This is a genomic window from Rothia terrae, assembly GCF_012396615.1.
GTDB classification, from domain to species: Bacteria; Actinomycetota; Actinomycetes; order Actinomycetales; family Micrococcaceae; genus Rothia; species Rothia terrae.
Genome location: NZ_JAAXPV010000018.1, coordinates 1 through 43,379 on the forward strand (window position 1 = coordinate 1; position 43,379 = coordinate 43,379).

Here is a 43,379-nt window from a genome sequence, read left to right on the forward strand (position 1 = left end):
TCTGGAACTGTGGGTACCTTTTTGGTTACTCCGGAAGGTAATTGGGGTGAAACTGATCCTTCAATGATTCACCGTGACAGGTAGTGAGCTATGTTTTGGTGTTTTAGTGTATGGCTGAAGTTAGTCCCCATACATGTTATTTGCATTTGATAAGTTCTACGAACTGGTTCTCGGCGTCCGGTGAGTTCTTATTCGCAGGTGTCTTCGGTGGTGCGGGCGTTGATTTTCTTTGCGGCGTCGGACCCCTTATGAATAAGCCTCCGCCACCATTCGCACCCGATGGAACGCGGTAGCTACTTTAATTGCTCTAATTCTTTTCGGGTTAACCGTTATGTCATGGCTAATGTAGCGCTAACGTTGCGAACTTTAGCTCATTCTTTCCACCAGCAATATGCGGAAACCTTTAGAAGTCGCATAGCGATTGACTGAGTAGTCAGACCCCAGTTCGTTCACCAACCATTTCTGCAATGAGTCAGACCCCAGATTTTTCTGCACCACCAAATAGGCTTTACCGCCAACCGTCAGACGCGGTAGCCAGGTGCGCATAATGTTATGAAGAGCGTCCTTACCCACGCGAATAGGCGGGTTCGACCAGATAAGATCGAACTCAACATCGGTTGGAACATCCTCGGGTAAAGATACCTGCACATTGGTAGCTCCTAATCGCTCTGCATTCATGCGGGTGAGTTCCATTGAACGCTGATTGACGTCAACGGCATAAACCTGCGAATCAGGCGATTCTAAAGCCGCTGTGAGGGTAATTGGACCCCACCCGCATCCGATATCAAGGATGCGCGAACCGGTAGCCGGCGGAACCTCAGCGAGCAGAACAGCGGTGCCCTTATCAATACCGGCAGGTGAAAAGATGCCGGGTGCCGTCACCACGGTACGATCCTGCCCCGCCAACCGAACTTTCACCTGCTGAGGAGTGAACTCAGAAACGGGATTCGATGAAAAATAATGCTGCTCTGCCATAAAACCCATTTTACGTGCTCACACCTTAGTTCCTAAACGCGCAAGCTGTACGCCGTGGGGGAAAAGCCAACACCGAGCATAGTCAGGACGCTCATTCCCTCGATAGAATAGGGGAGCATTATTTTTGTCGAAAGGACTTTTCCGTAGTGACTGACACTCCCAACACCGATAAACTGCCCAGCGACGAGCAGTTGCGAGCAACTGTAGAGCGAGTGTTGGGCAGAGCAGAAACACCGAAATCCTCTAAAGTCCTAGACGAACGCGCTCGCGAACTCTCTGACCTTCGCGAAGAACACTCATCCTATGACGGTGAACAGCGGGATCTTGAAGAACGTCGCGCACTTCGCCGTGTTGCAGGTCTTTCAACGGAGCTTGAAGACGTTACCGAAGTTGAGTACCGACAGCTTCGCCTTGAGCGCGTTGTCTTAGCCGGGTTGTGGACTGAAGGTACGGTTCAGGACGCTGAAAACTCCCTTCGCGAGCTTGCAGCGCTGGCAGAAACTGCTGGTTCTGAGGTGCTTGATGGCCTTGTTCAGCGTCGCATGAAGCCCGACCCCAGTACCTTTCTCGGTTCAGGAAAAGCGCTGGAACTCAAAGAAATTGTTGAGATGCAGGGCGCCGATACCGTGATTGTTGATTCCGAACTCGCGCCCTCACAGCGTCGTGCACTTGAAGATATTGTCAAGGTAAAGGTCATCGACCGCACCGCTTTGATTCTTGATATCTTTGCGCAGCACGCTAAATCTCGTGAAGGTAAAGCCCAGGTCGAGCTGGCGCAGCTTGAATATATGCTGCCGCGTTTGCGCGGTTGGGGTGAATCCCTGTCCCGTCAGGCCGGTGGACGCGCCGCCGGTGGTGAAGGTATTGGTTCGCGTGGCCCCGGTGAAACAAAGATTGAGTTGGACCGTCGCCGCCTGCGTGCTCGCATGGCAAAACTGCGTCGTGAAATCGCGCAGATGAAGCCCGCCCGCGAGACCAAGCGTCTTAACCGTAAGCGCAATCGCGTGCCGTCGGTGGCTATCGCGGGTTACACCAACGCGGGTAAATCCTCCTTGCTTAACCGCCTCACCGACGCCGGCGTCCTCGTCGAAAACGCCCTGTTCGCAACTCTTGACCCGACCGTCCGCAAGGCACAAACACCTGACGGTGTGGGATACACCCTTTCTGATACCGTCGGTTTTGTGCGCTCGCTACCTACGCAGCTGGTTGAGGCATTCCGCTCCACTCTAGAAGAAGTGGCAGACGCCGATCTTATTGTGCACGTGGTTGACGTTTCACACCCCGACCCTGAGGGGCAGATCAAGGCAGTGCGCGAGGTCTTTACTGAGGTCGATGCACGGAACGTTCCCGAGCTCATCGTTCTCAATAAGGCTGACGCTGCTGATCCTTTCGTGGTTGAGCGTTTGCGTCTACGCGAGGAAAACAGCGTTGTTGTTTCAGCTCGTACCGGCGAGGGAGTCGACGAGCTCAAAGAGCTGATTGCGGATATGATTCCGCGTCCTTCCATTGAGGTTCATCTGATGGTTCCTTACGCACACGGTGAGGTAGTCTCACGACTGCACGAATGGGACGCAGAAATTTTGCGTACCGCCTTTATCTCAGATGGCACCTACGTACAGGCACTCGTGCGTGATGAAGTCGCATCAGAGCTATCAGAGTACGTGCTTGATGAAGAACTTTTAGAAGTTCTAGAACCTGAAATTCAAGAAGCACTGGATGCCGGTGCAACCGAAACGGTACGCTAATGAGCGGTGGGCAGGAATCCCAGCGCCAGCCCTTGACCGGTCAAGAGCTTGAGACTTTGCCGGGGGCTGCAGACGTCCTTGACCTTCTCGACGCGGTGGTGGACGCCAGCGGCGGGCAGAAACGCGACGGCCAGCGAACCATGGCCGCTCACGTTGCGCAGTCTCTCGAACTAGACCGTCACTTGCTGGTTCAAGCGGGCACAGGTACCGGTAAGTCTTTGGCCTACCTTGTTCCAGCCCTGCACTATGCTCAACACAGTGATAAACCAATCATTGTGGCGACCGCTACCTTGGCCTTGCAGTCCCAGATTGTTAACCGCGATATTCCGCGTCTGCTCGAGTCAGTGGGAGATCGCCCTGAGCGCGAGACAGAGGTAGCGATTCTTAAAGGGCGCAACAATTACGTCTGCTTGCACAAGCTTGAGGGCGGTTACCCCGATGATGAGCAAGAAACTCTCTTCGATGTTGATCCCGGTGGAGCTACCGGCAGATTAGGTGAAGAGGTTCTGCGTTTGCGCGCCTGGGCTGAAACTACCGATACCGGTGACCGCGATGAGCTCATTCCAGGTGTCAGCGATAAAGCGTGGCGACAGGTTTCAGTTAACGCCTCTGAGTGTTTGGGACGTAAATGCCCGTTGGTAGAGTCATGTTTTGCAGAGCTTGCAAAGACTCGTGCCAATGAATCTGACATCGTGATTACTAACCATGCTCTTTTGGCAATTAACGCCTTTGAAGGCATCGGCGTTCTGCCTGAGCACGAAATTGTGGTCATTGATGAGGCCCATGAACTTGCTGACCGCGTCACCGGAGCTGTTACCGGTGCGCTCTCACCGGCGATGGTTCATTCCGCAGCCCGCAGCATGAAGAAGAATACGAAAGCAGATTCTTCTCCGCTTGAGTCAGCTGCACGAAACTTGGATAACGCGTTAGACGGAATTCCTGCCGCCTTGCTGCCGAAGGGACTGCCCGAACGTGTTGGGCATGCCATGAGCCAGGTTTTGGACGCTACACGCACGGCGCTGTCCGATACCAAGAGCGACGCTAAAGACTCCGATGCCGGCCGCCAGATGGCTCGCGCTAAGCTCACCGAGGTGATGGAGCTTGCCGAGCGCATGCTCAATGCCGATGAAAAGTACGAGGTTGTCTGGATCTCGCGTGTAGGTTCTTGGGAGCCAGGACGCGGATATGTGGCTGCTTCCGATACGGATCCTGCAACCTTACACGTCGCACCGCTGTCAGTAGCAGGCCGCCTGCGTGAAGGACTCTTCGAAGACCGCACCGTGGTGCTTACATCGGCTACCTTGACGGTGGGGGAGTCTTTCGATTCCGTCGCGGGGGCACTGGGGCTTCAAGGAACGGGCGGACCTCGCTGGGAGGCCGTGGACGTAGGTTCGCCTTTCGACTACCCCAAGCAGGGCGTCCTTTATCTTGCGTCTGACCTGCCCAAACCCGGACGCGGCGTGTCTGAAGAGCAACTTCAGCGCGTGCTAGAGCTGATTGAGGCTTCTCGTGGTGGTGCGCTTGGACTGTTTTCCTCGAAACGTGGGGCAGAGCTTGCTGCAGAATACGTACGTGAACGCACCAATCTCAATATTCTCGTGCAGGGAGAATCATCGTTGCGTGCGCTGGTCAAAGAATTTGGCGCAGACACGGATTCTTGCCTGTTTGGCACAATGAGCCTATGGCAAGGTGTCGATGTGCCTGGTGACTCATGCCGACTGGTCATTATGGACCGCATTCCTTTCCCTCGTCCTGATGATCCTCTGTCTGCCGCTCGTACACGCGCGGTGGCTGAGTCCGGCGGCAACGGATTCATGGCTGTTTCTGCCTACCACGCTGCGATTCGTATGGCGCAGGGAGCAGGACGTCTAGTGCGATCCGTCAACGACCGCGGTGTAGTTGCTGTTCTAGATTCGCGCATCGCCACTCAGCGGTACGGAAGCTACCTCGTGAAAGCTCTACCGCCTTTTTGGACGACCCAAAATAAGGACGTTACGGTCGGTGCTTTGGAGAGACTCGCTGCCAGCATTGACTAGGCTCTTTGCCGATCCTTGAAAACGTCTTGGTGTCGCGGGGCTGGTTTCTGAAAACCAGCCCCGCGATTTTTATTTCTCAACTGTAGAAACTTGAACATACATCGTCATCTTGTTTTTACGAGCATCAGCGTTGCATAGCAAACTCTGTCATTTCCTTCGCTGGATGCGGGTAATCATCGATAACCCCGCACAAAGGAAGGAAGAACCCCCGTTATTTTGTGCGGTTTCCATCCTTTCAGTTTTAAAAGGAAGTACCATTGGTATTAGTGTGCTTGAGAGCGCAGTAAATCTATAATTTTCACTGGCGGATTTTATTCATAAAATCCAAACGTTCAGTAGCCTCAAGGTATTGAGCGTTCAACACCGTGAAATACACATCAATACAGGTGAATAGCAATGGCATCTAGCGCTCAAACTCAAGATATTTCTGAGCAAAAACTGGATCGCGGCCTGTCAAACCGTCATTTGCAAATGATTGCAATTGGCGGCGCGATTGGTACCGGTCTGTTCTTCGGCTCGGGTAAGCTCATCAGCCTTGTCGGCCCCTCGGTAATCTTTGTGTACATGATTATCGGGTTCGTGCTTTTCTTCGTGATGCGAGCACTCGGTGAGCTCCTGCTGTCCAACCTCAACTACAAAACCTTTGGCGATATCGCCAAAGACCTTATCGGTCCCTGGGCCGGCTTTTTCGTCTCGTGGAACTACTGGTTCTCCTGGGTTGTTGCGTGTATCGCTGATATCGTAGCTATTACCGCCTACGCCCAGTATTTCAACCCCGATATTCCTGTCTGGTTACCGGCTTTGCTCACGGCTTCAGCGCTCTTAATTTTGAACCTTCAGCCGGTTAAATTCTTTGGCGAAACAGAGTTCTGGTTCGCAATTATCAAGGTCGTAGCGATTCTGGCGCTCATCGTTGTTGGTCTTTACCTGATCTTCAGCGGTCACCATAATCCCAACGGAACGACAGCTCAGGTATCTAACCTTTGGAACTACGGTGGATTTTTCCCCACCGGTCTGAGCGGCTTTATTCTGGGCTTCCAGATGGGTATTTTTGCCTTTATCGGTATTGAGCTGGTAGGTACCACAGCTGCTGAAACCGAAAACCCGCACCGAAACCTGCCTAAGGCTATTAACTCCATCATCATGCGTATCTTGGTGTTCTACGTGGGTGCACTGAGCATCATTATGATGGTTACTCCCTGGGTAGACATCGATCCAGAACAGAGCCCCTTCACCTCCATGTTCGGCATGGTCGGATTCACCGGCGCAGCGTTTGTGGTCAACCTTGTGGTTTTGCTCTCTGCCGCGTCCAGCGCCAACTCCGGTGTTTATTCGGCTAGCCGTATGGCGTACTCGCTGGGACTTGACCGACATGCGCCTAAACTTTTTGCACGCAAAAACAAGCGTCATGTGCCGTCTAATGCTGTTTTCTTCACCGCGGTTTTCGCATTCTTGTCGATCCCGTTACTGCTAGCCGGCGATACCCTGGTTTCGGCATTCACCGTGATCTCATCTTTGTGCTCCACCTGCATCCTCTTTACCTGGGGTAGCATCGTGGTCAGCTACATCAACTACCATCGCAAGTTCCCTGAACGTCACGCGGCCTCGCAGTTCCGCATGCCACTTCCTAAAATCACTCCGTGGTTTATTCTTGCGTTCTTTGCCTTTATCGTTTTTGCACTGGCACTGGGCGAAGATACCCGTATCGCTTTGATTCTTATCCCGCTTTGGTTTGTTGTCCTCACCATTCTGTGGAAGGTTACCAAAGCTAAATTGGAACGTGAGCACCTGCCTGTTACCGGCATGATCCCGATTCAGACCCCTGAAGAAATCGCTCGTAACTTCGAGAATAAATAACCCTGGTGCGGGGCATAGCGTTCATGCAGAATAGTGAAGGTTTGCCCGCCATTAAAATCAGGTAACACATAAAAGAGGCCGCCCCACCATATTCACGATGGTGGGGCGGCCTCTTTTGATGTGCAGATGCTTTTGCTCTAAAGGCTTCTGAGAACCGAAACTACCTTGCCCATGATAAGAGCGTGATCGCCGATAATGGGCTCATACTGGGTGTTTTGGGGCAGTAGCCAGGTATGACCATCGCGTTGGCGGAAAGTTTTGACAGTCGCTTCATCATCAAGAAGAGCCGCCACAATATCCCCGTTGTTAGCGGTGTGTTGCGAACGTACAACCACCCAGTCACCATCCATAATTGCTGCATCAACCATGGAATCACCTTTAACACGCAACATGAACAGCTCGCCGTTTCCAACAAGCTGTCGAGGTAGCGCCATGGCATCCTCGATGTTTTGTTCCGCTGTAATGGGAGCACCCGCTGCGATGCGGCCCATCAAAGGAACCTGTGCAAGATCGTGAGAGGGCGGTTCGAAAGAGGGAATCTGCGGTGAAGCCACAAGGTCTGCGGTGGTCTCTTCAGCAGAATGCTCCGCATCGCCAAAATTGAGGACTTCAATAGCGCGGGGACGTTTTGAATCGCGACGGATATATCCCATCTGCTCCAAACGCGAGAGCTGATGAGTGACAGAAGAAAGCGATGCTAGACCAACGAGATCTCCGATTTCGCGCATTGACGGCGGATAACCGCGTTCATCAATGGCGGTGGAAATGGCGGTCAAAATTTTCTGTTGGCGAGCGGTGAGGGGCTTAGCACCGCGAGGACGCTTACCCTGCGGAGTATCTGGCGTGCTGTAACTCACTGGTTGCTCGTTTCTGTAGTCCTTATTTTGTCAGTCCCCAGTGTTTGACTAGTGCTCACTGGTGTCTTAGTTCTATCAGCCTATGGCACTTTTATTCGAAAACCAAACATTTGTTCTAATTTTTCTCGACTATGTTCGAATTTTCTGATAGAACATATATACGAAGTTCGAACAAAGTTTCGAATATTTGGTTTCCTGTTCAGTAAGAAGGAGTTCCGATAGTGAGTACTGTAGTTATCCCGCGTCCTGTCCGTCCCGGCACGGCTTTTTCGCGTGCTAACGCTGTGGTTCGTCCGCAACGGGTAGAGAGCGCACCGCTTCCTTCTGCTCAGCTTCGAGTGATCAAGCCTGCGCGGCAGCTTCCTCAGCCTGTTCGAAACCAACGAGATTTAAACCCGAGCGTCGCGCCGGCTACCCGGACATCTCGTCGAGGCCGCCTACTTTCTATGCTCAAGGGACTTTCTTTCATGACTCTAGGTGCCCTCATCGTTCTAGTCGGTGCATCCTTTGTCGCCCCTCAGGATGCCCAAGCTGGTTCAAGTCCGGTTGATTCATCATCAGTGGGTCGTACAGTGACTGTTGATGCTGGTCAAACCCTTTGGGATGTTGCGCGAGAAGTGAGCCCCGAATCGGATCCTCGTGATGTGGTGAATCTGATTATCGACGTCAATAATCTTTCCAGCACTACTTTGCATACTGGTCAGAATCTGGAAATCCCCGTAATGAATGGTTAGTACGTCGTAGTTGTGATTAGACTGGCAGTGTGAGTGAAGCATTACAAGCACTTGAGAACCTGCCTATTCGCGACGACTTGCGTGGTCGCTCACCGTATGGCGCGCCCATGATTGATGTTCCTATTACGCTAAACGTCAATGAGAATACGCACCCGATGCCCGATGAGGTGGTAGAAGCCATCGGTGCTGAAATCGGTAAAGTTGCCCACCGACTCAATCGTTACCCCGACCGTGAATTCGTTGAGTTGCGTCAAGAACTCGCAGAGTTTTTAGGGCACGGGCTCACAGCTGACAATGTATGGGCTGCTAACGGCTCAAATGAAGTACTTCAGCAACTTTTCCAAGTTTTTGGCGGGCCAGGGCGAAGCGTCATGAGCTTTGTGCCCACCTATTCCATGTACCCGCTTTTGGCTGATGGTACCAATACCGAATTTATCGCCGGAGAGCGTGCGGCGGACTTTACCCTCACCGCAGAGTCTGCGGTTGCTCAAGTTATCAAGCATCGCCCTCATATTGTGGTGCTGTGTTCGCCGAACAATCCCACCGGCACCGCTCTGGAAAAAGAAGTTATCGAGCGGGTTTACTCAGCGGTCGAAGAACTGGATGGCATTCTCATCGTTGATGAAGCCTACGCCGAGTTTGCGCAAGATCCAGAGCAGACAGCTCTGACGCTGTTACCTGGACGCGATCGTTTGGTGGTTAGTCGCACCATGAGTAAAGCGTTTGCATTTGCTGGTGTGCGACTGGGCTATTTCGCGGCGCACCCTGCCATTGCGGATGCGGTTCGACTAGTTCGTTTGCCCTATCATCTGTCATCGGTCACACAGGCAACAGCTTTGGCGGCTTTGCGTCATCGTACGCAACTGTTAGCAAACGTTGAGGATATTAAGGATGCGAGAAACCGCATCGTGACTAGGCTCCGTGAGCTGGGACTTAAGCCTGCTGAATCTGATTCCAATTTTGTATTTTTCTCGGGGCTGCAGGATGAGAAGGAGGCCTGGGAGTATTTGCTGGCAGACGGTATTTTAGTTCGAGATAACGGTATTGCCGGGCACTTAAGAGTGACGGCAGGTACACAAGAAGAAACCACAGCTTTCTTGCAATCTTTGGAGAATTATTTGGTGAGCACCGGCGCTTACCTGCCTGCATCTGATCACTAGAGCCGCCATACAGTTCTGTGAGAAAAACCGTTTCGCTTCATGCTCTGAAAATCTAGATCACCTCGTTAAGGACGCTAACCACATGACTCAATCTTCAACAGATTTTGGCTCTCGTACTGCCAAAATTGAACGTACTACCAGTGAATCCAGTGTCAGCGTAGAGATCAACCTGAATGGCACCGGTGCATCGAACATCGATACCTCTGTGCCGTTTTACGATCACATGCTGACGGCCCTTTCCAAGCACTCTCTGATTGATATGAACATTAAGTGCACGGGTGATACTCACATTGATGTACACCATACGGTGGAGGACACCGCGATTGTTCTGGGCGAGGCTCTCAAGCAGGCTTTAGGTGATAAAAAGGGTATCCGCCGTTTTGGTCAGGCGACCGTTCCCCTTGATGAAGCTCTTGCTTCGGCTGTTGTGGATATCTCTGGGCGTCCGTATCTGGTGCATGGTGGTGAGCCTGAAGGGTTTGAGTTCCATCTAATCGGCGGTCATTTCACGGGATCGATGGTGCGCCATCTATTTGAAGCGTTCGCGTATCATGCGGGAATCTGCCTGCATATCAATGTGTTGGGCGGACGCGATCCGCACCATATTGCGGAGGCAGAATTCAAAGCATTGGCGCGTGCTCTGCGAGAAGCCGTAGAATCGGATCCCCGACATAATGATATTCCTTCGACTAAGGGTGCATTGTAAATAATGACTAATACCAGTAAACCTACCGTTACCGTTTTGGACTATGGCGCGGGCAACGTGCGTTCTGTGGTGCGTGCACTTGAAGCGGCTGGCGCTCGCGTTGTTTTATCGCGTAGAGAAAAAGATGTGCTGGGTGCTGATGGTTTGGTTGTTCCCGGTGTTGGAGCTTTTAAGGCTGTGATGGACGGTCTGAAAGAGGTCGATGCTCCGCGTATGATTGGACGCCGCGTGGCTGGCGGGCGTCCGGTGCTGGGCATCTGTGTTGGGCTACAGATTTTCTTTGATGAGGGCGTGGAACACGGTGTTAAAGCTGCCGGTATGGGGGAGTGGCCCGGTGTTGTTGAGCGACTGAAAGCAGATGTTGTTCCACATATGGGGTGGAACACTATTTCAGCTCCTGAAGGCTCGGTTCTCTTTCACGGGATTGAGAATGAGCGTTTTTACTTTGTGCATTCTTATGCTGTTCAAGAATGGAACTTCGATCAGAACAACGAGTCGATGGTTCCTCCTCAAGTGACGTGGTCTGACCACGGTGGTCCTTTTATTGCTGCGGTTGAAAATGGTCCGTTGAGTGCAACCCAGTTCCATCCTGAAAAGTCAGCGGAGGCTGGTTTGCAGCTGTTGCGCAACTGGATTGGTTCTTTGCCTGTGACCGGTCGCCTGGACGAGAGTGAAGGAGAATAAATGGATCCCACAGTATCCGGTCTGATTTTGATGACTTTTGGAGCGTTCTTGGTGGGCGGTGGCTATTCCTTTCGCAAGCAGGGGCTGCCTCTTATCGCTCAGATTGTTTTGTTGATTCTTGGGTTAGCTGCTTTTGCCTACGGCGGTTACGTACTTTTCGCGTACTAAATCAGGCAGCGAGTGAAGAGAGAAGGTTTTTCGATGGCTAAAAAATATTTGGAGCTGTTGCCTGCAGTAGATGTTGCAAACGGTCAGGCAGTGCGTTTGGTTCAGGGCGAAGCTGGGTCTGAGACCGGTTATGGCGACCCCGTGGAGGCTGCCCTGGCTTGGCAGGAAGCCGGTGCCGAATGGCTGCACCTTGTCGATTTGGATGCGGCGTTTGGGCGCGGCGACAACATCGAAGTCTTGAAGGGCGTTGCTGAGAAGCTGGATATCAAGATTGAGATGTCCGGTGGCATTCGTGATGACGAGTCGCTGGCTCGTGCGTTGAGCTTGAACCCCGCTCGCATCAATTTGGGTACCGCTGCTTTGGAAGATCCCGAGTGGACGCGTCGTGTCATCGCTGAGCACGGCGACGTTATCGCTGTGGGGTTGGATGTTCGTGGAACCACGCTCGCGGCCCGCGGATGGACTAAAGAAGGCGGCGACTTGTGGGAGGTACTTGATCGTCTTGAGGATGATGGGTGCGCTCGCTATGTCGTTACGGATGTTACGAAGGACGGCACGTTGCAGGGCCCAAATCTTGATCTTCTGCGCGATGTTGCCCGCCGCACTGATAAGCCGGTTGTCGCATCCGGCGGTATTTCTCAATTAGATGATATTCGTGCTTTGCGTGAGCTGGTGGGCGAGGGCGTAGAAGGAGCCATTATGGGTAAGGCTCTGTACGCCGGTAAGTTCACCTTGGAGGAAGCTCTTGAGGTTGCGGGACGTCCTGAATAATGGCTGAGCACTCGCACGAACACCATAGCAAGCGTGAGCTTCCCGCTCATATTCAAGCTCAGTTGGCAAGTGCCGGTAGAGAAACTGATACCGGTGGTCAGCCGTGGTCTGGGCGAAACTTAGGGGAGGGCACGTCTCATACGCATCAGTATCCGACTGATACCGGTGAAACTGAACAGAAGCTTGCGCGTGTGCTTGAGATGTTTTCACACGGTGAAGCTGGAGAAGAAGATGTTGTTCAGGCTCTGCGGGGTACGCGCGTGTTTGCGCCGGTTGTTGCGCAACTTTCTCAGGCGCATATCACTGATGAAGGTTTGGTTTCAGATAAGGAGTCGGACATGGCGTTGGTGAGCATCCAGGCTCCTGACGGGCGCAAGGCTCTTCCTCTTTTCACTGATGTTGATGCACTGACACAGTGGCACCCTCAGGCTCGTCCTGTGGCGGCTGATATCCGCAAGACGTCTTTGAGTGCTGTGGAAGACGAGAATCAGCTGATGGTTGTAAATCCTGGTCAAGACGTGACTTTTGTGGTGCGTCGACCAGCTGTTTGGGCGCTGGCAAAGGATGAGCCGTGGGTTCCTTCCTATAAGGATGATGCGGTTGCTCATGAGCTCACCCGCATCGGGGCTCAATTGCCTGCCGTGGTGGCGGTTCGCGCTTCGCGCGGTCAGGGAGTTAATACTGTCCATGCGTCCGGACGCGAGTTGGATGGTGGCGGCCACGGTCCAGAGCTCAAAATTACGCTGGTTTTGCGTCCTGCCCTGACGCGTGAGGAGCTCAACGCGACGGTGCAGGGTTTTCAGCAACTTCTCGCTGCTTCAACGGTGGTCTCTGAAAAGGTCGACTCTGTGCATGTAGCCTTGGCTTCGGCTTAGCTGTAGCCTTAGCGAGTCTAAAACCTTCTCGGATGACGCGTGAGGGCGGGTACTTCTTCACTGAAGTACCCGCCCTCATTTGTTTGACAGCGTATCTAGCATCGGCCGCCGTCTTACCGTGCATTCCGTGGCGGATGCGTCAGCCACCTCTTAGTAAACGGGGCCGGTGAATTTTTCGCCCGGTCCCTGTCCGGGGGCGTCGGGAATCTGGGATGCTTCTTTGAATGCAAGCTGGAGGGTGCGTAGACCATCGCGCAAGGGGGCTGCGTGCTGTGATCCGATTTCGGGAGCTGCTGCGGTGACAAAACCTGCAAGTGCGGTGATGAGTTTGCGGGCTTCATCAAGGTCTTTGAGTTCCTGCGCATTTTCTTCAGCTGCTAGACCGCACTTGACTGCTGCAGCGCTCATCAGATGTACAGCGGCGGTTGTGATGATCTCGACTGCAGGTACTTCGGCGATATCACGCATCTGTGCGTTTACTGCATCAATTTCTTCCTGCGAAGGGTCGTAACCGTTGGATGCTTCAGCGGAGGTCTCTTCAAAACGGAAGGTATTGTTTTCTTCGTTAGCCATGTCATAAGAATCTCACATCTGTGAGGTGAGCTGAAATCTACCGTCCTAAACCGCAGGGATATCGTCATATTCACACCGGAATATCGCGGTAAACCTTGTCTTAAAAATTATCCCCGTGTAAAGTAGTGTCAAGTTTGCAAGCGGAAGTTCGCTTCCCACCTGCGTCGGTCGTATGGCTGACAGGTATTACAGAGATAGGTCCTTTCGCGGATTATCATCTGTACTCAAAGGAGTATTTGAGCCTTCGCTTGCGTATGCAACGAAGGCTTTTTTCGTTTGTATAACAATCTTAAAATTGAGGGTTTCACCCCCATCTAGTACAGGAGCTTTGTCATTAGCGATCCCCGTATCAATGAAAGAATCCGTGTTCCGGAAGTACGACTTGTCGGACCGGGCGGCGAACAGGTAGGCATCGTTCGCGTTGAAGATGCACTGCGTCTGGCGCGCGAATCGGATCTTGACTTGGTTGAAGTTGCACCGAACGCTAAGCCGCCGGTGTGTAAACTCATGGACTTCGGTAAGTACAAGTACGAAGCTGCTGTCAAGGCACGTGAATCCCGCAAGAAGCAGGTTAACTCTGCTTTGAAGGAAATTCGTTTCCGCCTCAAGATTGACACCCATGACTATGAAACCAAGGTTGGGCACGCTCGTCGTTTCCTCAACGGCGGTGACAAAGTCAAGGCTATGATTCAGTTCCGTGGTCGTGAACAACAGCGCCCCGAGATGGGTGTGCGCCTGCTTGAGCGTATGGCTGCAGATTTGGCCGAGGTTAGCACCATAGAGTCTAACCCCCGAGTTGACGGCCGTAACATGGTGATGGTTCTGGCACCGCTTCGCGGTAAGGCAGAAGCTCGCCGTGACTCTAACAAGAACTCAGGCGGACGCAAGGGTCGTGAACGCGTCGACACCACCACTGCAACCCCTGTATCCAATTCTTTGGCAGATGCTATGCCCGAGGAATTGAAGGCACAGGCTTCAGCAGAATAAAGAACTGAATGTCAATGCGTGACTGAACGGTGAACCCCACCGGGAAGCACACGCAGGCTGCTAGAGGCCACTCCATTGGATCTCGATAAGCCAAACCTTTCGAGGTGGCATTGTGCAAACAATTGCTACAGACACAAGTTTCTTGCGCTCGTTTTAGGCGGACGCAAGGCGAAACGTAAAGGAGAACGGCAGACATGCCGAAGCAGAAGACCCACTCTGGTGCTAAGAAGCGCTTCAAGCTCACCGGTACTGGCAAGGTAAAGCGCCAGCAGGCAAACCGCCGCCACTACCTGGAGCACAAGTCCTCACGTCTGACCCGTCGTCTGGCATCTGACCAGATCGTAACCGGTGGTCAGGCTAAGGTCATCAAGAAGATGCTGAACAAGTAAGGTTCACCCTTCTTTTCACCGCTTGTGCCCTGTTGGGCTGATAGAACTTTTTAGAACTCGCTCCTGCTACCGGCGTTAGTTTTTGCTGGTAGGGGACATAAGACGAAGGAGACACACGTGGCACGTGTGAAGCGCGCGGTTAACGCGCACAAGAAGCGTCGCGTCGTATTGGATCGCGCATCAGGTTACCGTGGCCAGCGTTCACGCCTTTACCGTAAGGCTAAGGAACAGGTCACTCACTCACTGGTATACAGCTACGATCACCGTCGCAAGAAGAAGGGCGACTTCCGTCGTCTCTGGATTCAGCGCATCAACGCAGCTGCTCGCGCAGAGGGCCTGACCTATAACCGTTTCATCCAGGGTCTGAAGGCTGCTGAGGTTGAGGTTGACCGTCGTATGCTCGCTGAGCTCGCTGTTAACGATTCAGCTGCTTTCTCAGCTCTCGTTAAGATTGCTAAGGACAACCTGCCTGAGGACACCTCAGCTCCCAAGGCTGCGTAAGTTTTAGCTTTTAGCGTTTGAAAATGCCGCTCACTGTCAGGTGGGCGGCAATTTTGCTCTTAAAAAACTTCTCAGGCTGAGTCGAACAATCAGATATGATGAGGTAAACCACTCCTGATGAACAGGCACAATGGAGCAAGCAACCAACGGGCAGAGAATAGACTGGCCAGAATATAAAAAGTTAAAAATTGCCATTATTGTTTGGGTTATCCTGCTTGCTATCGCTGCTCTGGCCTTTCACATCTGGCATTTTTCTACCCGGGGTGCGGTGGAAAGCAAGAAGTGTTCGGTGTATTTCGTTGAAACACGAGAAGAAGATAACTTCTGGACCGTTGATCTTTCCACCCTTGAGTGTGGGAAGCTCCATCTGCGGAAGCAGATATCATCTGAGCAGGTTTCATTTTATGAATCGCTTGTAGGGCAAGAGATAGAAGTTGAGGTTTTCCCTCTTCAAAGAGAAGAAATTCCGGGGACGCCTTTTAAAGAAAATTCCGTGAAAAAGGTGGAACTGTGAAAATTTTATTTGAGCCTTTGGGTTTTCGCATTGTACCGGATGATTACGTTGAACCTGATGTCTCTCCTTTGATGCTCTATCTCTGGTCAGGCTTTGTTGCCATGGTATTTATCTGCGTGCCTACTGGCTATCTAGCTATCCAGCGTTATAGTGCTGAGCATACTGACACCTACATAACCTGCACTCTCAAGGACGCTAGTGTTTCTGAACGTGCTGAGCGGGCTGAAAGAAATGAAGCTCGGGTGGTTTTTAAAACCGAAGGTTGCACTACCTTTATCTATGAAGGATTCAACTTTGATCTTTGTCCTCGTGACTTAGAATCAAAGCTGAAATCATACAACGGTCAGCAGATTATGTTTCGGCAGAGCCCTTTCTACTGGTTGCCTACGCAGAGTCATGAGACTGATCAATTTGCGGTTGGTGATTTAGATTTTCGAACGTGGAACATTCACCAGTTACGGTCTAATACGTGCTCGTCGTAGCCTTTATGAGCAGTTGATACTTGAGACTGCACGCCAAGCCTTTTTCCCGCTAGTCGTTGAGCGGTACAGCATTTTGGCATTCGTGAGACAATGAAGGCTATGGATTTTAAAGAACGCCTGTGCACCCCCGTCATGATGGAAAACCCTCACGCTGATCGCGTGAAGGATATCGCTAAGCTCGCTACCCGTAGCGTCCGCACTAAGAAGAAGCAATTTTTGGTGGAGGGACCTCAGGCTGTGCGTGAGGCGCTGAAAGCTCACCTTGAGAACCCAGTCTTGGACGCGGTCTATATTACCGAGGCGGCGTTTGAACGTCACGATGACATTGCTGAGCTGATGGAAGAGGTCCACGGAACACCGACCCCTGAAGCTGGACGCAAGGTGTTTATGCGTATGGTGACCGATGAGGTTCTGGATGCCATGGCTGGGGCTGTGACTCCTCAGGGCGTTCTTGCGGTTTCATTTATGTTAGATAAAACCCCTGCCGATATTTGGGGTGCAGACGCTATCAACCCCCACCTTGTTGCTGTCTTGGCACGCGTCCAGGACCCGGGTAACGCAGGCACTATTATTCGAACTGCCGATGCCGCCGGTGCCGATCTTGTGGTTCTGTCTAAAGGTACCGTTGATGTCTATAACCCTAAGGTGGTTCGATCAACAGCGGGATCAATTTTCCACGTACCCATGATTTCAGGCGTTGAGCTCGAAGAATTTGCCGAGGACGCTAAAGCCCAAGGCATTGGTGTTCTGGCAGCTGATGGCTACGGCAAGGTTAACCTCAACGACCTTGAGGATGCGGCTGCGGCAAAGCGTCTTGGCGTTGAGTTGGAAAATAAGCCAAAGTATGACTTATCTCGTAAGACCATGTGGCTGTTCGGTAATGAGGCTCAGGGGCTGAGTCCTGAAGAAAAGCGTCTGGCGAATACGCGAGTTGCTGTGCCGGTGCACGGTAGCGCTGAGTCCTTGAATGTGAGTATCGCCGCGGCCGTTTGTCTGTACGCGTCTGCTCGTGCGATTCATGAGGCTTGAGGTGTTCGATGTCCAAGCAGTTTGACGTTCAGGTAGTGGGTGCCGCCATCCTGAATTCTCTCGAGAATCCCACCAAAATCTTGTTGAGCCAGCGAAGTGGTCCTGAATCTTTGCGCGGAAAATGGGAGTTTCCCGGTGGCAAAGTGGATGCGGGGGAGACCTGCCAAGAGGCGCTTGTGCGTGAACTTGTCGAAGAACTCGGTATTGAGACAAAGCTCAGCGTAGAAATCCCCGGACCTTTTGAGCAGGGGTGGCAACTGACTGAACGCCACGCCATGCGAGTGTGGTGTGCTGAGATTTCAGTGGGAGAGCCACGAGCGCTTGAAAGGCAACTCGCAGTGCAGTGGTTTGATGTGGCTGAGACTTTGAAGGAAATCGACTGGATTCCTGCAGATTTTCCTATTGTTGAGGCCCTTTTAGCGACCATTCAGAGATAAAAAATAGTGATATGGCGGCGTCTAGCGTGGACGTCGCCATTTTTTCGTTAAGTAATAAATAATTTGAACATACAAATTTTTCGTATTACCCACCCCTGAGAGTAACATTAGTCTTGCCTAAATAACTTCTAAGTCTCATTTAAGTAAGGTTTACGGTGCTACAAAATTTCTTGATTGGCTTGCGCGAAGGGCTTGAAGCAGCTCTCGTCGTAGGCATTTTGCTTGCCTACGTGCGTAAGACCAACCGTCACCACCTTGTACCTAAAATCTGGGCTGGCGTTGGTTTCGCAGTGCTCGTCTCACTTGGGTTTGGCGCGCTTCTGACCTTCGGACCGCAGGGCCTCACCTTCGAAGCTCAAGAAGCAATCGGTGGCTCACTGTCCATTATCGCCGTTGGTTTTGTTACCTGGATGATTTTCTGGATGGCAAGCAACGCGCGACATCTATCGTCCGAACTCGGCCAAAAAATTGATGCGGTACAGACCAGCACATGGTCTGTGATTGTCTTGGCTGCTCTATCTGTTGGACGCGAGGGGCTAGAAACTGCGCTCTTCTTATGGGCAGCTACTAAGGCCAGTGGCCAAGGAATCAGCGTGGCTCTGATGGGTGCTCTTGCCGGTATCGCGGTGGCAATCGTCCTTGCTTGGTTACTGATGAAGGGCGTTCTCAAGCTGAACCTCTCAACCTTCTTCACCTGGACAGGTGCCTTCCTGATTTTTGTTGCCGCGGGCGTCCTCGCTTACGGTGTCCATGACCTGCAAGAGGCTGGCCTCTTACCCGGCCTGCACAATCTTGCGTTTGATGTCTCGCATATTATTGCACCCACCTCAGTGACAGGAACCTTGCTGAAGGGCATCTTTAACTTCTCGCCCGCGACCACTTGGGCTCAGGCTATTGTATGGGTGCTTTACGTAGCAATCGCCCTTTTCTTCTTTATCGCTGCTCAGCGTAGAAACACCCGCGCGCGCCGCTAATTCACTCACATTCAATCGAAAGAAAATCATGACATCTCATCATATTCTCAGCACTTTCGCAATCACCTCTTTGGCAGCAATGACGCTGGCAGGGTGCACTCCTAATAATCCAGCTTCAGGTTTCGACGGCTCGATCAAGGTTTCGTCAACCGAGAGCGAATGCAAGGTGTCCGCCACCGAAATTAAAGCCGGGAACACAGTGTTTAACGTGACCAACGATGGCTCACAGGTTACCGAGTTCTACATTCTGGCAGAGGACGGTCTGCGCATCATTTCAGAAGTTGAAAACATCGGGCCAGGCATTACTCGCAATCTGACAGTCACCCTCTCCGAGGGCAACTACAAGACCGCGTGTAAGCCGGGTATGGTTGGCGATGGCATCCGCGGTGATCTCACGGTTACGGCTAACCCCGATGCACAAGAAGTCTCAGCCGACGAGCAAAAACTCCGCGAAGACGCACAGACCCAGTACGCTGCGTACACCAAGGATCAGATTGATCAGTTGGTTACTGCCACCGAATCTTTTGCCGAAGCCTACAAATCAGGTGACGATGATGCTGCTCGTGAACAGTACGCACCTGCACGACTGCACTTTGAACGAGTAGAGCCGGTGGCGGAGTCATTCGGGGATCTCGACCCCGCACTGGATGCGCGTGAAGCTGACCTTGAAGAAGGTCAGGAATGGACGGGGTGGCATCGCATCGAAAAGGATTTGTGGCAGCCTACCGCTGAAGAAAATGACGGCAAAAAGTACACGCCGTTGACCGACGCTGAGCGCGCAGAAGTAGCTGACAAGCTCGTTGAAGATACCAAGAGTCTCCAAGAGAAATCTCGCGACCTGGCCTTGACCGTTGACCAGATTGGCAACGGTGCGAAGGGACTTCTCGATGAGGTCGCAGCAAGTAAGGTAACCGGTGAAGAAGAAATCTGGTCGCACACCGATCTGTCAGACTTCCAAGGAAACATCGACGGCGCTAAGGTCGCATACGACGTTCTCAAGCCCATCGCAGAAAAGAAGGACGCCGAGCTAACTAAGGACCTCGACAAGAAATTTGCTGATGTTCAGCAGCTTCTTGACCAGCACTCAACTGACGGCACATTTGTCAGCTACGAAGAGCTCTCTGAAGACCAAGTACGCGAGCTTTCAGACGCAATCGATTCGTTGAGCGAACCCCTTTCTAAACTCACCGGAACAGTCGTCAGCTAAATTTCATCACCCACTTACCCCCGCGACAGGAGCACCCATGCCCACCAATAATCAACCGCGTTTTACTCGCCGCGCCGCGCTCGGTGGTGCAGGTGCTGCTGTTGCGGCGGCATCGGCGGCCGGCGCAGGCTACTGGGCAGGACGTCCAGCCCCAGCCCAGGCCGCTGATGATTCTCACGCCTTTTACGGAGAGCACCAAAGCGGTATCGAAACCCCGGCACAGGACCGCATGCACTTTGTTGCTCTCAACGTCAAAGTTGAAACTGCCGAAGAACTCAAGGAGCTGTTCCAGGAATGGAGTGAAGCCGCGGCGATTCTGATGGCAGGCCACGAACTAGGAGACGCCACAAACTACGAAACTCCGCCCGATGACACTGGCGAAGCAATGGATCTGTCTGCAGCTCACCTGACTCTCACCTTCGGGTTGGGACGCTCGCTTTTTGTAGATGGCAACGGCAAGGACCGTTTTGGCTTTGCCCATCAGCTCCCCGAAGCTCTTGTTGAAGTTCCTAAAATGCGCGGGGACGCACTTGAAGAGAACCGTAGCGGGGGAGACCTCTGCATTCAAGCCTGCGCTGATGATCCGCAGGTCGCCGTCCATGCCATTCGTAACCTTGTGCGTATCGCATCCGGACGGGCCGTCGTCGCGTGGAGCCAGCTCGGTTTCGGGCGAACCTCATCCACCTCAACCACGCAGAAAACTCCGCGTAATCTTTTCGGTTTTAAAGACGGCACGAACAGCCTGAAAACTGAGAATGCAGACTTGCTAGCGCAACACGTGTGGACGTCCACCGAGAATTCTAAGGGGAATCCCAACTGGATGAACGGTGGATCTTACCTTGCGACGCGCCGCATCCGTATGCTCATTGAACCGTGGGATAGGGCGCCGTTGCGCGAGCAAGAGGATATTATCGGGCGTACTAAGCGTGAGGGTGCACCGCTTTCAGGCGGTGGTGAATTCGATGCTCCCGACTTTTCGATGAAGGGACGCGGCGGGCCGATTATCCCGCATAACTCGCACCTGTATCTGATGCATCCCGACCAAAATAATGGTGTGCAGATGCTCCGACGCGGCTTCAATTACACCGATGGTACGGACGGTCTCGGTCACCTGGATGCAGGGCTATTCTTTATTGCCTTTGTCTGCGACCCGCGCACGCACTTTATTCCGATGCTTCGCACCATGACCAGTTCAGATGCGCTCAGCGAGTACCTCAAACACAATGGCTCAGCACTCTTTGCGGTGCCGCCGGGTATCCGCGATGAAAATGATTTCATTGCCTCGGGCTTGTTCGAATAGAAGAGGGCTTATTCATAGGCACCTGCAAGCCCATTCGGAACGCAGTATGTTTCCGCACGGTAGAGATACTCTTTTGACGCCGGTAAGGTGGAAGAAGTCCTAGATACCTAGTGAGCAGGAACAATGAGTCAAAACCACAACGACTTTTCCGAGCACAGTACGTATAGCGAGCGCGTGACCGAGCGCTTTGTAGGCAAAGATGTGTCAGCCACCCCAGCGACGGTGCGGGTTCTGCAAGCGGTGGCAATTGTGGGAACAACACTCACGTATCTTGATACCTACCTCTTAACCGACCGGCGCGGGTGGATCAGCATTCTTCTTGGTGCTTTCCTATGCTTTTTTTATCTGCAGGTTTGTCGTGCGCGGTTTGGGCGCCCGCAACGGTACCGCGCGCATGATTGGCTTTATCTGCGCGATATTCTCTGTCATCGGTGGTGGCTTGGGGTTGGTGCTGGCGCTGTCTAACCCATACACTTTCGCAGATATTGCTGTAGCTTCTAGCTACCTTGTATTGGGCTTAGCGTGGTTTGTTTTCGACTACCAAAAACCCTCCAAACAGCACTTTGGATCTCAGCTGAAGCAGTAATTTATTCCCACTATCTCTTCACCTTTTTCTCGCGTCCCTTACCTGTATTAGACTGGTAGAGAATGCCTGAAATACGGCAGTTATCCCAGATTCATCGATGTGAAGAAGAGTTTTATGACTGATTCACCGACCGAGAATGCGCAGAACCCAGAATCTTACGAGGTTTTGGCGAATATCGCACAGGTCCTAGAGAACGATCCCGACAACGGTTTAGAGAAAGTTCGTGAGGCGTTTAACGGCGAGTTTGAGCGTGCTCAGCAGGCAGTGGCTGAAGAGGCAACTGATCTCGATCAGCTCAAGCGCGTGCGTTTGGCATTTACAGGCGACAAGAGCGCGTTTACCCTGGCGAATAAGCAGATGCGTAGTCTCTCAAAGGAGCACAAGGCTGAGGTCGGTAAGCTCATGGGTCAGGCTCGCGGACGCTTGAACAAGGTTCTTGAGGGCCGTACCGCCGAGCTTGAAGCTGAACGCGAGGCTCGCATCCTCGTCGAAGAAGCTGTCGATGTGACCGCTACGTCCGGTCGTCGTCATGCCGGCGCGCGTCACCCCATCAACGTTTTGCAGGAATCTCTGACCGACATCTTTGTGGGTATGGGCTGGGAAGTTGCTGATGGCCCCGAGCTTGAATCTGAGTGGTACAACTTCGATTCGCTGAACTTCAAACCCGACCACCCCGCGCGTGAGTTGCAGGATACTTTCTTCGTTGATCCTGTTGAGAAGCATCTGATGCTGCGTACTCACACCTCACCGGTGCAGATGCGCTCGCTACTGTCACGTGATGTTCCGCTGTATATTGTGTGCCCCGGTCAGGTGTACCGCACCGATGAGCTGGACGCGACGCACACCCCCGTCTTCCACCAGATTGAAGGCTTGGCGGTTGATAAGGGCCTGAGCATGGCTGATTTGAAGGGCACTTTGGAACACCTTGCACGTTCCATGTTCGGCCCCGAAGCGAAGATTCGCCTGCGTCCTAATTACTTCCCGTTCACTGAGCCTTCCGCTGAGCTTGATATCTGGCATCCCACCGCTAAGGGCGGTCCCCGTTGGATCGAGTGGGGCGGTTGCGGCATGGTTCACCCCAACGTTCTGCGCGCTGCTGGGATTGACCCTGAAGTCTACTCTGGCTTTGCTTTCGGTATGGGTATTGAACGCACTCTCATGTTCCGCAACGGCGTTGCCGATATGCACGACATGATTGAGGGCGATATTCGTTTCTCACAGCAGTTCGGAATGGAGATCTAATAATGCGAATTCCTTTGTCTTGGCTGCGTGAATACGCGCCTGTTCCTGCAGATGCTACTGCAGAAGATGTGATGGCTGACCTGGTGAAGGTTGGTTTTGAAGAAGAGGACGTTCACCGCCCCTCTGACGAGCTGTCCGGCCCAATTGTCGTTGGCCAGGTTCTGTCGATGGAATCCGAAACTCACTCCAACGGTAAGACTGTCAACTGGTGCCAGGTTCGAGTTGTCCCTGAGGGACAGACCCAGACTCTGACCGGTAAGGGCATTGAAGAATCTGGTGTGCAGGGCATCATTTGTGGTGCGCACAACTTTGTACCCGGTGACAAGGTGGTAGTAACGCTGCCCGGAGCTGTTCTGCCCGGTGGTTTTGCGATTACTGCGCGTAAAACCTACGGCCACAAGTCAGCAGGCATGATTGCGTCCGTCAAAGAACTCGGTATTGGTGACGACCACGGCGGAATCCTCGTTCTGTCTACTCTCGGTCTTGATCCTGAAATCGGCACTGACGCGATGGAACTGCTGGGGCTGTACGACCAGGCTGCTGAAGTCAATGTGACTCCCGACCGCGGTTACGGTTTCTCCATTCGCGGTATTGCCCGCGAATACTGCCACGCGACCGGCAACTCCTTCGACGATTTCGTGCTCGAGTTGGCTGCGAAGGCACCGGCTGCTAACGCGGCAGGCTTCCCTGTCAAGGTTGATGACTCAGCTCCTATTCACGGAAACTCAGGTTGCACCCGCTTTGTGACTCGCAAGGTAACCGGCTTCGACGCATCCGCACCCGTACCTACCTGGATGTCATCGCGTCTGCGTTTGGCAGGCGTCCGCTCCATCTCGCTGGCAGTGGACATCTCTAACTACGTCATGCTTGAGACCGGCCAACCCCTGCACTTCTACGATGCAGACAAGCTGGACGGTAGCATCATTGTACGACGCGCATCCGCAGGTGAAAAGCTCACCACCTTGGATGAAAAAGAACGCGAACTGCACGCTGAAGATCTTTTGATTACCGATGCGTCCGGCCCCATTGGCTTAGCCGGCGTTATGGGCGGCGCATCCACTGAGGTATCCGAATCAACCAGCAGCATCCTGATTGAAGCTGCTCGCTTTGACGAGGTTTCGATTGCTCGCACTGCCCGCCGTCATAAGCTGACGTCCGAGGCATCCAAGCGTTTTGAACGCGGCGTTGACCCGCAGATCCAGGCGGCAGCTGCCCAGCGTGCTGTTGATTTGCTGGTAGAGCTCGGCGGGGCAACTGTTGAAGAAGGCGTCACCGATTTCGGCGATGCGTTTGAACCCACCGTGGTAGAGCTTCCTAACGCATACACTGCATCGCGTGTGGGCATCAACTACACTCCCGAGCAGGTCACTCAGACACTGACTGAAATCGGCGCCAGCGTTGAAGCGGGGGAGAGTGCTTACCGCGTCACCGTTCCGTCATGGCGTCCGGATATCACCGATAAGGAAGATCTGACCGAAGAGGTCGCTCGTCTGGTGGGCTACGACCAGATTCCTTCGACCCTTCCGGTAGCTCCTCCCGGACGCGGTTACACCGTTGAGCAGACCGTGCGCCGTCGCGTGCTCAACTCTTTGGCTGCTGCAGGTAGCGTTGAAGTCTTCGCGTACCCCTTCGTATCAGCCGACGATAACAACCTGTGGGCATCAGCATCAGCCAATGAGACCGTTGAATCCATCAAGCTGGCTAACCCCATTGCTGAGAACACCGGTTGGATGCGCCGATCACTGCTTCCCGGACTCACCACCGTGCTCAAGCGCAATACTGCGCGCGGCTTCCGCAACTTAGCGATTTTCGAAACCGGTTACGTCTTCATTCCGAAGGCTGAACTCGGTGTAGAGAGCATCCCCGGCCTGGGCCAGAAGCCCGCCGACGATGTTCTTGAGGCTATCAACGCAGGTTTACCCGAACAGCCTCGCTACATCGCTGGTTTGTTCGCTGGTACTGACACCGAAGCAACCCCCGGCGTCACCCCGCGAGCTTACGATTGGCAGGACGCAGTAGATGCGGTTCGTCTGATTTCTTCCGTGACCGGGGTAGAGATTGTTATTTCTCAGGGTACTCACCAGGCCTTCCACCCGGGACGTACCGCAGCCCTATCGCTGGCTGACGGAACCCACCTGGGCTATGCCGGTGAGTTGCATCCTAAGCTCCTTGCAACCACTGATATGCCCGAGCGCACTGCGGCCTACGAGCTGAACTTCTCAGCGCTGATCGAGGCTAAGACCGGCGTGATTGAGGCAACCGGTATTTTCGGTTACCCTGCCACCAACCAGAACGTGGCGTTGATTGTGGACGCGGATATTCCCGCATCCGACATCAAGGCGGCGCTCGCTGAAGGTGCAGGCGACTTGCTTGAAGATATCCGCGTGTTTGACGATTACCGTGGCACCGGCATCGAAGAGGGCAAAAAGTCTGTTGCGTTTACCCTGCGATTCCGCGCAGATGACCGCACTTTGACTGCTGATGAAGCATCAGCCGCTCGTGAGGCTGCTGTAGCTGTAACCGCTGAACGTTTTGGAGCTACACAGCGCTAAAACATTCTATCGATGATAGTGAAAAGGGACGCTAGTGAGCTAGCGTCCCTTTTTGCTGGAGTGTTCAGCCGTAAAATCTGTGAACTCGGTGCGAATCGGCGGTTATATTACCCAAACGGTGTCGTTGATAAGTGTGATGTGAGGTAGAGTTGACTGTTCACAGATGTTCGGTGAAATGGTAGGAGAAAACCGTGAGCCAGGATTACCAAGAGACTGATTTTTTCGAATTTGATGATGAAGACGAGCAGCGTTCTTCTCGCGAGAATAATAAGTTTCGTTTGGCTGCTATCGGAACCATGCTAGCTGCCGTCATCATCGCAATTTTGCTGTCTTTGTTCGGCGTTCGTTCGATGAACGAGGCAAGTGCTAACGAAGGATACGAAGGGCACACCTGGGTGATCAGCGGTGATTACGTGGATTTGACCCCGGACCTGCAGACTAAGTCCAATGTCGCGATTTATCAGGGGGCACTGCCAGCTGACCAGCGTTTGGTGGGCGCGGATTACCGTTCTGACCTGCAGGACGTCCAGCAGGTGAAGTCGGTGGGTGAGACCGTTAAATTCCGTGGCTCGCAGACTGGCGATGTGCGTGAGGACTTCCCGGAGAAAGTTGATGCCTTGTTGGTCGAAAAAGATAACGGCGAGTTGCAGGTTGTCAGAACGGGCGAGGAAGGTTCTTTGAAAGAGGTGACTAACTCTACCGTGACGATGCAACGCGTGACAGGCTGGGCCATGATGGTGGCTTCGCTACTTGTCCTGGTTGGCGGTGTTCTCGGCACTATCTATTTCTTCCGCAAAGAATCATAAGTTTTGCCAGCTGTTCAAAGGGGCGGGGGATGCACTAGCATCCACCCGCCCCTTTGCTATATCTGAGCTCTATTTGAACCTCAGCGGTGTACTTGAGTTAGGACGCAGCAACCGGCAGTACCAGTTCCATCATGGTGGTGAAAGCGGTTTCTCTTTGCTGAGAAGTGGTCTCTTGTCCGTTGAAGATGTGATCAGAGACAGTGAAGACTGCCAGTGCCTCAGATCCTGCTTGCGCCGCAGTGGCGTAGATACCGGCTGATTCCATTTCGACGGCGAGCACGCCCATGTCAGCCCAACGCTGGTGAGCGGTGGAATCGAAATTGTAGAAAACATCTGAAGAGAGGACGTTGCCGACGTTCAGCTTCACCCCTTGGCGGTTTGCTTCTTGTGCAACAGCACTCAGCAAAGACCAAGAGGCCGTGGGCGCAAACGTACCGGGCAGATTGTACTGATTCATAAAGTTAGAATCTGTGGACGATGCGGAGGCGACCACGATATCAAAGAGGCTGAGATCGGGTTGCAGTCCGCCACATGAGCCAATGCGGATGAGTCGTTTGACGCCAAAGACGTGAATGAGTTCCCACGTATACAGACTTGCAGACGGGATGCCCATACCGGTGCCCATGACCGAAACCTGTTGTCCCTTGAACTCACCGGTGAAGCCGAGCATATTGCGTACGCCGTTGAATTGTTGGACGTTAGTGAGATAGTTTTCTGCAATGAACTGCGCACGCAGGGGATCGCCTGGCAGGAGCACGGTTTCTGCAATGGGAACACTATTGGGATTGATATGCGGGGTTGACGACGTCATGAAAATGATCTTTCTGTCAGTGGAAAGGGGCAGGAGATAGCTACGGAGCTAGGGGACCAGCACTACCTTGCCGCGGGTCTTACGTGCTTCAAGGTATTCGTGGGCGGACGCAGCGTCCTTCAAGGGGAAGACCTGATCGACGGTGACAGTCAGGGTGCCTGCGGTAATTGCATCGAAAAGATCTCCCATACGCCACGAAATTTCTTCGCGGGTAAGAGTGTAATCGGCTAAGGTCGGACGCGTGAGAAACAGCGAACCCAGCTGATTCAATTTTTGCGGGTCAAGCGGGGGAACCTGCCCCGATGCGCCGCCAAAGAGCACCATCATGCCGCGCTTTTTGAGACAGCGCAGAGAATCGTCGAACGTATCTTTGCCAACGGAATCGTAGACTACATCAACGCCCTGTTCATCGGTGATTTCCAGGACGCGATCGGCAAAATTTTCGTAGCGAACGACGTGGTCAGCGCCGTGAGAATACGCTATCTTTTCTTTTGCATCGGTAGAAACGGTGGCAATGACGGTTGCCCCTTTTGCCTTGAGTAGCTGAAGGGCGATTCCGCCTACACCGCCGGCCCCTGCATGAAATACCACGGTATGTTCAGCTTTGACGTTGAAAGTTGAGTTAATCAAGTAGTGCGCTGTCATGCCCTGTAGCGGTACAGCGGCGGCGTCTTCATCGCTGACTGAATCTGGAATAGCCACACATTTTTGTGCATCTACCAGAAAGTATTCGGCATAAGTATGCGTAGCGGACGCGGTTGCTACACGTTGACCCACCTGAATATTGTGAACGGCTTCACCCAGCTCTACTACCGTGCCAGCGGCTTCTGAACCCGGAATAAAAGGGAGCTGTACAGGGTATACGCCGCTTCGTTGATAGGTTTCAATAAAGTTGACACCGACGGCTGCTGTCTTGACCAGTACCTGATTCTTACCGGGAGTTGGGGTCTGAATCTGGGTGCTCTGGAGGACTGAGGGAGCCCCTATCTCTGATATTGATGTTGCTTTCATGCTCTTGTTCATACCCCCAGAATACTCCGAGAACGCATCTACACACAGCATAAAAAATTCATATAGTGAAATTTTGGGGCGTATTTACAAGTAATCTATGAATAAATATAGCAATGTATGAATAAATGTGCGTAAACTGCCGGTATGAGCATTTCAGTAGCAGTAGCAGGAGCCACCGGGTATGCGGGCGGAGAAGTCCTTCGTTTGCTTGCTACGCACCCGGAGGTTGAGGTTGAGACAGTCACCGCACACTCAAGTGCTGGCCAGCGACTTGGAGACCTGGCACCGCATGTGCGACGTTTTGCTGATATGACAGTGCAAGACACAACTGTTGAAACGTTGACCGGTCACGACGTCGTCTTCCTCGCCCTGCCCCACGGCGCATCCGCAAATCTTGTAGCCGGTATGCCTGAAGGGACGCTGGTGATCGACGCCGGTGCAGACCACCGACTCAACAGTGCTGAAGACTGGAAGAAGTTCTACGGAACAGAGCATGCCGGAACCTGGCCCTACGGCCTTCCTGAATTTCTCTTTCCATGTGGCTCTAAGCAACGCGAAAATTTAAAAAACACCCAGCGCATTGCGGTGCCCGGTTGCTACCCCACGGCGTCCTTATTGGCACTGACACCGGGGTTTCAGGCTGGAGTGTTAGAGCCTCAAGACGTTGTTATCGTAGCGGCATCGGGAACATCGGGCGCAGGAAAGACAGCGAAAACTCACCTGCTGGGATCGGAAACTAGCGGTGGTATGAGTCCGTACGGTGTGGGTGGTATGCACCGGCATACACCCGAGATTGAACAGGGCTATTCGTTGGCGGCTGGCCAGCCTGTCCAGGTTTCTTTCACCCCGACCTTAGCTCCGATGCCACGCGGGATTCTCGCAACCGCTACCGCAAAGGTCGTCAGCGGGGTCACTGAACAACAGCTCCGCGACGTGTGGGAAGCCGCCTACGGCAACGAACAGTTTGTGCACCTGCTTCCTGAAGGGCAATGGCCGCAGACAAAGATGGTTCAGGGCTCTAACCACGCCATTATGCAACTGGCTTTTGACCCCCACGCGCACCGAACAATCGTCACTTGCGTCATTGACAACCTCGTCAAAGGCACCGCCGGTGGGGCTATCCAATCAATGAATATCGCGCTCGGACTCCCCGAGAACCTAGGACTTTTGCAGAAAGGTTTGAGTCCCTAATGAATCATATTGACACTGTAGAACAGTTAGGTGTTACCGCCCCTGAAGGGTTTACCGCTGCTGGCGTCAGCGCCGGTATTAGCGCAACAAAAGGCAAGAAAGACGTTGCACTCGTCGTCAACGAAGGGCCGAGTTTTGAGGCAGCTGCTGTTTTCACGACTAACCGTTTTGCTGCAGCTCCGGTGATATGGTCGCAGCAAGTGATTTCTGATGGAAGGGTGGACACAGTACTGCTGAACTCCGGAGGGGCGAATGCGTGCACGGGGGCACAAGGATTTCAAGATACCCATGCAAGTGCCGAGCAGGTAGCGAACAGCCTGGGTATATTTGCCGGCGATGTGCTGGTGTGTTCGACCGGGCTGATTGGCGAGCGTCTACCGATGGAGAGGCTGGCAGAGGGCATCGAGGACGCTGCTGCCGCGCTTTCGCCATCGCCCGCGTCCGCAACTGCCGCAGCTCAAGCGATCATGACGACCGATACTGTTTCAAAAGAAGCTGGTATCAAGCTTGCGAACGGTGTGACGATTGGCGGTATGGCTAAAGGTGCAGGCATGCTAGCGCCTGGCCTTGCGACAATGTTGGTGGTGCTCACTACGGATGCGCCGTTGCCTGCTGAACAGTTAGATCATGCGCTTCGCGAGGCAGTGCGGGTGAGCTTCAACAGGGCTGATTCTGATGGCTGTATGTCAACCAATGACACCGTGGTATTGATGAGCTCGGGAGCTCAGGATGTTCAGGTGTCATTGGATGAATTTACGTGGGCTTTATCTGAGGTGTGTAAGAATTTAGCGCTTCAACTTATTGGTGATGCCGAAGGCGCAAGCCACGATATTCACGTCATCACGGTGAACGCGGTGACTGAGCAAGACGCTGAGGAAGTATCGCGTGCTGTTGCCCGCTCTAATCTTTTCAAAGCTGCCATCTTTGGCAATGATCCTAACTGGGGCAGGATTTTATCCGAAGTTGGCACAACCTCTGCAGCTTTTGAGCCTGAGAAAGTAAACGTAACTATCAACGGTGTGCAGGTGTGTACCGGCGGTGGGATTGGTGAGCCTCGCGAAAAGGTTCAGATGAAGAACTCCCGCAAGGTCACTGTTGAGATTGATTTGAACATGGGGGAGTCTGGCGCGACGATTTGGACGAATGACCTCACCCACGATTATGTTCACGAGAATTCCGCGTATTCGAGCTAGGGAACTTATGACTGAACAGAGGAGAACTGCACCGCGATTTTTAGAGGCACAAAGCAAAGCTCAAATCCTCATGGAGGCGCTGCCGTGGATCCAGAGGTTTGCGGGCAAAGTGATGGTGTTTAAGTACGGTGGCAACGCCATGGTCTCTGATGAGTTGCGCGCCGCGTTTGCTGAGGACATGGTCTTTTTGCGGTCTGTCGGTATCAAACCGGTAGTAGTGCATGGCGGGGGTCCGCAAATCTCAGCCATGCTTGAAAAGATGAATATCCCCTCTGAATTCAGGGGAGGGTTGCGTTACACGACGCCCGATGCAATGGACGTAGTGCGTATGGTGCTTACCGGGCAGGTTGCCCGTGAGTTGGTGAGTCTTATTAATGCGCACGGTCCTTACGCGGTGGCAATGAGTGGAGAAGACGGCGGCTTATTGCGTGCCCGGCGTATCAAAGCTCAAGTTGACGGTGTTGCTACCGATGTGGGGCTGGTTGGTGAAGTCGTTGGTGTGAATACCACCGCTATCGCATCCATGATTGACGCAGGAAAAATCCCCGTTATCTCATCGGTAGCTCCCGAGCTGCACGATCCGATGAAATACCCTGATCATCGTCACGGAACCGCAGGCCTGACCGGTGAAATTTTGAATGTGAATGCGGATACTGCTGCCAGCGCAGTCGCTGCAGCTCTCGGAGCTGAAAAACTTGTGATGCTGACGGACGTTGAGGGTCTGTACGCCAACTGGCCCGATGCATCCTCGCTGATTTCTTCGCTGACGGTCAGTGAGCTCAAAGCGATGCTTCCAACTTTAGTGTCGGGCATGATTCCTAAGATGCAGGCCTGTCTGATGGCAGTGGAACAGGGAGTACCCCGAGCGACCATTGTCGATGGACGATTACCGCACTCATCACTTCTTGAAATTTTTACAGACACCGGCATTGGTACTCAGGTAACTGCTGATGATGATGCTGGCTGGCAGGTGCCGCCACCTGATTTCAGCATTGCGTCTTCCACTTTAGAGCAAGGAGGTCTCTCATGACTCAGCAACAGATATTGGACGAGTACAAACACGATCTTCTGGGCGTGTTTGGCGACCCGTCGCTCGTGCTTGTCGAAGGCTCCGGAAACATCGTCACGGATGCCAACGGTAAGCAATATCTTGATTTATTAGCAGGTATTGCTGTCAACTCTTTGGGGCACGCTCATCCCCGATGGGTACAAGCCGTGCAGCAGCAGGCCGCCAAACTTGCACATATTTCTAACTTCTTTACTTCGCCCACGCAGGTAAGGCTTGCATCCACTTTGATCGAAAAATTATCACCGGTGCAGGCCGCTCGTGTATTCTTCTGTAACTCGGGTGCCGAAGCCAACGAAGCCGCTTATAAGCTGGCTCGTCGTCATGGTAATTTATCAAGCCCCCAACGAACTACTATCTTGGCTCTCGAACACGGTTTTCACGGCAGAACTACAGGTGCACTTGCTCTGACCCATAAACCGGCTTACCGAGAACCCTTTGAGCCGCTGCCTACCGGCATCAAGCACATTCCCGCCACCCTGGAGGCGCTTGAAGCGCACTGCGATGAAACAGTTGCAGCTCTCATCGTGGAGCCCATTCAAGGCGAGGCCGGCGTGCTACCGCTACCTCCTGGCTACTTAGCCCGCGCTCGTGAACTGACGCGAGCAAATGGTGCACTGCTCATTGTCGATGAAGTTCAAACAGGAATGGGCAGAACAGGTCTCTGGTTTGAATGTACTCGCGAGCTTTCTGCAGAAAACCTCCCCGATGTCATTACTCTGGCTAAAGGGCTAGGGGCAGGTTTTCCCGTTGGCGCCATGATAGTGGTGGGGCAGAACCCTGCTGCGCTCTTGCAACCGGGAATGCACGGAACAACCTTTGGCGGCAATTCGCTGGCGACAGCGACAGCTCTTGCAACTGTCGAAACCATCGATGAAGAACACCTACTGTCAAACGCAGAAAAGGTCGGTGCATATATTCGTGAGCGTGTAGGCTCTCTGCCCGAAGTGGACGAAACAACAGGTAGAGGGCTACTCATAGGCATCCGATTAACCCATGAAAAAACGCGTTCAGGCCTGCCACTAGCACCAACAGTCGTAGAACGCGCGCGTCATCACGGGTTTATTATCAACGCGACAGGACCAAGCGTGGTAAGGCTAGCGCCAGCCCTCAACATCAGCATCGTCGAGGTGGAAAATTTTTGCCGCCAGTTCCCAGCAATAGTAAGCGAGGCTGATAATTGTTGAGAAAACTGGGAACAATCAAAAATTTTGAATAAATATTAAAAAATTATGCACTATACTAAAAGGGCGCAAACGGGCAATATCCGTACACCGAAAGCTATGAAGAACCTAGAGGTAGAAACTCAAGATTCTCACCAACCACCAACCCTCAAAGAGAAAAATCATGGCTATTCCAGCAACAAAAACAGCTCGACAAGCTCGCATCATTGAAATTCTGCAGAGCAACCGAGTGCGGTCGCAGGCTGAACTTGCACAGCTACTCACTGACGATGGCGTCAAAGTAACTCAGGCAACCCTCTCACGCGACCTCGTCGAAATCGGCGCAGAGCGCGTACGCGACCTTAAAGCCGGCCTCATCTACGCGGTCCCCAACCACCCGGTACGTCGCACAGCATCCGATGCACCGGACTCTCGCATGGTTGGCCTGTTCAAAGAACTCCTTGTCACCGCAGAAGCCTCAGGAAATCTTGTCATTCTTCGCACTCCGCCTGGAGCGGCGCAGTTCCTCGCATCCTCAATTGACCACTCAGGAATTGACGAAATTCTAGGCACCATCGCGGGCGATGACACCGTCATGGTGATTACTCGCGACAAAGAAGGCGGAGAAGCGCTCGCTGACCGTTTCTTAACCTGGGCAGAATAAGGACTGACACCAAAGACCACCTATCATCTGACGGTAGGTGGCCTTTAGTGCATCTGATCTGTGCTTAGTGTTTCTCTAGTAACTCCTGCATATGCGCGTATTCAAAATACCGAGCAACATCCAGCGGAGTCTGGTTTCCCAATGAAGGGTTCGCTCCACTATCGAGAAGCAACTGGGCAAGCTGTAGATTATTGCGAAAAACTGCGCACACTAACGCCGTTTGCCCGCGGTCATTCATGCGGTCTAAATCAGCGCCCTCGTTAATCAGCATGTTCACGACCTCAATGTTTTCGTGGTAGGAAGCGAGAATGAGCAGAGTATCGCCGTTCGCGTTGGTGAGATCTACCGGCACACCCTGAGTGATCAGAGAATGTAGACCGGTGACCTTGCCATCGCGAGCTAAATCGAAGACAGAATTGAGAAATTCAATTTCTTCTTGCGTGAGTTCGCCTGACATGGAAATCCTTATAATGGGGAGATTTTTAGTGTGTATTAACTGTACGCATCGTCTGGTTCGCAAGGCGGGTGTTTCGTAGAGGTCCTTTAGTGGACACACAAGAAAAACGCTAACAGATGCAAGTACGCATCCCTCGTGAACTCAGACACTGATAACTTAGTACCTTGTATTAGTAATTGACCGAGGTAGGATAACGTGAGCCTTACCGTAGAATCAGCGACTTCAACGCACAACCTTGCATCTTTCGTGGCCAATCATCATTCCAATAACCGTCCCGCTATGTATTGGGCGGATCAATCGATGACCTACCGTGAGCTGTATGCTTCGGTAGCTGCTGCGCGCCGCGTCCTTCAAAACCACGGTGCTGAGCCGGGCAAGCGTGTTGCGCTGTCGCTGCCTAACGTGCCTTTCATGCCGGTTTACTACTACGCGATTATTTCTTTGGGTGCGATTTGTGTTCCTCTCAACCCTTTGCTGAGCGCTCATGAGCTGAAATACCAGTTAGAGCATTCCGAGGCGGAGATCTTAGTGACGTGGGATGGAACCCGTGTTGCTGAGAGCGCGCGGGCTCTTCCTGAGTCCTCAGGAGTTGCCGTAGAGCAATTAGATGCTACCTATCAGCTACCTGTCCTTGATGATTACTCGTGGGGGCCTGAGCCTGTAACCGGTGCTGATCCTGCCGTGATTCTTTATACTTCCGGCACGACAAACCATCCTAAGGGTGCAACGTTGACTCATCGGAATATGATGTCCAATGCCTCTGAAACTGCGAGCGTCTTTGGGTATACCGGTGAAGATGTGATTTTCGGTGGCTTGCCGCTTTTCCACGCATTTGGTCAGACTGTAGCTATGAACGCTGTTTTCTTTGCGGGCGCTTCCGTGGCCTTGCTTCCTCGTTTTACGCCTAAGGGCGCACTTAACCTGATGAAAGAAACCGGCGTTACCAATGTCTCTGCGGTGCCCAGTATGTTTGCCGCTATTGCGGTTGCTTTAGAAAAGATGGGGGAGGACGCAGCACAATATCGCGGTACTTTGCGTTCAACAATTTCTGGTGGTGCCGCTTTGCCGGAGTACATTCATGAACAGTTTAAGAACTCGTTGGGCGTGCCTATCTATGAGGGTTACGGTCTGAGCGAGACCTCGCCCGTTGTATCTTTCAACCGTCCCGAAACTGGCACGCTGATTGGCTCAGTTGGCCCTGTTATTCCCGGTGTTGAGGTTGAGGTGCGCGATGAAAATCGTCAGCCTGTGGCGCAGGGCGAAACCGGTGAGCTGTGGGTTCGCGGTGAGAACGTGATGGCTGGTTACTGGAATAACGCGGAAGCTAATGCGGCAGTCTTTGACGGTGCTTGGTTTGCAACGGGCGATATTGTGAGGCTCGATGAAAAGGGCAATATCTTTATTGTTGATCGTAAGAAAGATATGGTGTTGCGCAATGGATACAGCATTTATCCGCGCGATATCGAAGACATCATCTACACCCATCCGCGAGTGCACCTGTGTGCGGTTGTGGGCTACCCGCATCCTAAGGTTGATGAAGAGGTGCAGGTATTCATTACCCCAACCGAAGATGTGACTGAAGAAGATGAGGCCACTGTGCTGAGCGAAGTTGAAGAGCTGTGTCGTGAAAAGCTTTCGTCGTATAAGTACCCCCGTGGCTATGAGATTATTCGTCAGTTACCGCTGGGGCCGACCGGTAAGATTTTGAAGACTGAATTGCGAAAGATGATGGTGGAACGCACACAGCGCTAGGCGCTCAATAAGAGGTCGTTCAAGGCGGGCAAGCTGAATAGCTTGCCCGTTTTTGATGTTAAAAAGCAAATTTTTATGGAAAATTTCTAAGTATTACCTAGGTTGGGTTGCATGAATATAAATACTTGTGAATAATTATGTGTAGTTGAATAAAACTTTGAAAGGAACTGCAATGAAAGAGCGCATCGTACTTGCATACTCGGGTGGTCTCGACACCTCAGTAGCAATCGGTTGGATTGCTGAGGCTACCGGAGCTGAAGTAGTCGCAATGGCGGTAGACGTAGGGCAGGGTGGAGAAGACCTTGAAACCATTCGCCAGCGCGCTCTAGACTGCGGCGCGGTAGAAGCTTATGTGGCGGATGCGCGTGATGAGTTCGCTAATGAATACTGCATGCCTGCCTTGCAAGCTAACGCACTATACATGGAGGCTTACCCGCTGGTCTCAGCTGTCTCGCGTCCCGTTATTTCAAAGCACTTGGTCAAGGCAGCTCGTGAATTTGGTGCTACGACCGTTGCACACGGATGCACCGGTAAGGGCAACGATCAAGTTCGTTTTGAGGTTGGTATCCAGACCCTCGGCCCAGATCTAAAGTGCATCGCGCCTGTGCGTGACCTTGCCCTAACTCGTGATAAGGCAATTGACTACGCAGAGAAGAATAATCTGCCCATTGCTACTACTAAGAAGAATCCTTTCTCTATCGATCAGAACGTATGGGGTCGCGCGGTTGAAACGGGTTTCTTGGAAGATATTTGGAACGGTCCCAGCAAAGATGTCTACGACTACACTGACGATCCCACGTTCTCTCCCGCTCCCGACACCGTAGTTATCACCTTCAAAGGAGGTGTTCCCGTTGCTCTTGACGGTCAGCCTGTCACTCCTTTGCAGGCTATCCAAGAGATGAATCGCCGCGCAGGCGCTCAGGGGATTGGACGCATCGATGTTGTTGAGGACCGCTTGGTGGGCATCAAATCTCGTGAGGTTTACGAGGCTCCCGGCGCGATGGCTCTCATCGCGGCACATAAAGAGCTCGAAAACGTAACGATTGAACGTGAACAGGCTCGCTTTAAGAGGACTGTTGGTCAGCGCTGGACAGAGCTTGTCTACGACGGCCAGTGGTTCTCACCCCTGAAGAAGTCATTGGATGCTTTCATCGCTGATACCCAGCAAATGGTTAACGGCGAGATTCGTATGGATCTGCACGGTGGACGTGCGGTTGTTACCGGCCGTCGTTCTGATACTTCGCTTTATGACTTTAACTTGGCTACCTACGATGAAGGCGACAGCTTCGACCAGTCACAGGCACGTGGGTTTATCGAGTTGTTCGGTATGTCTTCAAAGGTTGCTTCACGTCGCGATCAGAACCTGGGAATTAACCCGCTGTAAGACGCAATAGCTGGTAGGGCTTGGACACCTGGATCTGAGCCCTACCAACTTGAATTTTCACCGTTCTATACCAGGTCAACAATGAGGTTTAGTGATGTCTTCTCACGAAAAACACGGCACTAATGACGGCGCGCTATGGGGCGGTCGTTTTGCTGGCGGTCCGTCGGACGCTTTGGCTGCTCTTTCAAAGTCAACCCAATTCGATTGGCGTTTGGCGCCCTACGATATTGCCGGTTCCCGAGCCCACGCTCGAGTGCTGAAGAAAGCTGGGCTGCTGACAGACGAAGAATTAGGCGGAATGCTCGATGCTCTTGATCAGCTCGAAGCCGATGTGCGTTCTGGCGACTATGCCCCGGCGGAGTCAGATGAAGATGTACACGGTTCTCTTGAAAGAGGGCTGATTGAACGTGCCGGTACAGAACTCGGTGGCAAGTTGCGAGCAGGACGTTCGCGCAACGACCAGATTGCGACGCTGGGACGCATGTACCTGCGCGATCACGCATCCATTATTGCCAGTGGGATAATCGCCGTCATTGACGGGTTGATCGCCCAAGCCGAAAAGCACCCCTACGCACCCATGCCCGGGCGAACCCACCTGCAACATGCGCAACCGGTGTTGCTCTCGCATCATCTTTTAGCACATGGTTGGGCACTTAGCCGCGACCTAGACCGTTTATTGGATTGGGACAAACGCGCGGCGGTATCGCCCTATGGATCTGGTGCGCTCGCAGGGTCTTCACTGGGGCTTGATCCTGAGGCTGTCGCCGAGGATTTGGGCTTCAACTCGGCAACGTGGAACTCAATCGACGGTACCGCATCTCGCGATGTTTACGCTGAGTTCGCGTGGATTGCCGCCATGATTTCTGTAGACCTGTCTCGTGTGAGCGAAGAAGTGATTTTGTGGGCGACGAAAGAGTTCTCGTTCGTCAAGTTGCACGATAGCTTCTCGACTGGATCATCGATCATGCCTCAGAAGAAGAACCCCGATATCGCTGAGCTTGCTCGCGGTAAGGCAGGACGCTTGATTGGTGATCTGACGGGGCTGTTGGCGACGTTGAAAGCACTTCCGCTGGCTTACAACCGCGATTTGCAGGAAGACAAAGAGCCTGTTTTTGACGCTATTGATCAGCTTGAAGTGCTCTTGCCTGCTGTGTCTGGAATGGTTGATACTCTCGAGTTCAACACGGAGCGTTTAGCGGAGCTTGCGCCCCAGGGGTTCGCTTTAGCCACGGACGTTGCGGAGTGGCTGGTGCGTCAGGGAGTACCTTTCCGTGTCGCGCACGAAGTTGCGGGGGACGCGGTGCGGGTGTGCGAAGAAAAGGGAATTGAGCTCTGGGATCTCACTGACGAGGATTTCGCTCAGATTTCCTCAGATCTTACGCCTGGCGTCCGCGAAGTGCTGACGGTTGAGGGTTCTTTGAACTCGCGAAGCGCCCAGGGCGGTACTGCACCGTCAGCTGTTGAGCAACAGCTGGTTCAGCTCAAGAAGGAGCTGTCTGCCCAGCGAGATTTTGCACAGCGTCCGCAAGTTATTAGCTAGCAGCCCTTTACGTTAGTACGTACTTCAGCCGAGCTAGTAAAACATCAATATGAAGTGAGTAGCGTAAGAATCTATGACCCCGTACGGGGACGTTACTTGAACGCTGGAGATGTTTTACTAGCTCGGTGTGTTGTTGATGCGTGACGTATACTTGCATCTGGTTTACTGTCGATTTTTCTAAGGTTTTTGATGTCTCAGCCCAATTTCGCTGAAATGCCAATTGACGAACTTGTGCCTGCTGCTTGTGCGCAGATTCCTGATTTTCCGCACGAGGGTATTTTGTTCTATGACGTCACCACTTTGTTTGCTAATTCCGTTGCTTTTAAGCGCAGTATCGACGAGTTAGCGGACCGTTTTGAGGGTACGTACGACATTGTGGCAGGTGTTGAAGCTCGCGGGTTTTTGATGGCAGCCGCCCTCGCATATAAGACGGGCAAGGGAGTCATGACAGTTCGTAAGGCGGGTAAGCTTCCGCGTGAAACTTTCCAAGCTGAATACACCTTGGAGTACGGTACCGCTGCGATTGAGATTCATAAAGAAGATATCCCGGCAGGTCAGCGAGTTCTTATTCTCGATGATATTTTGGCCACGGGAGGAACCGTTGAGGCCGCAATCTCATTGATGGAACAGGCCAAACTTGAAGTTGCAGGCGTCGGTTTTTTGATGGAGCTTGATGGTTTGGGCGGCCGTTCTAAGATGGGCGATCACCGTGTGGAGAGCTTGAGTCTCACTACAGAGTAAGTAGATAAAGAAAAATGGCTGAGGACGCGATATTTTCGCTTCTTGGCTATTTTTATACCTGCCGGTTCTCGAACCTAAGGGAGCGGGTTTTAGTTGGGACGTAAAGCGAGTAAGATTAATCTCCGCTTTCTGTGCATCGTACTTTCAACGTGAAATCGATGATAGCGCAGAGTTTTTATTTTTCAGGTGGAAGGGTACTTGTGACCGAATCTAAGCAGCGTCAAAATGAGCAGGGCACTCAGACGTCTAACGACGCGTTAGCTCAGCAGATTGCTATTGAGCGTGAGTACGTTTCGATGTTGTATACACGCCTTGATCAGTTGCGTGCTGAGAACGAATCGAAATTGAAGGGCGTGCGGCGTAATCAGTCGGTGGGCGGCCATCAAAATCGCTCTGAACGTGATGCTTATGCGCAGCATTATGAGGATCGCCTGGCTCAGTTGAATGCTGTGGACCACCGTCTGGTGTTTGGCAAGCTCGATATGGATGATGAGAGCTCGCGCTATATCGGTCGTATCGGCTTGGCCACTGAGGATCATGAGCGCTTGATGATTGATTGGCGTGCACCTGAGGCAGGCACTTTTTATCAGGCTACTGCGTTTGATCGTCGGGGGGTTCGCCGCCGGCGTCATTTGATGCTGGAACGACGTGACGTTGTGGGTATCGAAGACGATGTACTGGATGCTTCTGTTCTTGAAGACGATGATGCTTTGCATGGTGAGGGCGCGCTTCTTGCGGCGCTGAACCGTAAGCGTACCGGACGCATGGGCGATATCGTTGCAACGATTCAGGCTGAGCAGGACAAGATTATTCGTGCTGATTTACCGGGCGTTCGCGTGGTTCAGGGGGGCCCCGGCACAGGTAAGACGGCTGTGGCACTTCACCGCGCTGCGTATCTTCTCTATTCCTACCGTGAACGTTTGAATAACGCCGGCGTTTTGGTCGTTGGTCCGAGCGCATCTTTCATGTGGTATATCGAGCGTGTTTTGCCCTCGTTGGGTGAGACCGGCGTGGTGATGTCTTCGTTGGCAACTCTGTATCCTGGTTTGCGCGCGGTACCGGAAACTAACCCGGAGATTGCGCGTATCAAAGGCGATTTAAAAATGGCTGATGTTATCAAGCAGGCTGTTGCTGATCGTCAGAAGATTCCCGCCAAGAACCAGCGTCTGTATGTTGACTCTACCGATATTGAGTTGACTCCTAAGATGGTCAAACATGCTCGTGCAACTGCCCGTTCAACGGGCAAGACTCATAATGAGGCTCGCGAGACATTCGTGAAGGTTCTTCTCAAAGACCTCACCAAGCAGCTCAATGAAAAGCTGGATGCTTCAGCGGGGCGCGCGGTTGATCGTCCTTACCTTCAGGACGACGTCCGCGAGTCTTTGGACGTCCGCCGTGCACTGAATTTGTTGTGGATGCCGCTATCGCCGGAGACCCTTGTGCGTTCTTTGTTTGCGAAGCGTCATTACTTGGAATCCGCTACTGCGGGAGTACTTTCTGAAACAGAGCGCGATCTTCTGCACCGGTCATCCGATGCGCCGTTTACTGAGTCTGATGTTCCTTTGCTTGATGAGGCAGCTGAGCTACTGGGCGATTTTTCAAAGGTCACCGGTGCCGCTGCTGCTGCGCGTGCGGTAGCTGAGCATAAGGCAAATATTGAAAACGCGAATAAGGCGTTGGAGAACATGCACTATGCGCTTGAAGATATTGGTGCAGATGGCATTATTACTGCCGAGCAGATTACTAATCTCAATGAGGAAAGCATCAGTCGTATGACTGCGGCGTCTGCGGCGAATGCCGATCGCACCTGGGCGTACGGTCACGTGGTGGTCGACGAGGCTCAGGAGCTTTCGCCGATGCAGTGGCGTTTGCTGATGCGCCGTTGCCCCATGAAGTCTTTCACTATCGTAGGTGACATTGCGCAGGCGTCCTCTGCAGCGGCTTCTAAGTCGTGGGCGCAAGCATTGGAACCTTTTGTGGGGGAGCGCTTCCACCTTGATGAGCTGACGGTTAATTACCGTACTCCTGCCCAGATTTCGGATGCGGCGGTTGCAGTGGCTCGTGCCGCCGGTCTTGAAATCTCTGCTCCTCGTGCGGTTCGAGAGGGCGAATCTGGTCCTTTGATTGCTGAAGTTTCACCGGAACGGCTGGTGGCTCAAACTGTGGAGACTGTCTCTCATGAGGTTGAGGCTTCGGGTGGAGGTCTGATTGGTGTCATTGTCGATCCCCGTCAGTACGCAGAGGTTGCTCAGGCGGTTGGACGCGCGCATCGAGGTAAAACAGGGACGAGCGAGAGCGCATTGGAGCATCAGATTCTTGTGCTCACACCGTGGGAAGCAAAGGGTCTTGAATTTGATGTTGTCATCATCGTTGAACCGGCTCACCTAGTCGAAGCAGCCAACGGTTCAGTGGGTGACTTGTATGTTTCGATGACTCGTCCTACTCAGCGTTTGCATCTTGTTGCGTCAAAGCCGCTGCCGGCAGGAATCAACTAACGGTTCATTGCCCTGTCTTTTCACTGGCTGAGGCACTATCCGCCGGTGGATTAGGACGGGCAGAACTGGTAATTTTTTAGTCATATCGGTTGTATACCGCCCTTAGTTTGAATTGGAGTAAGTCTTGACTGCTCAGCATTTGGCAGAACAGCATAACGATGATTCTTTTGAGAACATCTGGCAGGAACTCAAATGGCGTGGACTCGTTCACGTCTCTACCGATGAAGAAGCGTTGGAGAAGGCGCTTGCTGAGGAGTCTTTGACTTTCTATACCGGTTACGATCCCACGGCTGCCTCGTTGCATTTGGGTCATTTGGTTCAGCTGTTGTTGATGCGTCGTCTCCAGTTGGCGGGGCATAACCCGCTGGGCCTTGTGGGCGGTGCGACTGGTTTGATTGGTGATCCCCGTCAGACGTCAGAGCGCGTGTTGAACTCACCCGAGATTGTCCAGGGCTGGGTTGATAAGTTGCGTGAGCAGATTGAGCGTTTTCTTGACTTTGAGGGCGAGCACGCTGCACGTATGGTCAATAACTTGGAATGGACTTCTGAGCTTTCTGCTATTGATTTCTTGCGCGAGATTGGTAAGAACTTCCGCGTGGGCACCATGGTCAAAAAAGAGATCGTGGCTAAGCGTTTGAATTCTGATGAGGGTATTTCGTACACCGAGTTCTCCTACCAGATTTTGCAGGGTAATGACTTCCGCGAGCTTAACCGTCGTTACGGTTGTTCGTTGCAGACCGGTGGTTCAGATCAGTGGGGTAACCTTACTTCGGGTACCGAGCTAATTCGTAAAACTGAAGGCAAGAGCGTTCATGCTATTGGTACACCGCTGATTACTAACGCGGATGGTACTAAGTTTGGCAAGAGCGAGGGCAATGCTATTTGGTTGAACCCCGAGATGTGTTCACCGTACGCTTTCTACCAGTTCTGGTTGAATACTGCTGATGCTGATGTCGCTGATCGTTTGAAGGTGTTCACCTTTCAGTCTCGTGATGAGATTGCTCAGTTGCAGAAGTTGACTGATGAAGCTCCCTTTAAGCGTGAGGCTCAGAAGACTTTGGCGTTTGAGGTCACCAAGCTGGTTCACGGTGAGGATGCTACTCGTAAGGTGATTGCGGCATCTGAAGCGTTGTTCGGTAAGGGCGATTTTGAGGCACTTGATGAAGCAACTCTGAAGGCTGCTACTGCTGAACTTCCTCATGCAGTCTTGTCTGCCGATGAGCTGGATATGATTACTGTTTTGACTGAGACCGGTTTGTCAGAGTCGAAGTCAGCAGCGCGTCGTACGTTGAAAGAGGGCGGTGCCGCTATTAACAACGTGAAGGTTCAGGGTGAGGATGCGACTATCTCGGGTGAACAGTTGTTGCTCGGTAAGTACGCAGTTGTACGTCGAGGCAAAAAGAACATGGCAGTCGTAGAAGTTGCCACTAGCTAATTGACGGTGGAAATAAGCGGGGTCTTTCAGAGTGAAAGACCCCGCTTTGTGTTTATCTGTGATGTAGATTTATGCTCTGGTTTACAAAAATGGGCTATTTACTAGGTAAAACAGGGCTTTTGAAAATTTTTAGAAAAACTTTTCACCTTGTTTTTTGTGGGTTGACGTGGGAAAATGTTGCAAAAGGAGTATTTTTGTGACATAGGGTACGGTCTCTCGAGTTGCACACCGGGGAGCATGTGCGTATAGTTGTATGAGTCGTCGCGGCGAGGGAGTGGGTAAAGCTCCTAGTCAGACGGTGGTTTTGAGAAGTTTATAGGGTTGTTGTT

At 52.6% G+C, this 43,379-nt stretch carries 41 protein-coding genes; 35 read left to right on the plus strand and 6 right to left on the minus strand.

Annotated features, from left to right (window positions below):
- Positions 1-366 precede the first annotated feature (366 nt).
- Positions 367-975, minus strand: a complete 609-nt coding sequence (locus HF984_RS09450; protein WP_168615427.1) for a class I SAM-dependent methyltransferase — start codon at positions 973-975, stop codon at positions 367-369.
- Between the two features lie 146 nt (positions 976-1,121).
- On the opposite strand from HF984_RS09450, the gene hflX reads away from it, so the two are divergent.
- The 3 genes from hflX to HF984_RS09465 all read left to right on the plus strand — a co-directional run bounded on the left by hflX (position 1,122) and on the right by HF984_RS09465 (position 6,613).
- Positions 1,122-2,720 (plus strand): GTPase HflX, encoded by a 1,599-nt coding sequence (gene hflX / locus HF984_RS09455; RefSeq protein ID WP_168615428.1) that lies wholly within the window; start codon positions 1,122-1,124, stop codon positions 2,718-2,720.
- Positions 2,720-4,756, plus strand: a complete 2,037-nt coding sequence (locus tag HF984_RS09460; RefSeq protein ID WP_168615429.1) for an ATP-dependent DNA helicase — start codon at positions 2,720-2,722, stop codon at positions 4,754-4,756. The genes hflX and HF984_RS09460 overlap by 1 nt, the downstream gene beginning before the upstream one ends.
- A 396-nt stretch (positions 4,757-5,152) precedes the next feature.
- Positions 5,153-6,613 (plus strand): amino acid permease, encoded by a 1,461-nt coding sequence (locus HF984_RS09465; protein WP_168615430.1) that lies wholly within the window; start codon positions 5,153-5,155, stop codon positions 6,611-6,613.
- 137 nt (positions 6,614-6,750) lie between these two features.
- Here HF984_RS09465 and lexA read toward each other — a convergent pair whose 3' ends face one another.
- Complete coding sequence (lexA, locus tag HF984_RS09470; RefSeq protein WP_168615431.1) at positions 6,751-7,470, minus strand: transcriptional repressor LexA; 720 nt, start codon at positions 7,468-7,470, stop codon at positions 6,751-6,753.
- Positions 7,471-7,691: 221 nt separating this feature from the next.
- On the opposite strand from lexA, the gene HF984_RS11880 reads away from it, so the two are divergent.
- From HF984_RS11880 to HF984_RS09505, 7 genes are all read left to right on the plus strand, one after another.
- Entirely contained in the window at positions 7,692-8,204 is a 513-nt protein-coding gene (locus HF984_RS11880; protein WP_168615432.1) for a LysM peptidoglycan-binding domain-containing protein, read from the plus strand.
- Between the two features lie 29 nt (positions 8,205-8,233).
- On the plus strand, positions 8,234-9,364 hold the full coding sequence (locus HF984_RS09480) for a histidinol-phosphate transaminase (protein ID WP_168615433.1): 1,131 nt from the start codon (positions 8,234-8,236) through the stop codon (positions 9,362-9,364).
- 82 nt (positions 9,365-9,446) lie between these two features.
- On the plus strand, positions 9,447-10,070 hold the full coding sequence (hisB, locus tag HF984_RS09485) for an imidazoleglycerol-phosphate dehydratase HisB (protein WP_168615434.1): 624 nt from the start codon (positions 9,447-9,449) through the stop codon (positions 10,068-10,070).
- Positions 10,071-10,073: 3 nt separating this feature from the next.
- A complete protein-coding gene (gene hisH, locus HF984_RS09490) occupies positions 10,074-10,754 on the plus strand; it encodes an imidazole glycerol phosphate synthase subunit HisH (RefSeq protein ID WP_168615435.1) in 681 nt (226 codons plus the stop codon).
- Positions 10,755-10,922 (plus strand): hypothetical protein, encoded by a 168-nt coding sequence (locus HF984_RS09495; RefSeq protein WP_168615436.1) that lies wholly within the window; start codon positions 10,755-10,757, stop codon positions 10,920-10,922.
- Positions 10,923-10,955: 33 nt separating this feature from the next.
- The gene (gene priA / locus HF984_RS09500; RefSeq protein ID WP_168615437.1) at positions 10,956-11,693 is read left to right on the plus strand and encodes a bifunctional 1-(5-phosphoribosyl)-5-((5-phosphoribosylamino)methylideneamino)imidazole-4-carboxamide isomerase/phosphoribosylanthranilate isomerase PriA; all 738 of its coding nucleotides are present in this window, start codon (positions 10,956-10,958) and stop codon (positions 11,691-11,693) included.
- Complete coding sequence (locus HF984_RS09505; RefSeq protein WP_168615438.1) at positions 11,693-12,568, plus strand: SseB family protein; 876 nt, start codon at positions 11,693-11,695, stop codon at positions 12,566-12,568. The genes priA and HF984_RS09505 overlap by 1 nt, the downstream gene beginning before the upstream one ends.
- A 150-nt stretch (positions 12,569-12,718) precedes the next feature.
- Here the strand turns inward: HF984_RS09505 and HF984_RS09510 are convergent, their stop codons facing one another.
- Entirely contained in the window at positions 12,719-13,141 is a 423-nt protein-coding gene (locus HF984_RS09510) for a DUF1844 domain-containing protein (RefSeq protein WP_168615439.1), read from the minus strand.
- 333 nt (positions 13,142-13,474) lie between these two features.
- On the opposite strand from HF984_RS09510, the gene infC reads away from it, so the two are divergent.
- From infC to HF984_RS09580, 14 genes are all read left to right on the plus strand, one after another.
- Positions 13,475-14,128: a translation initiation factor IF-3 gene (gene infC, locus HF984_RS09515; protein ID WP_168615466.1), complete on the plus strand. Its 654-nt coding sequence runs from the start codon at positions 13,475-13,477 to the stop codon at positions 14,126-14,128.
- Positions 14,129-14,322: 194 nt separating this feature from the next.
- Positions 14,323-14,517 (plus strand): 50S ribosomal protein L35, encoded by a 195-nt coding sequence (rpmI, locus tag HF984_RS09520; RefSeq protein ID WP_168615440.1) that lies wholly within the window; start codon positions 14,323-14,325, stop codon positions 14,515-14,517.
- Between the two features lie 117 nt (positions 14,518-14,634).
- Positions 14,635-15,018: a 50S ribosomal protein L20 gene (rplT, locus tag HF984_RS09525; protein ID WP_168615441.1), complete on the plus strand. Its 384-nt coding sequence runs from the start codon at positions 14,635-14,637 to the stop codon at positions 15,016-15,018.
- A 130-nt stretch (positions 15,019-15,148) separates the two neighbouring features.
- Entirely contained in the window at positions 15,149-15,532 is a 384-nt protein-coding gene (locus tag HF984_RS09530; RefSeq protein WP_168615442.1) for a hypothetical protein, read from the plus strand.
- Positions 15,529-16,014 (plus strand): hypothetical protein, encoded by a 486-nt coding sequence (locus tag HF984_RS09535; RefSeq protein ID WP_168615443.1) that lies wholly within the window; start codon positions 15,529-15,531, stop codon positions 16,012-16,014. Before HF984_RS09530 ends, HF984_RS09535 begins: the two co-directional genes overlap by 4 nt.
- Positions 16,015-16,113: 99 nt before the next feature.
- Entirely contained in the window at positions 16,114-17,043 is a 930-nt protein-coding gene (locus tag HF984_RS09540) for a TrmH family RNA methyltransferase (protein WP_168615444.1), read from the plus strand.
- A gap of 8 nt (positions 17,044-17,051) precedes the next feature.
- A complete protein-coding gene (locus HF984_RS09545) occupies positions 17,052-17,480 on the plus strand; it encodes a (deoxy)nucleoside triphosphate pyrophosphohydrolase (protein ID WP_168615445.1) in 429 nt (142 codons plus the stop codon).
- A 155-nt stretch (positions 17,481-17,635) separates the two neighbouring features.
- On the plus strand, positions 17,636-18,454 hold the full coding sequence (efeU, locus tag HF984_RS09550; RefSeq protein ID WP_168615446.1) for an iron uptake transporter permease EfeU: 819 nt from the start codon (positions 17,636-17,638) through the stop codon (positions 18,452-18,454).
- Between the two features lie 28 nt (positions 18,455-18,482).
- Positions 18,483-19,661 carry an iron uptake system protein EfeO gene (gene efeO, locus HF984_RS09555; RefSeq protein ID WP_168615447.1) on the plus strand — a complete coding sequence of 393 codons (1,179 nt, stop codon included), beginning with the start codon at positions 18,483-18,485 and terminating at the stop codon, positions 19,659-19,661.
- Between the two features lie 37 nt (positions 19,662-19,698).
- Positions 19,699-20,961 (plus strand): iron uptake transporter deferrochelatase/peroxidase subunit, encoded by a 1,263-nt coding sequence (efeB, locus tag HF984_RS09560; protein WP_168615448.1) that lies wholly within the window; start codon positions 19,699-19,701, stop codon positions 20,959-20,961.
- 358 nt (positions 20,962-21,319) lie between these two features.
- Complete coding sequence (locus HF984_RS09565) at positions 21,320-21,547, plus strand: hypothetical protein (protein ID WP_168615449.1); 228 nt, start codon at positions 21,320-21,322, stop codon at positions 21,545-21,547.
- 114 nt (positions 21,548-21,661) lie between these two features.
- Complete coding sequence (gene pheS, locus HF984_RS09570) at positions 21,662-22,789, plus strand: phenylalanine--tRNA ligase subunit alpha (RefSeq protein WP_168615450.1); 1,128 nt, start codon at positions 21,662-21,664, stop codon at positions 22,787-22,789.
- 2 nt (positions 22,790-22,791) lie between these two features.
- Positions 22,792-25,341, plus strand: a complete 2,550-nt coding sequence (gene pheT / locus HF984_RS09575; RefSeq protein WP_168615451.1) for a phenylalanine--tRNA ligase subunit beta — start codon at positions 22,792-22,794, stop codon at positions 25,339-25,341.
- Between the two features lie 191 nt (positions 25,342-25,532).
- Entirely contained in the window at positions 25,533-26,147 is a 615-nt protein-coding gene (locus tag HF984_RS09580; protein ID WP_168615452.1) for a hypothetical protein, read from the plus strand.
- A gap of 97 nt (positions 26,148-26,244) precedes the next feature.
- On the opposite strand, the gene deoD is transcribed toward HF984_RS09580, so the two are convergent.
- Together deoD and HF984_RS09590 are read right to left on the minus strand one after the other, a co-directional pair.
- The gene (gene deoD / locus HF984_RS09585; RefSeq protein ID WP_168615453.1) at positions 26,245-26,958 is read right to left on the minus strand and encodes a purine-nucleoside phosphorylase; all 714 of its coding nucleotides are present in this window, start codon (positions 26,956-26,958) and stop codon (positions 26,245-26,247) included.
- Between the two features lie 48 nt (positions 26,959-27,006).
- On the minus strand, positions 27,007-27,969 hold the full coding sequence (locus HF984_RS09590) for a quinone oxidoreductase family protein (RefSeq protein ID WP_247596582.1): 963 nt from the start codon (positions 27,967-27,969) through the stop codon (positions 27,007-27,009).
- Between the two features lie 144 nt (positions 27,970-28,113).
- Between HF984_RS09590 and argC the strand changes: the two genes are divergently transcribed.
- The 5 genes from argC (at position 28,114) to HF984_RS09615 (ending at position 33,246) form a co-directional block, all read left to right on the plus strand.
- Positions 28,114-29,160, plus strand: a complete 1,047-nt coding sequence (gene argC / locus HF984_RS09595; protein ID WP_168615455.1) for an N-acetyl-gamma-glutamyl-phosphate reductase — start codon at positions 28,114-28,116, stop codon at positions 29,158-29,160.
- A complete protein-coding gene (gene argJ, locus HF984_RS09600) occupies positions 29,160-30,353 on the plus strand; it encodes a bifunctional glutamate N-acetyltransferase/amino-acid acetyltransferase ArgJ (protein ID WP_168615456.1) in 1,194 nt (397 codons plus the stop codon). Before argC ends, argJ begins: the two co-directional genes overlap by 1 nt.
- Before the next feature lie 7 nt (positions 30,354-30,360).
- Positions 30,361-31,383 carry an acetylglutamate kinase gene (argB, locus tag HF984_RS09605; protein WP_168615457.1) on the plus strand — a complete coding sequence of 341 codons (1,023 nt, stop codon included), beginning with the start codon at positions 30,361-30,363 and terminating at the stop codon, positions 31,381-31,383.
- Positions 31,380-32,606, plus strand: a complete 1,227-nt coding sequence (locus tag HF984_RS09610) for an acetylornithine transaminase (RefSeq protein WP_168615458.1) — start codon at positions 31,380-31,382, stop codon at positions 32,604-32,606. Before argB ends, HF984_RS09610 begins: the two co-directional genes overlap by 4 nt.
- A gap of 160 nt (positions 32,607-32,766) precedes the next feature.
- Positions 32,767-33,246: an arginine repressor gene (locus tag HF984_RS09615; protein ID WP_168615459.1), complete on the plus strand. Its 480-nt coding sequence runs from the start codon at positions 32,767-32,769 to the stop codon at positions 33,244-33,246.
- A gap of 64 nt (positions 33,247-33,310) precedes the next feature.
- On the opposite strand, the gene HF984_RS09620 is transcribed toward HF984_RS09615, so the two are convergent.
- Entirely contained in the window at positions 33,311-33,703 is a 393-nt protein-coding gene (locus HF984_RS09620; RefSeq protein WP_168615460.1) for an ankyrin repeat domain-containing protein, read from the minus strand.
- 195 nt (positions 33,704-33,898) lie between these two features.
- On the opposite strand from HF984_RS09620, the gene HF984_RS09625 reads away from it, so the two are divergent.
- The 6 genes from HF984_RS09625 (at position 33,899) to tyrS (ending at position 43,050) form a co-directional block, all read left to right on the plus strand.
- Positions 33,899-35,455, plus strand: coding sequence for an AMP-binding protein (locus tag HF984_RS09625; RefSeq protein ID WP_168615461.1), 1,557 nt, complete (start codon positions 33,899-33,901; stop codon positions 35,453-35,455).
- 172 nt (positions 35,456-35,627) lie between these two features.
- Positions 35,628-36,839 carry an argininosuccinate synthase gene (locus HF984_RS09630; RefSeq protein ID WP_168615462.1) on the plus strand — a complete coding sequence of 404 codons (1,212 nt, stop codon included), beginning with the start codon at positions 35,628-35,630 and terminating at the stop codon, positions 36,837-36,839.
- Positions 36,840-36,933: 94 nt separating this feature from the next.
- Positions 36,934-38,379 (plus strand): argininosuccinate lyase, encoded by a 1,446-nt coding sequence (argH, locus tag HF984_RS09635; protein ID WP_168615463.1) that lies wholly within the window; start codon positions 36,934-36,936, stop codon positions 38,377-38,379.
- Between the two features lie 189 nt (positions 38,380-38,568).
- The gene (locus HF984_RS09640) at positions 38,569-39,120 is read left to right on the plus strand and encodes an adenine phosphoribosyltransferase (RefSeq protein WP_247596583.1); all 552 of its coding nucleotides are present in this window, start codon (positions 38,569-38,571) and stop codon (positions 39,118-39,120) included.
- Positions 39,121-39,416: 296 nt separating this feature from the next.
- A complete protein-coding gene (locus tag HF984_RS09645; protein WP_247596588.1) occupies positions 39,417-41,615 on the plus strand; it encodes a HelD family protein in 2,199 nt (732 codons plus the stop codon).
- Between the two features lie 124 nt (positions 41,616-41,739).
- A complete protein-coding gene (tyrS, locus tag HF984_RS09650; protein ID WP_168615465.1) occupies positions 41,740-43,050 on the plus strand; it encodes a tyrosine--tRNA ligase in 1,311 nt (436 codons plus the stop codon).
- Positions 43,051-43,379 lie beyond the last annotated feature (329 nt).

Bases quoted from the DNA above. Each gene is read 5' to 3' on its own strand.
- HF984_RS09450 (WP_168615427.1), bottom strand. From the start codon at position 975: ATGGCAGAGCAGCATTATTTTTCATCGAATCCCGTTTCTGAGTTCACT.
- HF984_RS09460 (WP_168615429.1), top strand. From the start codon at position 2,720: ATGAGCGGTGGGCAGGAATCCCAGCGCCAGCCCTTGACCGGTCAAGAG.
- HF984_RS09465 (WP_168615430.1), top strand. From the start codon at position 5,153: ATGGCATCTAGCGCTCAAACTCAAGATATTTCTGAGCAAAAACTGGAT.
- hisB (WP_168615434.1), top strand. From the start codon at position 9,447: ATGACTCAATCTTCAACAGATTTTGGCTCTCGTACTGCCAAAATTGAA.
- hisH (WP_168615435.1), top strand. From the start codon at position 10,074: ATGACTAATACCAGTAAACCTACCGTTACCGTTTTGGACTATGGCGCG.
- HF984_RS09495 (WP_168615436.1), top strand. From the start codon at position 10,755: ATGGATCCCACAGTATCCGGTCTGATTTTGATGACTTTTGGAGCGTTC.
- priA (WP_168615437.1), top strand. From the start codon at position 10,956: ATGGCTAAAAAATATTTGGAGCTGTTGCCTGCAGTAGATGTTGCAAAC.
- HF984_RS09505 (WP_168615438.1), top strand. From the start codon at position 11,693: ATGGCTGAGCACTCGCACGAACACCATAGCAAGCGTGAGCTTCCCGCT.
- HF984_RS09510 (WP_168615439.1), bottom strand. From the start codon at position 13,141: ATGGCTAACGAAGAAAACAATACCTTCCGTTTTGAAGAGACCTCCGCT.
- rpmI (WP_168615440.1), top strand. From the start codon at position 14,323: ATGCCGAAGCAGAAGACCCACTCTGGTGCTAAGAAGCGCTTCAAGCTC.
- HF984_RS09530 (WP_168615442.1), top strand. From the start codon at position 15,149: ATGGAGCAAGCAACCAACGGGCAGAGAATAGACTGGCCAGAATATAAA.
- HF984_RS09540 (WP_168615444.1), top strand. From the start codon at position 16,114: ATGGATTTTAAAGAACGCCTGTGCACCCCCGTCATGATGGAAAACCCT.
- HF984_RS09545 (WP_168615445.1), top strand. From the start codon at position 17,052: ATGTCCAAGCAGTTTGACGTTCAGGTAGTGGGTGCCGCCATCCTGAAT.
- efeO (WP_168615447.1), top strand. From the start codon at position 18,483: ATGACATCTCATCATATTCTCAGCACTTTCGCAATCACCTCTTTGGCA.
- efeB (WP_168615448.1), top strand. From the start codon at position 19,699: ATGCCCACCAATAATCAACCGCGTTTTACTCGCCGCGCCGCGCTCGGT.
- pheS (WP_168615450.1), top strand. From the start codon at position 21,662: ATGACTGATTCACCGACCGAGAATGCGCAGAACCCAGAATCTTACGAG.
- pheT (WP_168615451.1), top strand. From the start codon at position 22,792: ATGCGAATTCCTTTGTCTTGGCTGCGTGAATACGCGCCTGTTCCTGCA.
- deoD (WP_168615453.1), bottom strand. From the start codon at position 26,958: ATGACGTCGTCAACCCCGCATATCAATCCCAATAGTGTTCCCATTGCA.
- HF984_RS09590 (WP_247596582.1), bottom strand. From the start codon at position 27,969: ATGAAAGCAACATCAATATCAGAGATAGGGGCTCCCTCAGTCCTCCAG.
- argC (WP_168615455.1), top strand. From the start codon at position 28,114: ATGAGCATTTCAGTAGCAGTAGCAGGAGCCACCGGGTATGCGGGCGGA.
- argJ (WP_168615456.1), top strand. From the start codon at position 29,160: ATGAATCATATTGACACTGTAGAACAGTTAGGTGTTACCGCCCCTGAA.
- argB (WP_168615457.1), top strand. From the start codon at position 30,361: ATGACTGAACAGAGGAGAACTGCACCGCGATTTTTAGAGGCACAAAGC.
- HF984_RS09610 (WP_168615458.1), top strand. From the start codon at position 31,380: ATGACTCAGCAACAGATATTGGACGAGTACAAACACGATCTTCTGGGC.
- HF984_RS09615 (WP_168615459.1), top strand. From the start codon at position 32,767: ATGGCTATTCCAGCAACAAAAACAGCTCGACAAGCTCGCATCATTGAA.
- HF984_RS09620 (WP_168615460.1), bottom strand. From the start codon at position 33,703: ATGTCAGGCGAACTCACGCAAGAAGAAATTGAATTTCTCAATTCTGTC.
- HF984_RS09630 (WP_168615462.1), top strand. From the start codon at position 35,628: ATGAAAGAGCGCATCGTACTTGCATACTCGGGTGGTCTCGACACCTCA.
- argH (WP_168615463.1), top strand. From the start codon at position 36,934: ATGTCTTCTCACGAAAAACACGGCACTAATGACGGCGCGCTATGGGGC.
- HF984_RS09640 (WP_247596583.1), top strand. From the start codon at position 38,569: ATGTCTCAGCCCAATTTCGCTGAAATGCCAATTGACGAACTTGTGCCT.
- HF984_RS09645 (WP_247596588.1), top strand. From the start codon at position 39,417: ATGTTGTATACACGCCTTGATCAGTTGCGTGCTGAGAACGAATCGAAA.